Source organism: Actinopolymorpha alba DSM 45243 (assembly GCF_000373925.1).
GTDB classification, from domain to species: Bacteria; Actinomycetota; Actinomycetes; order Propionibacteriales; family Actinopolymorphaceae; genus Actinopolymorpha; species Actinopolymorpha alba.
Map to the genome: position 1 here is coordinate 1 of NZ_KB892784.1, position 49,410 is coordinate 49,410.

45 protein-coding genes and 1 pseudogene are annotated in these 49,410 nt (G+C 68.9%); 29 read left to right on the forward strand and 17 right to left on the reverse strand.

Annotated elements, in window-relative coordinates:
- Nucleotides 1-210 (forward strand): annotated as a pseudogene (locus B141_RS43325) (IS982 family transposase); the annotation flags it as partial.
- Between the two features lie 71 nt (nt 211-281).
- On the opposite strand, the gene B141_RS50920 reads toward B141_RS43325, so the two are convergent.
- The 3 genes from B141_RS50920 to B141_RS0128550 form a co-directional block, all read right to left on the reverse strand.
- Nucleotides 282-767, reverse strand: coding sequence for a hypothetical protein (locus tag B141_RS50920; protein WP_020578607.1), 486 nt, complete (start codon nt 765-767; stop codon nt 282-284).
- Complete coding sequence (locus tag B141_RS0128545) at nt 764-1,315, reverse strand: SigE family RNA polymerase sigma factor (RefSeq protein WP_020578608.1); 552 nt, start codon at nt 1,313-1,315, stop codon at nt 764-766. The genes B141_RS50920 and B141_RS0128545 overlap by 4 nt, the downstream gene beginning before the upstream one ends.
- Before the next feature lie 118 nt (nt 1,316-1,433).
- Nucleotides 1,434-2,705: an ROK family transcriptional regulator gene (locus tag B141_RS0128550; protein WP_020578609.1), complete on the reverse strand. Its 1,272-nt coding sequence runs from the start codon at nt 2,703-2,705 to the stop codon at nt 1,434-1,436.
- 207 nt (nt 2,706-2,912) lie between these two features.
- On the opposite strand from B141_RS0128550, the gene B141_RS0128555 reads away from it, so the two are divergent.
- The 6 genes from B141_RS0128555 to B141_RS0128580 all read left to right on the forward strand — a co-directional run bounded on the left by B141_RS0128555 (nt 2,913) and on the right by B141_RS0128580 (nt 9,215).
- Nucleotides 2,913-3,722, forward strand: a complete 810-nt coding sequence (locus B141_RS0128555; protein WP_020578610.1) for a sugar phosphate isomerase/epimerase family protein — start codon at nt 2,913-2,915, stop codon at nt 3,720-3,722.
- The gene (locus B141_RS46270; protein ID WP_020578611.1) at nt 3,722-4,765 is read left to right on the forward strand and encodes a Gfo/Idh/MocA family protein; all 1,044 of its coding nucleotides are present in this window, start codon (nt 3,722-3,724) and stop codon (nt 4,763-4,765) included. The genes B141_RS0128555 and B141_RS46270 overlap by 1 nt, the downstream gene beginning before the upstream one ends.
- Before the next feature lie 147 nt (nt 4,766-4,912).
- Nucleotides 4,913-6,493: an ABC transporter substrate-binding protein gene (locus tag B141_RS0128565; RefSeq protein ID WP_084678585.1), complete on the forward strand. Its 1,581-nt coding sequence runs from the start codon at nt 4,913-4,915 to the stop codon at nt 6,491-6,493.
- 45 nt (nt 6,494-6,538) lie between these two features.
- Entirely contained in the window at nt 6,539-7,522 is a 984-nt protein-coding gene (locus tag B141_RS0128570; protein WP_020578613.1) for a carbohydrate ABC transporter permease, read from the forward strand.
- Nucleotides 7,519-8,346 (forward strand): carbohydrate ABC transporter permease, encoded by an 828-nt coding sequence (locus B141_RS0128575; RefSeq protein WP_026257648.1) that lies wholly within the window; start codon nt 7,519-7,521, stop codon nt 8,344-8,346. The genes B141_RS0128570 and B141_RS0128575 overlap by 4 nt, the downstream gene beginning before the upstream one ends.
- Nucleotides 8,347-8,369: 23 nt before the next feature.
- The gene (locus tag B141_RS0128580; RefSeq protein WP_157181367.1) at nt 8,370-9,215 is read left to right on the forward strand and encodes a sugar phosphate isomerase/epimerase family protein; all 846 of its coding nucleotides are present in this window, start codon (nt 8,370-8,372) and stop codon (nt 9,213-9,215) included.
- Nucleotides 9,216-9,568: 353 nt separating this feature from the next.
- Here the strand turns inward: B141_RS0128580 and B141_RS0128585 are convergent, their stop codons facing one another.
- Entirely contained in the window at nt 9,569-10,663 is a 1,095-nt protein-coding gene (locus B141_RS0128585) for a bifunctional NAD(P)H-dependent oxidoreductase/GNAT family N-acetyltransferase (protein WP_020578616.1), read from the reverse strand.
- A 56-nt stretch (nt 10,664-10,719) separates the two neighbouring features.
- Here B141_RS0128585 and B141_RS0128590 point away from each other — a divergent pair, with 56 nt between their 5' ends.
- Both B141_RS0128590 and B141_RS0128595 read left to right on the forward strand, forming a co-directional pair.
- On the forward strand, nt 10,720-11,169 hold the full coding sequence (locus tag B141_RS0128590) for a MarR family winged helix-turn-helix transcriptional regulator (RefSeq protein WP_020578617.1): 450 nt from the start codon (nt 10,720-10,722) through the stop codon (nt 11,167-11,169).
- 260 nt (nt 11,170-11,429) lie between these two features.
- Nucleotides 11,430-13,175, forward strand: a complete 1,746-nt coding sequence (locus B141_RS0128595) for an ABC-F family ATP-binding cassette domain-containing protein (RefSeq protein WP_020578618.1) — start codon at nt 11,430-11,432, stop codon at nt 13,173-13,175.
- A gap of 3 nt (nt 13,176-13,178) precedes the next feature.
- Here B141_RS0128595 and B141_RS0128600 read toward each other — a convergent pair whose 3' ends face one another.
- A complete protein-coding gene (locus B141_RS0128600; protein WP_157181368.1) occupies nt 13,179-13,616 on the reverse strand; it encodes a hypothetical protein in 438 nt (145 codons plus the stop codon).
- Nucleotides 13,617-13,800: 184 nt separating this feature from the next.
- On the opposite strand from B141_RS0128600, the gene B141_RS0128605 reads away from it, so the two are divergent.
- From B141_RS0128605 to B141_RS0128625, 5 genes are all read left to right on the forward strand, one after another.
- A complete protein-coding gene (locus tag B141_RS0128605) occupies nt 13,801-15,999 on the forward strand; it encodes a DUF6351 family protein (protein WP_020578620.1) in 2,199 nt (732 codons plus the stop codon).
- A 357-nt stretch (nt 16,000-16,356) separates the two neighbouring features.
- Nucleotides 16,357-16,800, forward strand: a complete 444-nt coding sequence (rplM, locus tag B141_RS0128610; RefSeq protein WP_020578621.1) for a 50S ribosomal protein L13 — start codon at nt 16,357-16,359, stop codon at nt 16,798-16,800.
- A gap of 25 nt (nt 16,801-16,825) precedes the next feature.
- Nucleotides 16,826-17,371 carry a 30S ribosomal protein S9 gene (rpsI, locus tag B141_RS0128615; protein WP_020578622.1) on the forward strand — a complete coding sequence of 182 codons (546 nt, stop codon included), beginning with the start codon at nt 16,826-16,828 and terminating at the stop codon, nt 17,369-17,371.
- Nucleotides 17,372-17,384: 13 nt separating this feature from the next.
- Entirely contained in the window at nt 17,385-18,734 is a 1,350-nt protein-coding gene (gene glmM, locus B141_RS0128620) for a phosphoglucosamine mutase (protein WP_020578623.1), read from the forward strand.
- A gap of 78 nt (nt 18,735-18,812) precedes the next feature.
- Complete coding sequence (locus tag B141_RS0128625) at nt 18,813-19,832, forward strand: GNAT family N-acetyltransferase (RefSeq protein WP_202805953.1); 1,020 nt, start codon at nt 18,813-18,815, stop codon at nt 19,830-19,832.
- 109 nt (nt 19,833-19,941) lie between these two features.
- Here B141_RS0128625 and coaA read toward each other — a convergent pair whose 3' ends face one another.
- A complete protein-coding gene (gene coaA / locus B141_RS0128630) occupies nt 19,942-20,937 on the reverse strand; it encodes a type I pantothenate kinase (protein ID WP_020578625.1) in 996 nt (331 codons plus the stop codon).
- Nucleotides 20,938-21,051: 114 nt separating this feature from the next.
- Here coaA and glmS point away from each other — a divergent pair, with 114 nt between their 5' ends.
- Nucleotides 21,052-22,899: a glutamine--fructose-6-phosphate transaminase (isomerizing) gene (glmS, locus tag B141_RS0128635; protein ID WP_020578626.1), complete on the forward strand. Its 1,848-nt coding sequence runs from the start codon at nt 21,052-21,054 to the stop codon at nt 22,897-22,899.
- 13 nt (nt 22,900-22,912) lie between these two features.
- On the opposite strand, the gene B141_RS0128640 is transcribed toward glmS, so the two are convergent.
- Complete coding sequence (locus B141_RS0128640) at nt 22,913-23,647, reverse strand: VIT1/CCC1 transporter family protein (protein WP_020578627.1); 735 nt, start codon at nt 23,645-23,647, stop codon at nt 22,913-22,915.
- 141 nt (nt 23,648-23,788) lie between these two features.
- Nucleotides 23,789-24,598: an SDR family oxidoreductase gene (locus B141_RS0128645; RefSeq protein WP_051114206.1), complete on the reverse strand. Its 810-nt coding sequence runs from the start codon at nt 24,596-24,598 to the stop codon at nt 23,789-23,791.
- Between the two features lie 92 nt (nt 24,599-24,690).
- Between B141_RS0128645 and B141_RS0128650 the strand changes: the two genes are divergently transcribed.
- Nucleotides 24,691-25,041, forward strand: a complete 351-nt coding sequence (locus B141_RS0128650; RefSeq protein WP_020578629.1) for a holo-ACP synthase — start codon at nt 24,691-24,693, stop codon at nt 25,039-25,041.
- A gap of 15 nt (nt 25,042-25,056) precedes the next feature.
- Nucleotides 25,057-26,559 carry a bifunctional ADP-dependent NAD(P)H-hydrate dehydratase/NAD(P)H-hydrate epimerase gene (locus tag B141_RS0128655; RefSeq protein WP_020578630.1) on the forward strand — a complete coding sequence of 501 codons (1,503 nt, stop codon included), beginning with the start codon at nt 25,057-25,059 and terminating at the stop codon, nt 26,557-26,559.
- 209 nt (nt 26,560-26,768) lie between these two features.
- Here the strand turns inward: B141_RS0128655 and B141_RS0128665 are convergent, their stop codons facing one another.
- On the reverse strand, nt 26,769-27,854 hold the full coding sequence (locus B141_RS0128665; protein ID WP_020578632.1) for a P1 family peptidase: 1,086 nt from the start codon (nt 27,852-27,854) through the stop codon (nt 26,769-26,771).
- A 176-nt stretch (nt 27,855-28,030) separates the two neighbouring features.
- Between B141_RS0128665 and alr the strand changes: the two genes are divergently transcribed.
- The 10 genes from alr (at nt 28,031) to B141_RS0128715 (ending at nt 39,939) form a co-directional block, all read left to right on the forward strand.
- Nucleotides 28,031-29,176 carry an alanine racemase gene (gene alr, locus B141_RS0128670; protein ID WP_020578633.1) on the forward strand — a complete coding sequence of 382 codons (1,146 nt, stop codon included), beginning with the start codon at nt 28,031-28,033 and terminating at the stop codon, nt 29,174-29,176.
- Nucleotides 29,173-30,273, forward strand: coding sequence for an alpha/beta fold hydrolase (locus B141_RS43335; protein ID WP_020578634.1), 1,101 nt, complete (start codon nt 29,173-29,175; stop codon nt 30,271-30,273). Before alr ends, B141_RS43335 begins: the two co-directional genes overlap by 4 nt.
- A gap of 66 nt (nt 30,274-30,339) precedes the next feature.
- Nucleotides 30,340-31,359 carry a bifunctional acetyltransferase/tRNA (adenosine(37)-N6)-threonylcarbamoyltransferase complex ATPase subunit type 1 TsaE gene (locus tag B141_RS0128680; RefSeq protein WP_020578635.1) on the forward strand — a complete coding sequence of 340 codons (1,020 nt, stop codon included), beginning with the start codon at nt 30,340-30,342 and terminating at the stop codon, nt 31,357-31,359.
- Between the two features lie 91 nt (nt 31,360-31,450).
- Nucleotides 31,451-33,169, forward strand: a complete 1,719-nt coding sequence (locus B141_RS0128685) for an alkaline phosphatase D family protein (RefSeq protein ID WP_237742836.1) — start codon at nt 31,451-31,453, stop codon at nt 33,167-33,169.
- A gap of 23 nt (nt 33,170-33,192) precedes the next feature.
- Nucleotides 33,193-33,843: a tRNA (adenosine(37)-N6)-threonylcarbamoyltransferase complex dimerization subunit type 1 TsaB gene (gene tsaB, locus B141_RS0128690; RefSeq protein ID WP_020578637.1), complete on the forward strand. Its 651-nt coding sequence runs from the start codon at nt 33,193-33,195 to the stop codon at nt 33,841-33,843.
- Nucleotides 33,844-33,855: 12 nt separating this feature from the next.
- Nucleotides 33,856-34,314, forward strand: a complete 459-nt coding sequence (rimI, locus tag B141_RS0128695) for a ribosomal protein S18-alanine N-acetyltransferase (RefSeq protein WP_020578638.1) — start codon at nt 33,856-33,858, stop codon at nt 34,312-34,314.
- A 286-nt stretch (nt 34,315-34,600) separates the two neighbouring features.
- Complete coding sequence (locus tag B141_RS0128700) at nt 34,601-36,733, forward strand: ABC transporter substrate-binding protein (protein ID WP_020578639.1); 2,133 nt, start codon at nt 34,601-34,603, stop codon at nt 36,731-36,733.
- A gap of 132 nt (nt 36,734-36,865) precedes the next feature.
- Nucleotides 36,866-37,912, forward strand: coding sequence for a tRNA (adenosine(37)-N6)-threonylcarbamoyltransferase complex transferase subunit TsaD (gene tsaD / locus B141_RS0128705; protein ID WP_020578640.1), 1,047 nt, complete (start codon nt 36,866-36,868; stop codon nt 37,910-37,912).
- A 161-nt stretch (nt 37,913-38,073) separates the two neighbouring features.
- Nucleotides 38,074-39,081 (forward strand): formylglycine-generating enzyme family protein, encoded by a 1,008-nt coding sequence (locus B141_RS0128710; RefSeq protein WP_051114205.1) that lies wholly within the window; start codon nt 38,074-38,076, stop codon nt 39,079-39,081.
- A gap of 30 nt (nt 39,082-39,111) precedes the next feature.
- A complete protein-coding gene (locus tag B141_RS0128715; protein WP_202805954.1) occupies nt 39,112-39,939 on the forward strand; it encodes a 2,3,4,5-tetrahydropyridine-2,6-dicarboxylate N-succinyltransferase in 828 nt (275 codons plus the stop codon).
- Between the two features lie 47 nt (nt 39,940-39,986).
- On the opposite strand, the gene B141_RS0128720 is transcribed toward B141_RS0128715, so the two are convergent.
- From B141_RS0128720 to B141_RS0128740, 5 genes are all read right to left on the reverse strand, one after another.
- Nucleotides 39,987-41,114: a hypothetical protein gene (locus tag B141_RS0128720; RefSeq protein ID WP_020578643.1), complete on the reverse strand. Its 1,128-nt coding sequence runs from the start codon at nt 41,112-41,114 to the stop codon at nt 39,987-39,989.
- A 66-nt stretch (nt 41,115-41,180) separates the two neighbouring features.
- Nucleotides 41,181-41,570 (reverse strand): rhodanese-like domain-containing protein, encoded by a 390-nt coding sequence (locus tag B141_RS43340; RefSeq protein ID WP_020578644.1) that lies wholly within the window; start codon nt 41,568-41,570, stop codon nt 41,181-41,183.
- Between the two features lie 9 nt (nt 41,571-41,579).
- Complete coding sequence (locus B141_RS0128730) at nt 41,580-42,338, reverse strand: carbonic anhydrase (RefSeq protein WP_084678589.1); 759 nt, start codon at nt 42,336-42,338, stop codon at nt 41,580-41,582.
- A 174-nt stretch (nt 42,339-42,512) separates the two neighbouring features.
- Nucleotides 42,513-43,763, reverse strand: a complete 1,251-nt coding sequence (locus tag B141_RS0128735; RefSeq protein WP_020578646.1) for a hypothetical protein — start codon at nt 43,761-43,763, stop codon at nt 42,513-42,515.
- Nucleotides 43,760-44,287 (reverse strand): SigE family RNA polymerase sigma factor, encoded by a 528-nt coding sequence (locus tag B141_RS0128740; protein ID WP_020578647.1) that lies wholly within the window; start codon nt 44,285-44,287, stop codon nt 43,760-43,762. Before B141_RS0128740 ends, B141_RS0128735 begins: the two co-directional genes overlap by 4 nt.
- A 151-nt stretch (nt 44,288-44,438) precedes the next feature.
- Here B141_RS0128740 and B141_RS0128745 point away from each other — a divergent pair, with 151 nt between their 5' ends.
- The gene (locus B141_RS0128745; protein WP_169512981.1) at nt 44,439-46,115 is read left to right on the forward strand and encodes a glycoside hydrolase family 3 protein; all 1,677 of its coding nucleotides are present in this window, start codon (nt 44,439-44,441) and stop codon (nt 46,113-46,115) included.
- Nucleotides 46,116-46,191: 76 nt separating this feature from the next.
- Here B141_RS0128745 and B141_RS0128750 read toward each other — a convergent pair whose 3' ends face one another.
- Together B141_RS0128750 and B141_RS0128755 are read right to left on the reverse strand one after the other, a co-directional pair.
- Complete coding sequence (locus B141_RS0128750) at nt 46,192-46,572, reverse strand: Rid family detoxifying hydrolase (protein ID WP_020578649.1); 381 nt, start codon at nt 46,570-46,572, stop codon at nt 46,192-46,194.
- Between the two features lie 44 nt (nt 46,573-46,616).
- Entirely contained in the window at nt 46,617-47,084 is a 468-nt protein-coding gene (locus B141_RS0128755) for an Lrp/AsnC family transcriptional regulator (protein WP_020578650.1), read from the reverse strand.
- Between the two features lie 93 nt (nt 47,085-47,177).
- Here B141_RS0128755 and B141_RS0128760 point away from each other — a divergent pair, with 93 nt between their 5' ends.
- A complete protein-coding gene (locus B141_RS0128760; protein ID WP_157181370.1) occupies nt 47,178-47,654 on the forward strand; it encodes a rhodanese-like domain-containing protein in 477 nt (158 codons plus the stop codon).
- A 362-nt stretch (nt 47,655-48,016) separates the two neighbouring features.
- Here B141_RS0128760 and B141_RS46275 read toward each other — a convergent pair whose 3' ends face one another.
- The gene (locus B141_RS46275) at nt 48,017-49,108 is read right to left on the reverse strand and encodes an HNH endonuclease (RefSeq protein ID WP_020578652.1); all 1,092 of its coding nucleotides are present in this window, start codon (nt 49,106-49,108) and stop codon (nt 48,017-48,019) included.
- Nucleotides 49,109-49,410 lie beyond the last annotated feature (302 nt).

Genomic DNA, 49,410 nt, shown 5'->3' on the forward strand with positions numbered 1-49,410 from the left:
TTCGGCAACCTCGCCGGCATCCGCCAGCTCATCGAATCAGTCTTCGACACCGGCAAAGGCCAGCTCTCCCTCGAACTACACGGCGCCCGCACCCCCGAAAGCCTCTACGCCCGCATCGCCCAACGCCTCCTCGCCCTCGCCACCGCCATCTGGCACAACCACAACACCGGCACCCCCATCACCCGATCCCTCATCGCCTACGACCACTGAGTTAGGAATCAGTCGTCTAGGGAAGGGCCGGGCCCGACGACAGTGCGCCGTGCCCGGCGCCCTCCGCCGGTTTAACGCTGGGTGGGACGGGTCGGACTCGGGGAGGGGTACGGCTCGGGCGCCGTGGGCGTCGCGGTGGGCCTCTTTGTCGGGGTGGGTGAGCTGGTGGGCGTCGGCTCGGGCGCCGTGGGAGTCGGCTCGGGCGCCGTGGGCGTCGCGGTGGGCGCCTTTGTCGGAGTGGGTGAACTGGTGGGCGTTGTCGTCGGCGTGGGCTGAGGCGCTGTGGTCGGCGTCGTGGTCGGCGCGGGAGTCGGAGTCGGTGGTGTCCTCGGACTGTCGCCGCCCGCCGGCGCGAAGAACGTCCGCTGCAGGCCGGCCACGGCGCCGGGCACCGCGACCGTCCCGACCAGCGCGAGCGCCGCGCCACCGGCGACCGCTACCCGCTTGGCGTGCCGGCGCCGGCGGGCCTGGCGCAGGGCCAGGTCGGCCATCCCAGGTACCGGCCGGACCTCGTGCGCAAGACCTGTCATGGCCTCGCGGATCAGTTGTTCGTTCACGGGTGTACCTCCGCGGGAGTGGATGACTGGGGCCTGGGGTCAGCCAGCTCGGGGGCCACGGTTCGCAGCCTGGCCAGGGCCCGTGCGGTCTGGCTGCGAACGGTGCCGACCGAACACCCCAGCATGTGCGCGACCTCGGCTTCGGGGAGATCCTCGAAGTACCGCAGCGCGAGCACCGCTCGTTGGCGCGGGCCGAGCTTCGACAACGCAGCGCGTACGTCAATCCGGCGGTCGACCGCGGAAGCGTGATCGGTGGGGTGCTGGCTGGCGGCGGTACTGGCGGGAGACTCCGGTGGACGCTCGACGAGGTGTTCGCTGGATCGGCTCCGGCGCCGCCACCAGCTCACCTGGTCGTGGTACAAAACGCGCCGGACGTATGCCTCGGGCTCCTCGACCTTCCGCCAGCGCGGCGCCAGCTTGGCGAGCGCGCCCTGCACGAGGTCCTCGGCCCGGTGCTGGTCGCCGCAGAGCAGGTACGCCGTTCGTAAGAGAGCGAGTGACCTGGCCTCGACGAATTCACGAAACTCGGCTTCAGATCGCGCGTCCACGTGGCTCCCTCCGTTGACCTGCCACCCATGTAGACGCCGGGTCCGCCTCGCCGCTATGCATGCGCCCCTGGAATGCCGGACCCCTGGAATGCCGGACCCCTGAAACGCCGGTCGCTCGTCAGTGGGGGAGTGCGGTGGGCTGGTCGAGTGGGGCCTGGAAGAACTCCCGGAGGGCCAGCGTGGCCGCGCCGATGACGGGCGCGTCCGGCAGGGTGGCCTGCTCGATCGTGACCGCGTCCCGGAGCGCGGGAAAGACTCGGCGGCGTACCTCCGCGCGAACGGGCGCGAGCAGGGCCTCGCCCGCGGTCGACAGCTCACGACCGAGCAGGATCAGCTGGGGATCCAGCGTGTAGATGATGGTGACGATGCCGGCAGCGAGATGGCGGGCCACCTCGGCGAAGACGCGGTGGGTCAGCGGATCGCCCTGGCGCAGCGCCGAGATCGCCTGCTCGATCGTCACGTCGCCGTCCAGGCCGCCGCGCGCCGCCCGCAGTGCGGCGAGGACTCGGGGAACGGCGACGTACATCTCCAGGCAGCCGGAGTTGCCGCACCGGCAGCGTGGGCCGTCGAGGTTGACGCTGAGGTGGCCGGCCTCACCGGCCAGATCGTGGTTGCCGCGGTAGAGGTCGCCGTCGAGGACGAGGCCGGTGCCGACGCCGGTGCCGATGTTCAACAGGACGAAGTTGTCGGTGCCCTGCCCGGCGCCGAACCAAAGCTCGGCGAGCGCGCTGGTGTTGGCGTTGTTGTCGACGTACGCCGGAAGCCGGAGCCGGTCCTGCAGGTCCTTGACGAGGTCCAGGTCGTACCAAGCGTGGAACGACCTGGGAGCGAGGTAGCGGCCTGAGCGGATGCTCACCGGCCCAGGGGCGCCGATGCCGATGCCGATGAGGGCGGCGCGTTCGGCCGCGGTGAGCTGGCTGAGCAACTCCTCGACCATTCGCCCCGCGGTGGGCAGGGCGAGGTCACCACGCCAGGGACTGTCGGCCGACTCGACGAGCCGCTCGCGTACCCGCCCGGAGAGGTCGACCACCGCGGCCGTGATGGCGTTGCGCGCGAGGTCAACGCCGATCGCGTACCTCGCGGCGGGATTGATCTCGAGGGAGACCGGACGGCGCCCCGCTCTGGAGGAGGACCGGTAACCCGTCTCCCGGGCGAGGCCGCCGGCGAGGAGATCCTCGACGATGTGCGAGACGGTCGCCGGGTTGAGCCCCGTCTGCTGGGCCAGATCGACCCGCGCGATCGGGCCGAGAGCGTGGATCGCGCGGAAGATGAGCGCGCGGTTGCGGTGCTTGACGCTCTGGTGGTTGGCGCCCGCATAGCTGTTGGCGCCCCCGTTGCCCTTGGCATCCCCGCTGCCTTTGGTGTCCGCGTAGCCCCAGCCCGGCCGCATTACGCCAAGTCCGCCTTTCCATCTTGACGATGCCCGTGAGCGATCCATATTTGTTGAAACAATCACGCAATTCTCCCACGGCGTGGCTCGACCAACGCTCCTGTACCCGACGGTTGGTGGTGAACAGCCGGCCGGATTCATGCCGCGGGGTCGAGAGACCGCACCGCCAACCGCTGACCACCGACGACGTTCAAGGGGTGTTGGGCCGTGCTGCTGTCGTGTGCCGAGCAGATGCTGGGTGATCGTTCGCTCGAGGACAAGATCGGGCTCGTCCGGGAGGCGGGGTTCGACGGCATCGACGTCCGGATGGTGACCCTCACCGAGGCGGCCAACCGCCGCACGCTGAGCGAGAGCGGCCTGCCGGTTGGTGCCGTCTACTCGCAGCTGCGCGATCCCTGCCTGCTGTCCCGCAGCTCCGCTGAGCGGGCGGTGGCCTGCGATCGGGTGGTCGAGTACGCCGAGGCGGCGGCGGCCGTGGGCGCCTCCAACCTCATCGTGGTGCCGGTCTTCGGTGGACCACGGCTGCCGGCGTTCGATCCGGTGGTCCCCTTGGTCGAACTCGAGACCGCGGTGCTGCTCACCGGACTCGCCGAGATCGCCGAGCGGGTCGCGGACCTCCCCGTCACAGTCACGATCGAACCACTCAACCAGGCTGAGACGCACTTCCTTACCGACCCGACCCGGGGTGCCGCATTGTGCGACGCCATCGGCTCGCCGCGGATCGCGACGATGGTGGACACCTATCACTGCGAGCGCGAAGCCCAGGACATCCCGAGCAAGATCGCCGCGGCCGGGGACCAGCTCGCGCTTCTGCATCTGTCAGACACCGAGCGCCGTCTGCCGGGCACCGGCCGGATCGACTTCGGCGCCGTACTCGCCGCCCTTCACGAGCGCGGTTACCGGGGCTGGATGGGGCTCGAATGCCGTCCGGCCGACGGCGTCGACGAGTTGCGCCGGTCGGTCAACCATCTTCGCGCGCTGTTGCCGGCGGCAGCCGCGGACCGGAGGACGGCCTGATGACAATCTCGGCAGTGATCATCGGTTCGGGCCGGATGGGCCGTGCGCACGCGAACAACCTCTCCGAGATGCCGGACGTCCGCGTGGTGGGCTGCGCTGACGTACGCCAGGACGCCGCCGACGCGCTCGCCCACGAGTTCGGTGCGGCGTCAGCCTGCGACTACCGCGAGCTGCTCGAGCGGACCAAGCCGGACGTCGCATACCTGTGTACGCCGGCCGACGAGCACGCGGAGCAGATCACCTTCGCCGCGGAACGCGGGATCAACCTCTTCGTCGAGAAGCCGCTGGCGCCGTCAGTGCGGGCGGCGCAGGCAGCCGCGGACGCGGTGGAGCGGTACGGCGTTCTCTGTACGGTCGGCTACCAGTGGCGCTACAGCCCCGTCACCGACACGGCCCGTGCGGCGCTGGGCGAGAGTCCGCCGACGATGCTCGCCGGGTGGTGGTACTGGACGATCCCGCCGATCCCCTGGATCAGGGACCGGCGGATCGGCGGGGGCCAGGTGTTCGAGCAGGCCACGCACCTGATCGACCTCATGCGGTACTTCGCCGGGGACGTCAAAGAGGTCTACGCGACCTACGCCGACAACGCCATCCCGCACGAGGAGTTGCCCAACTGGGACGCGAGCGCGGTCAGCCTGCGGTTCGCGAACGGCGCCGTCGGCAGCCTGCACACGACCTACGCCCTCTTTCCCGGAATTCCCGGCTCGAACGGCGTCGACGTCGCGGCGCGGAACCTTCTCGTCCGCATCAACCTGGGCGGGACAACCGTCTTCCGGCCAGGTGCCGATCCGAGCCAGACGCCGGCGCCGGCTGGTTGGAACATCGACCAGGAGTTCGTCTCGATCCTGCGGCGCAACGATCCCGGTGCGATTCGGGCGACCGCCCGGGAGGCCGCGAAGAGTATCTGTGTCTCGCTGGCCGCCAACTACTCAGCCGTCACTGGCACGGTCGTGAGTCTGGAGGAGTTCATGGCCGACCCGCCTGACGACCCGAGGATCATGCCGGTGCCCGGTGCGGCGGCTGGCGGCGATCCGACTCGTTAATCCCGACCAGTGAACTAGGGATTGACGGTCGTCGCGCAGTACCGGGAGCATCGGGCCCGTGCCGATGGCACCCATGTTCACGGCGTGGACCGATGGTGACCTTGCCGGCCGGCCGGTCGACTCGACAGGCAGGAGAGGGAGGGTGAGATGACCCGCGTACCGGACCCGAGCGTCTTCACTGGACGACTTTCCCGGAGGAGGGTGTTGGGGCTGCTCGGCGCTGGTTGTGCGGGCCTTGCCACCGCCGCGTGCGTCGACACCTCTGACACCGGCCAGGAGGGCGCCGCGCCGAGCCCGAGCAAGGGCGGCTCGGCGGCCAGCCGGATCCGCATTCCCGACGCCAAGGTCGACCTGCCGACCGGCAAGGTGGAATTGCGCTGGATGGACAGCGGCGACATGAAGGCGCGATTCTTCGAGGCGTTCTTCGCCGAATACGAAAAGAAACGCCCCAATATCTCGGTGCGGTACGACGGCACGAACTGGAACCAGATCACCCAGGTGGTCACCCTTGGCGTACGTAACGGCACGGCGCCGGATGTCTTTCAGCTGCCGGGTCAGATCACCATGGGAATGGCGGTGTCGAACGACTGGATCGGGGCGTACGACGACATCATCCCGGATTTCGCGGCGGTCAAGGCACGCTATCCGGCTGGTGCCTTCGCGGCCGGCGTGACCGACTTCGGAGGCAAGACGTACGCGCTGCCGCTGACCGGCCAGGCGCGCATCAACAACCTGCTGCTGTTCAACCAGGATCTGGTCAAGGACCTCGATGTCGATCTGAACGCCGAGATCCTTAGTTGGCCGCAGCTTCGCGACGTGGCGAAGCAGATCACCAAGCAGGGAAAGGGCCGCTACTACGGCATCATCTTCGGCCTCGCGCAGCCGGGCGGCCTTTCCGGCCCGGTCAACGCGATGTGCGAGATGGCCGGGGTACACGGCGGCGCCGACGGCATCGACCTGCGTACCGGCACCTACAACGTCACCAATCCGATCGTCATCGAGGCGATCGAGTTGATGCTCGCGATCAGGTCCGACGGCAGTGCACATCCGGATTCGGTGAATCTCGACGCGCCGGGAGCACGGGCCCGGATGCCTCAGGGCCAGGCGGGCATCATGATGCAGGGGCCGTGGAACATCGTTCCCTGGCGGGAGGAGAATCCCGAATTCCACCTGGGACTCAACCTGCCGCCCCAGCGTGATCATGACGACGTCTGGCCGTTGACGTACGGCCCCGGTGGTTCGAACAGCTACGTCTTCTCGAGCAAATCCACTCTCGGGTCGGTGATCGCTGATGTGATGAGCTACCTGTCCACCGTCGAAGGACAGGTGCAGTGGGGTCTGCGGAATGGCGCCGCCGACCCACCGCAGTTCCCGCAGGCGGTCGCCAAGCTCGAGCTGGACGAGCTGCAGCAGAAGGCGCTCGAACTCGGCGCCGACCACACGGTGCTCCGCCCGGAAGCCGCCGTTCGCAATCCTGACGTCACGAAGGTGTATGAATCCCAGGTGCCGGCCCAACCCGGCTTCAGTGACACGCTCGTCGGCCTCTACACCGGGCGGATCAAGGGCAGCGTCGAACACGCGATGCGCGGCCTGAACGACCGGCTGGAGAAATCGCTCGAGGACGCGATCAAGAAGGCCCGGTCACGTGGCGCCGAGGTCGACCGTGACGACTGGGTGTTCGCCGACTGGGATCCCAGGCAGGCCTACACCACGCTCTACGAGAAATGACCGCCGCGGATGGCGCCCGAGGGTGACGGCTGGGGATGACGGCTGATGACCACATCGGATCAGGTGCGGCTTGACGTGCCCGCCAGGCGGCGGACTGGGCTGGGCCAGCGGATCTGGGACGCGCGTGCCGTCTATCTGCTGATGCTGCCGGGCTTCGTGCTGATCCTGATGTTTTCGTTCTATCCGTTGGTCATGTCGTGGTATTACGCGTTCTTCGACTGGAGTGGGCTCGACGCCGCGAAGTATTTCGTTGGATTCCAGAACTTCCGCGACCTGATGGCCGACGAATATTTCTGGAAGGCGTTCGGGCGTTCGGCGTGGTTCGCGGCCGTGGCGACGCCGATCGAGTTGGCGCTGTCGCTGGCGCTCGCGATCGTCCTCAACGATCGTTCGCTGAAGCTGGCGCCGGTGTTCCGCACGTTGTTCTTCATTCCGGTCGTCACGACCACGGCGATCGTCAGCATCGTCATGAGCATGGTGTTCTCGAGTTTCAACGGTCCAGCCAACCAGGCCCTCCAGTCGTTGCGGTTGATCGACGAGCCGATCGGATTCCTCACCGACCCGCGCACCGTGATGTGGACGGCAATCGGGTTGTTCGTGTGGAAATGGCTCGGCCAGCCGATGATCTACTGGCTGGCCGGGCTCCAGACCATCCCGCAAGAGTTGTATGAAGCCGCGCAGGTCGACGGCGCCGGTTGGTGGCGGCGTACGATCTCGATCACCGCGCCGATGCTGACGCCGTTCGCGATCATCATCACGCTCGTGGTCCTGGTCGGCAACATGCAGGTCTTCGCTTTCATGCAGGCGCTGACCCACGGCGGGCCGTATTTCTCCACCGAAGTGATGGAGCTTTACATCTATCGCATGGCGTTCGGCGCGCAGGGCCAGGTGTCGACGCAGCGGCTCGGTTATGCGTCCGCCGCGGGCGTGTTGTTCGGGATCCTGCTGATCGTGGTCGCGGTCGCGCAGATCTTCGCGGTCCGGAAGTTTCGCCGGGGCGGCGGTGGGTTCGCGGGAGCACCGCGGTGACCGCGGGTCGAGTCCGGAGGCTGGTGACGTACGCCATCCTCACCCCGCTCGCGTTCGTGTGGATCTATCCGTTCCTCTGGATGATGTCGGCGTCAGTCCGGCCGAACGGCAAGGTGTTCGCCGGCCTGGGGTTGTTTCCGACCAAGTGGTACTGGAGTAACTACGCCGCGGCCTGGGTCGACGCCGAGATCGGGAAATACTTCCTCAACACCGTCGTCGTGACGGTGAGCGGCGTGGCGATCGTGGTGTGTACGACGGCGACGATGGGCTATGCGCTTGGCAGGTATGCGTTCCCTGGCCGAAGGATTCTGGTGGGAATACTCGCCGCGCTGGTGTTCCTGCCGCAGGGCTACACGATCATTCCGATCTTCGACCTCATCACGAAACTCAATCTTGACGGCACGTTGTTCGGCATCATCCTTGCCGAGAGCGGGCAGGCGCACATCATCCAACTCCTGCTCTACGCTGGCTACTTTCGCCAACTCCCCAAGGAACTCGAGGAGTCGGCCACGATGGACGGGGCGGGTTTCTTCCGGATCTTCGTCCAGATCTTCCTGCCGCTGGCCAAGCCGGTGACCGCCACGGTCATCATCCTGCAGTTCATCGCGAGCTGGAATGATTTCCTGCTGCCGTTGGTGCTCACCCTGAGCCAGCCGGACCTGCGGACCCTCGCGGTCGCGGTCTATTCGTTCCAGGGTGAGAACTTCACCAGCTACGCGCAGATGAACGCGGCCAGCACGATCAGCCTGCTGCCCGTCATCATCGTGTTCCTCTTTCTCCAGCGCTATTTCGTCGAAGGTATCGCCGGCGCAGTCAAACAGTGAGGCTCTGAGGGGAGATGTGCGGCGTGGATTCCGGAGACGCGGTGCCCAGGTGGTCCGTCGGTTGCCAGGCTCGCCCGTGGTTGCAGACTCTTGGGGACGCTGGGCTCACCGCTCGGCTGGGCGAGGTGATGGGGGAGATCGGCCGGATCGGGTACGCCGGCTTCGAGACCGCCCTGCGTTGCCTTCCAGTGCGGGAGCCGCGGGCGTTCGCGGAAATGTCCGAGTGGGCTGGCGGCCTTGTCCTGACAGGTGCTCACGCCGGTGCTCGGTGGTGGGACCCCGACGACGCGTCCGCGGTCGACGCCCACGTCGCGCAGGCCTCGCTCTTACCGGCGTTGGGCTGTCACCGGCTGGTCGTGAGCATTAACGCGCTTCCGGCCCGCCCGTCCGAGAGCCAGCTCGACCAGCTCGCGGCCAGCCTGACCCGGCTCGGTCGTGCCTGCCGTGAGGCGGCCGGTGTGGAGGTGGCGGTGCACAACCATGCCAGGGAGATCGCGGACGGGGCCCGAGTGATCTCCGCGATCGTGGAACGCTGCCCCGCCGAGGACATCACGCTCGGAGCCGACCTTGGGTGGGTGGCGTACGCCGGGATGGACGTTCCGGAGTTTGTCGAGCGGTTCGGCTCTCGTCTGGCGTACCTCCATCTCCGCGACGTCACGGATCACTCGACCGGGCCTGCGTTCACCGAGATCGGCCGGGGCCGGCTCGACATGGGTGCGATCCTGCGGGCGCTGCGGAACGTCGGCTACACGGGCTGGATCGTCGTCGAGTCGGAGTTCAGCGACACCTGGCAGGGTGCGGAACTTCCCGAGGAGACGGCGCGGGCGCAGCTTGCGGGCCTTGGCGCGTTCCTGGATGGGTCTTGCTGACGACGACCGGCGCGTGAGGTCCAGCAAGATGCGGGCGCGGCAGCTTTCGCGATGGGCGCGCCAGCCCAGATCGTGGAGCTTCCGCAGTGCTATGACCCCCTGGAGTTTCCACGGTCTCACTGAGGTACAGCCGATGTCAGGCCAGTTCCAGAGCCGACCCAAGAGATCGGTGGCTGGCAGGACTGGCCCTGGACCCTACTTTGCCTCGTACCCGAGGCAACCCGCGCCGCCTGGACCAACCACGCCGTGGCCGTCTGGCACTTCCAACTCGGCTAACTCCGACCAGAAATCGCGCTGTCCCGCTCGTTCTTGGTTCGGCTCTCGCACCTGGGTGCCCCGTTGACCACGGGGATTCAGGCACTCAGCTGGCGCTGTTTGGTGAGGTAGACGCTGCCGTCCGGGGTTCCGTCGGCGGCGGTGAGGGCATAGCCGGCGCGCTCGTAGAGCTTGATGTTGCGCGTGCTTCGGTGGCCGGTGAACAGTTCGCAGTGCGTGGTTTCCTCGGGGGCCTGCCGTTCGACGTACGAGAGCAGCCAGGAACCGATGCCGTTCCCGGCCTGGTCGGGAGCCACCATGAGGCGACCGATCAGCCACGCCCGCTCATGTGCCCGGGCTCGGACCGCCGCGACGAGGCGGCCGTGCCGGCGTACGCACCACAGCTGCCAGGTCGACATCGATGCGCGCAGGTCATCGAGTGTCTCCCGGAGCGGCTGCAGGTCGAGGGTGTCGTTCGCGAGGGCCTCCTGCACCCAGCAGCACCGTTGGAGCACGAGCAGTTCGGCCAGGTCGTCAGGCCGGGCGGTGGTCAGCCTCAGTCCGTCGACCGGTCCGGGAATGCTGGTGTCGTCACTGTCGGTCCCGGTGCGCAAGGATCGCATCGCTGAGGCCACCCGGGTCAGCTCATGTAGTACTCCACGAGCGGCTTCATCGAGTCCTGCGGACTCGATGACCTGCCCGTTGTGGGTGCTGTCGGCGATACGTAGGGCGACGGTGGCGCCGATGGGCATCATCTTCAAGGTTGTGACGACCTGCTTGGTCATCTGTACCGACCGGGTGCCGGCCGAAGTGTTGCCGTAGCTGACGAACCCCACCGGCTTCCACGCCCACTCGTGGTAGAGGAAATCGAAGGCGTTTTTCAATGCCGCAGGCATGCCGTAGTTGTACTCAGGTGTGACCACCACGAACGCGTCGGCCGCGGCCACCCGCCGGCTCCACGCGCGGGTGTGTTCGTGAACGTAGATGCCGCTGGAGGGATGCTCGGGCTCGTCGAGCAGCGGCAGCCCGATGTCGGCCAGGTCCGCGACGTCGACGATGATCCCGTCGCCTGCGGCTTCCGGGAGGGTTGCCCGGACAAACCAGTCGGCGATCGCGGGTCCGAGGCGCCCGGGGCGGGTACTGGCGACGATGACAAGGACGTTCAGGGGCGCGTTCGGAGCTTTCGATGACATGTCAACGACCGTACGTCGAATTTCTATGACGTGTCAACGAGGGGTACGGTGACCGGGTGGACACTGCCTGGCTGAGCGAGGACGAGGAACACGCTTGGCGTGCTTTCCGACGCCTGCTGATAGCGCTGCCGGCACGGCTCGGCCGGGACCTGGCCCGCGACTCGGGGCTGTCATCGGCGGACTACGAGGTGCTGAGCACACTGTCGGAGAAGCCAAACCGTCGATGGGCGCTCAAGGACCTCGCCGCCAAGATGGAGTGGTCGCGCAGCCGACTGTCCCACCACGCGGCCCGCATGCAGGGACGGGGACTTATCGATAAGGAGCCCGATCCGCAGGACGCGCGGGGCTGCATCCTGCACCTGGCCGACGGTGGCTTCAGGGTTTTGGAGGAAGCCGCCCCGCACCATGTCGTCGCCGTGCGCTCACGTTTCCTCGATCATTTGAGCTCCGACGAACTCGCGGTGCTGCGCACGTTATCGACCCGGATTGCCGACCTGCCTAACTGACATTGCACCGAGGCCCCGACCGCCTCGTGGGCAGCGCCAGCTGCCGGCGATCGGCCTCACCGGGCTCATGGTTTACCGCCTCCGACTTCTCGTTCGCACCCCTGATGTGCCTGTACCTTCAGCGAGTCATGGGTCTCGCAGCGCTGGGGGTCGGACTCCGACTCCTCCCGATTACACCGACCGGCCGCGCAGGCGTTGGAGAGGGGCGGCGATGCTAAAGGATTCGCGCTCCACCCCGGTCAGCCGTAAGACTTGCGCGCGTGGGTTATGTCGATGTCGCCGGTGTCCGCTACGAACTCCCCGATGGCCGGGTGCTCCTGGATGACGTGTCCTTCCGGGTTGGCGAGGGCGCCAAGGTCGCGCTCGTGGGCGCCAACGGATCCGGCAAGACGACGCTGCTGCGGATCGTGGCCGACGACCTCGCCCCTCACGCGGGGAGCGTGAGTCGGGCGGGTGGATTGGGCGTGATGCGGCAGTTCGTCGGATCCGTGCGGGACGATACGACCGTCGCCGGGCTGCTGCTGTCAGTAGCGCCGCCGCCGATCCAGAAGGCCGCGCGGGCGGTTGAGCGGGCCGAGCTGGCGATGATGGAGCGCGACGACGAGCCGACCCAGCTGCGCTACGCCCAGACGCTCGCCGACTGGGCGGACGCCGGAGGGTACGACGCCGAGGTGTTGTGGGACGTCTGTTGCACCGAGGCGATCGGCGTGCCGTACGAGCGGGCCCGCTGGCGGGAGGTACGCACCCTGTCCGGTGGCGAGCAGAAGCGGCTCGTCCTCGAGGCGTTGCTCCGTGGCCCCGACGAGGTGTTGCTGCTCGACGAGCCCGACAACTATCTCGACGTTCTCGCCAAGCGCTGGCTGGAGGAACGCCTTCGCGAGTCGCCCAAGACCGTGTTGTACGTCAGTCACGACCGCGAGCTGCTCGCCAACACCGCGACCCGGATCGTCACCGTCGAACTCCAGGCTGGCGGCAACTCGGTCTGGACCCATCCGCAGGGTTATGCGAGCTACCACGAGGCCCGCCGGGCGCGGTTCGAGAAGCTCGAGGAACTCCGCCGCCGCTGGGACGAACAGCACGCCAAGCTCAAGGCGTTCGTGGCGTTGATGAAGCGCCGGGCCATGGTCAACGACGGCGCCGCCCAGGCGTACAAGGCGGCGCAGACCCGGCTCCGCAAGTTCGAGGAGGCCGGACCACCGCAGGCCATCCCGCGCGAGCAGAACGTCAAGATGAGGTTGCGCGGCGGGCGTACCGGCAAGCGGTCGGTCGTGTGTGAGGCGCTTGAGCTCGCGGTGGGGATGGGCAGCAGCGAAGCTGAAAGCTCGAACAACACAGGTGAGGTGGCTCCGGGCGCGGCGTTGATGAAGCCGTTCGACCTGGAGGTGTGGTACGGCGAACGGGTGGCCGTGCTCGGCTCGAATGGCTCGGGAAAGTCGCACTTCCTCCGCCTCCTCGCGGCCGGCGGCACGCTGCCCGAACCCGAGCACCTGCCGGTCGGCGAGATAGTCGTGGCGCCGGTGTCGCACAACGGTCGGGCGAAGCTGGGCGCGCGGGTGCGTCCGGGGTGGTTCGCGCAGACCCACGAGCATCCTGAGCTGGTCGGGCGTACCCTCCTGGAGATTCTCCATCGGGGCGACGAGCATCGCGCCGGCATGCCACGCGAGGAGGCGGCCCGCGCACTTGACCGCTACGAGCTTGCGGTGGCGAGCGAGCAGACCTTCGAGTCGCTCTCGGGCGGGCAGCAGGCGAGGTTCCAGATCCTGTTGCTGGAGCTGTCCGGCGCGACCCTGCTCCTCCTCGACGAGCCGACGGACAACCTGGACGTCGCGTCGGCGGACGCGCTCGAGGAAGGCCTCGCGGCGTACGAGGGAACGGTGCTCGCGGTCACCCATGATCGGTGGTTCGCCCGGGGGTTCGACCGGTTCCTCATCTTCGGCGCCGACGGCGACGTCTATGAGGCCGACGAGCCGGTCTGGGACGAAGGTCGCGTCCGCCGGGCGCGGTGAGCCCTACCACGCCGTGAGCGCGCCCTCCACGCTCTCCACGACGAGGTCGGACACGCAGAACCCTTCGGAGGAGAAGTCGTTCGTCCAACCGAACCGCAGGAGCGTGGCACGGAGTAGTTCGGGCGAGGCGCGGTAGTCGGCCGCGACCATCGAGGCGAGGGGTAGGACGGTGAGCCCCGGTAGCCACCGGCACACAACCTCATCCAGCCCGACGGTCACGAAGGCTAACGGAAACAGCGTGGAGGCGATCGCGGTCGCGTCGTGGGCGCGGACACAGACCCACTCCTCCTCGGGGGGTTCGTACGCGGTGAGGGTGAGGTTGTGCGCGGTCGCCAGCGCTTTGAGCCGTGCCGCCGCACCCGTGCGGGTCCATCCGGGTAGCGGGGACTCCCACGGCGTCGCACCCAGCCACTGCTGGAGTGCTGGATCAAGGTCGATCATCCCGGCCATAATTCCCTGCGGTCCCCGGAGCGAAGTCGGTCGAAACCTGCCCAAGGAGGGCGCTCGGCGTGTCCGAGGCGCGGGCGTGTCCTGATCGGCGGCATCACCTGGACGTCCGGATGGGACGTGCTGGAAGCGGACAAGCTTCTGGTCGGCGGTCCGACCATCGATCATTGTGACGGACATGTTACGTCGACTCCTCGCCGTCGCCGTCCTTCCCGCCCTTGGTCTCGCGCTCGCTCCGGCGCCAGGTGCCGTGGCCGGCAACAACGCCGCCGCGACATCTGCCGGCACAGCGAACGCCGGCCCAGCGAACGCCGACGCCTCCGCACGGATCGGCCTCAGCGTCGTCTCGTCCCGCCCCGCTGTGGTGAGCGGAGGTGACGCGCTGGTCCGGGTGTCCACGCCAGCGGACGTACCCCTGACCGGCGTTCACGTGTATCTGAACGGCGAGGACGTGACCGCAGCCTTCAGGTTCGATCCGCGGGCCCGCATCGGAGACGGGCTCGTCGAGGGGCTCCGGCTCGGACACAACACGCTGACCGCGTCAGGTGGGGGAGCGGCGGGCCGGCTCGACGTGACGAACCATCCGATCACCGGGCCGGTCTTCGCGGGCCCGCACCAGCAGCCGTTCATCTGCGACACGGCGGAGTTCACGCTGGTGACCGGCGCCAAGCTGGGGGCGCCGCTCGACGATGAGTGCTCGGTGCGCACTCGCGTCGACTACGTCTACCGAACGACGGACGGCCGGTTCGTACCCCTGCCCGCCGGCACCACCCGCCCGGCCGACCTCGCGTGGACGACGACGAGTGCGGGGCGCCGGGTGCCGTACGTCGTCCGGGTCGAGACGGGCACCATCAACCGCGCCATCTACGAGACGGCGATCCTGCACGATCCGGAGTCTCCCGCACCCGATGCCTGGCAGCGCTCGCCCGGATGGAACGGCCGGCTCATCTACACGTTCGGTGGCGGCTGCGCGGGTGGGTGGTACATCCAGGGCCGCAACACCGGTGGAGTGATGGACGACCTGATGCTGCGGCAGGGGTACGCCGTCGCGTCGGCGTCCCTCAACGTCTTCGGCAACAACTGCGACGACCTGCTCGCCGCGGAGACGATGAGCATGGTGAAAGAACGCTTCGTCGAGGCGTACGGCGTTCCGGCGTTCACGATCGGGTGGGGCTGCTCGGGCGGCTCCTACCAGGTGCACCAGATCGGCGACAACTATCCGGGCCTGCTCGACGGCATCGTCGCCGCCTGCAGCTTCCCGGAGGTGGGGTTCGGGACGATCCACACCATCAGCGACGCCCGACTGCTCGACCACTACTTCAAGGTGCTCGCGCCGGGCGCGTTCCTCCGGGAGCAGCAGCGGGCCGTGTCCGGCTTCGGGAAGTGGGAAAGCATCGCCAACCTCGCCGGCGGGGGCGGGCGGATCGACCCGCGGATCTTCTGCCCGGGCCAGCTTCCCGCCGCACTGCGCTACGACCCGGCGACCAACCCGACCGGCGCGCGGTGTGACGTCTACAGCCACACGGTGAACGCCTACGGCCGGGATTCGGAGACCGGATTCGCCCGGCGGCCACTCGACAACGTGGGGATCCAGTACGGCCTGCAAGCTCTCCTTGACGGCACGATCAGCGCCGAGCAGTTCCTCGACCTCAATGCCAGGGTCGGCGGCTTCGACGCGGACGCCAACCACGTCGCCGAGCGGACTGTCGCCGACCTTGGCGCCACCCGAGCGGCGTACCGGACCGGCCGGCTCCTCAACGGCGGCGCCGGTCTGGCGACGATGCCGATCATCGACTACCGGGCCTACACCGACGACGCGTCGAACGGTGACATCCACATGCGGTTCCAGTCGTTCTCCACGCGGGCGCGGCTGGAAAGTGTCAACGGCACCCATGCCAACCAGGTGATGCTGGTGGAGGACGACAGGTACGGACTGTTCAGTACACAGAGTCCGGTCGTCGCGGACGCCCTCACCCAGATGGACGCCTGGCTCACGGCGATCGCGGGTGACACCCGGCCCGGCAACGCACGGGCCCGGCTCATGCGGAACAAACCGGGCAGCCTCGTCGACGCGTGCTGGACCCGCGACGCGGAGCCACGCAAGATCGCCCAGCCCCAGGTCGAGGGGGTTGGTACGACGACCTGCAACACCCTCTATCCGGTGTGGCCGTCACCGCGGATGGTCGCGGGCGGGTCGACCGCCAACGACATCGTGGCCTGCCAGCGACAGGCCGTCGATCCGCGGGTGTACGCCGGGCGACTCAACGGCGAGCAGCTGTCCAGACTGCGCGGCATCTTCCCTGACGGCGTCTGCGACTGGTCGGCACCGGGGATCGAGCAGCAGGGCCTGGCCGGGACCTGGTTGTCGTTCGGATAAACCTGGAATCGCCGCGTCCCGGCGCGTCACCGGGCCCGTGCGTCGACGGACGACCGACCGGAAATCGGCGACTTGTCCGAAGGCTCCTGCTTCGGACAGGGGTCGAATCCTCGGACAAATCGCCGCTCGGCCGCGCCTCGCGGCCGGACGCCGGGGGTCATTTTGACCACACTGCCGAGCCGCGAGTATTCTGGGCGGTCGTTGCGCTTGCCGGCGGTCGTCCGGAGGTCCCAGGGTCGTCCCTGGGCAGGCATTGCCGGCGTCTGGCGCAGTCCGCATTTGCGGAGCTTTGACACCCAAGACCTGCCATGTCAGGTAGACATGGCGTAACACGACGAGCAGCGAAGGCCGACGACTGTGCGCACCTACAGCCCCAAGCCCGGCGACGTCCCACGCGAGTGGCACGTCATCGACGCGACCGACGTCGTCCTCGGTCGGCTCGCGAGCCAGACGGCGACGCTGTTGCGCGGCAAGCACAAGCCGACCTTCGCGCCGCACGTCGACACCGGTGACTTCGTCATCATCGTCAACGCGGGCAAGGTCGCGTTGTCGGGCAACAAGCGCGAGACCAAGTTCGCTTACCGGCACTCCGGTTACCCCGGCGGTCTCACGGCCGTCCCTTACGGCGAGCTTCTCGACAAGGATCCCCGTAAGGCCATCGAGCGGGCAGTCTGGGGCATGCTCCCCAAGAACCGCCTCGGCCGGAAGCTACTGAAGAAGCTGAAGGTCTACGCGGGGCCTGACCACCCGCACAAGGCCCAGCAGCCCCAGACGTACGACATCACCCAGATCTCGCAGTGATCGCTGCGCCGAAGTGAGGAATCTCGTGGCCGAGTCCACCACCACTCCTGTCGAGGCCGAGGGCGTCGCCGTCGAGGCCGACGCGCCCGCTGACGCTGGTCAGCCCGGCGACGGCGACAGCACCGTCGCCTACAGCTCCGAGAGCGCTCCGGCCCCGGCGAGCGCGCCCCGTCCGGTCGCGATCGGACCGGCCGCCGCCACCGGGCGTCGCAAGGAGGCCGTGGCGCGGGTACGAGTGTTCCCGGGCACCGGCCAGTGGCGGATCAACGGCCGCACCCTCGAGCAGTACTTCCCAAACAAGGTGCACCAGCAGCACGTCAACGAGCCGTTCGTGCTCCTCGAGCTTGACGGACAGTACGACGTGATCGCCCGCATCGACGGCGGTGGCGTCACGGGCCAGGCTGGCGCACTGCGGCTGGGCATCTCCCGCGCGCTCAACGAGGTGGACGTCGACACCAACCGGCCGCCGCTGAAGCGGGCCGGCATGTTGACCCGCGACCCGCGCGCGAAGGAGCGCCGCAAGGCCGGGCTCAAGAAGGCCCGTAAGGCTCCGCAGTACTCCAAGCGGTAAGCACGGCGGCATCGTGGGCCGGCTCTTCGGTACCGACGGCGTTCGCGGGCTGGCCAATGGCGAGATCACGGCTGAGCTCGCCCTCGACCTGTCCGTCGCCGCCGCGCATGTGCTGGGCGAGGCCGGAGTCTTCGAGGGGCACCGACCGACCGCTGTGGTCGGTCGGGACCCCCGCGCCTCCGGTGAGTTCCTTGAAGCCGCGGTGGTGGCTGGGCTGGCGAGCGCCGGCATCGACGTCGTACGCCTGGGAATCCTCCCGACCCCCGGCGTCGCTCACCTGACCGCGAGCATGGGCGCCGACGTCGGCGTGATGCTGTCGGCCTCCCATAACCCGATGCCCGACAACGGCATCAAGTTCTTCTCGCGCGGCGGGCACAAGCTCGACGATGCGATCGAGGACCTCATCGAAGCCCGGCTGCGGGAGCCCTGGCAGCGCCCGACCGGTTTCGGGGTGGGCCGGGTCCGCGAAGACCACGACGGTTTCGAGACTTACGTCGACCACCTCGTGACCACCGTCCCGCACCGCCTCGACGGCCTGACCGTGGTCGTCGACTGCGCCAATGGCGCCGCCTACCGCACCGCCCCCGAGACGCTGCGCCGGCTGGGCGCCAGGGTGATCCCGATCCACGCCGAGCCCGACGGCTGGAACATCAACGAGCGCTGCGGCTCGACCCATCTGGAGTCGCTGGCCGCCGCCGTGGTCGAGGAGGGTGCCGACGCGGGCATCGCCCACGACGGCGACGCCGACCGGTGTCTCGCGGTCGACGCGCAGGGGAACGTCATCGACGGTGACCAGATCCTCGCCATCCTCGCCGTCGCCATGCGGGAGGCTGGTGCGCTAAACGGTGACACCGTGGTGGCGACGGTCCTGAGCAACCTCGGATTCATGCTCGCCATGCAGCGCGAGGGCATCGCTGTGGAGCAGACGAAGGTCGGCGACCGGTACGTCCTCGAGGCGATGAAGGCGGGATCGTTCACGCTGGGCGGCGAGCAGTCGGGGCACGTCCTACTCCTCGACCACGCCACCACCGGCGATGGTGTCCTCACCGCCGCCCACCTGCTCGCCCGGGTGGCGGCGAGCGGCCGGTCGCTCGGTGAGCTGGCCAGCGTCATGACGCGGCTCCCGCAGGTTCTGGTCAACGTCCGTGGTGTCGACAAGGCGCGAGCGGACTCCGACCCGGCGGTGCTGGCGGCCGTGAAGGCGGCCTCGGCCGAACTCGGCGAGACCGGCCGGGTGATCCTGCGACCGTCCGGCACCGAGCCGGTGGTGCGGGTCATGGTCGAGGCACCGACGTTTGAGGATGCCCAACGGGTCGCCGATGACCTCGCGCGCACCGTCGAGCATGCCCTCGCCCTCAGCTGATTCTTGACAACAGCCAGCGCATCGTCGATACCGATATTGCGTGGCGTGCGGACGGCGGCAGGTGGCAGGCTCACGGCCGTGCAGGTTCCTGAGATCAAGGTCGTACCAGTCGATCCGGATGACGAGGCGAGGTTCCACGCGTGGCATGAGGCGATCTCGGCCGGTCGTGGAGCCGACCGGGTGGACCCGCCGCTGTGGACCTACCCCGAGGCGTTGGCGAGCTTCCAGCGTCGCTCCGAGAGCCTTCGCCGGGAGGCGTTCGCGGCGTACGACGGCGACGTGGTCGTCGGCGGGGGTGACCTCGAGTTGCCCCTGCGCGAGAACACCAATCTGGCGATGTTCGAGCTCGCGGTGCCTCCGGCCCATCGAGGTCGCGGGATCGGCACGGCCATGTACGCGTACGTCCAGGAACGCGCCCGCTCCGACGGCCGGTCCAGCCTGCTCACCGACGTGAGCCTGCCTGACGGTGTCGAGCCGGCGGACTGGCCGGGCATCGGCTTCCTGAGCCGCCGCGGCTTCACCTTGCGGAACACCGAGATCCGCCGCCAGTTGCGGCTTCCGATCCCGCCAGCCCACCTCGACGCGCTGGCCGCGAAGGCCGCCGAGCGGGCGTCGGCGTACCAGCTGGTCTCCTGGTCCGGCAGGTGTCCCGACGAGTACGCCGAGCAGTACGCGCAGCTCAAGGGGCTCCTGATGAAGGAAGCTCCCACCGGCGACCTCGACTACGAGCAGGAGGTCTGGGACGTCGACCGGCTGCGGGAGACCGAGGCATACGCCGTCGCACAGGGACGCACTCTCCACACCACGATCGCGCTGGCAGCCGACGGCGTGATCGCCGGTCACACGCAACTCGCCGTGCCGCGGCACGACCTGGGGCGGGCGTTCCAGTGGGACACGCTCGTGCTGACCAAGCATCGCGGTCACCGGCTGGGGCTGGCCCTCAAGGTCGCCAACACGCGGGTGTTGAGCGAGCAGCACCCTGAGGTCGGCCGGATCGACACCTGGAACGCCGTCCAGAACGGTCCCATGGTCGCGGTGAACGTGGAACTCGGGTTCCAGGTCGTCGAGGAGTCCCAGGAGTGGCAGCGCGACCTCTGAGCCGGCCGAGAATGATCACGTAAACGTGGTCATTCCACACCAGGCTAGGTCAATTTGCCGCGCATCGTGGGGAATGACCACGTTTACGTGATCATTTCGGGTCGGGACGTCAGACCTTGCGCAGGCGGACGCGGGTCACCGTGTGCTCCGAACCCTTGTGCAGCACCAGGGTGGCACGGCCCCGCGTCGGCGCGATGTTCTGCTCGAGATTGGGGCCGTTGATCGTGTCCCACAAGAAGCTGGCCCGGGCGACCGCGGCGTCGTGGTCGAGGTCGGCGTACCTGCGGAAGTACGACGCCTCGTCACGGAACGCCGTCTCCCGCAGCGCGAGGAACCGACGTACGTACCACTCGCGGACATCAGCCGGCGAGGCGTCGAGGTAGATCGAGAAGTCGAAGAAGTCGCTGACCGCGAGGCCCTGCCGCCCGTCCGCCCTGGTGCGGGCCGGCGCCAGCACGTTGAGGCCCTCGACGAGCAGGATGTCGGGTGAGCGCACCTCGAGGTGTTCGCCGGGAACGATGTCGTACTTCAGGTGCGAGTAGATCGGGGCGGTCACCACCGGAACGCCCGACTTCACCGCGACGATGAAGCGCAGCAGGGCGCGCTGGTCGTACGACTCCGGGAAGCCCTTGCGTTGCAGGAGACCACGGCGTTCGAGTTCGGCGTTCGGCAACAAGAAGCCGTCGGTCGTCACCAGCGAGACCCGCGGGTGGTCGGGCCAGCGGGCGAGGAGTTCGCGCAGGAGCCGCGCGACCGTGCTCTTGCCCACCGCGACGGAGCCGGCGATGCCGATGACGAACGGCGTCCGCGCGGCCGTGACGTCCTCACCGTCGGCGTGCGCGTCCGCGGACAGGAAGGTCTGGGTCGCTCGGTGGAGGGCTCCCGTCGCGCGGACGTACAGGTTGAGCAGCCGGGTGAGCGGCAGGTAGACCTCGCGCACCTCGGTGAGGTCGATCTCGTCGGCGAGGCCGCGGAGGCGCTCGACCTCGCCGGCGCTGAGCGGGAGCGGTGTCTGTGCGGCCAGGCGTGCCCAGGCGGCCCGGTCGAGTTCGACGTACGGTGTGGCCGTGCCGGCGGCGGAACGAGCCTCCCGGGTGCGTTGCATGACAGCGATTCTTCCCTGCTGCCCCAGGATGGGTACATCGCCGGGTGGGTCGCTGGCGTTGGAAGTTCCGGATGGTCGCCTGCCGTTCACCAGGGGTGGCTACGCTGGGGCCCCATGTGTGGAATCGTCGGTTACGTTGGGTCGTCTCGGGCTGTCGACATCGTGGTTGAGGGCCTGCGCCGGCTGGAGTATCGCGGGTATGACTCGGCCGGGGTCGCGGTGCCTGATGGCGCCCGGGTCAGGGTGAGCAAGCGGGCCGGGAAGCTCGTCAACCTCGAGGGCGCGCTGGCCGACGACCCGCTGCCGGCGAGCAGCTCGGCGATGGGACACACCCGCTGGGCCACTCATGGTGCGCCGACCGACCCGAACGCCCACCCGCACATCGACTGCCACGGCCGGCTCGCGGTCGTCCACAACGGCATCATCGAGAACTTCGCGACGCTCAGGGCTGAGCTCGAAGCCGCCGGTCACCACCTCACCTCCGAGACCGACACCGAGGCGGTCGCGCACTTGCTCGAGGACGCCTGCGAGGCGAGCGGGGGCGACCTGGCTGAGGCGATGCGCCAGGTCTGCCGCCGCCTGGAGGGCGCCTTCACCCTGGTCGCCGTCCACGCGGACGCGCCTGACCTGGTGGTGGGTGCCCGGCGCAACTCGCCGCTCGTGGTCGGCCGGGGGCAAGGTGAGAACTTCCTCGCGTCCGACGTGGCGGCGTTCATCGCCTACACCCGGGACGCCATCGAACTCGGCCAGGACCAGGTCGTGGCGATCACCTCGGCCGACGTCACGGTGACCGACTTCTACGGTCAGGTTGTCCAGACCCGTGAATACCACGTCGACTGGGACATCTCGGCCGCCGAGAAGGGCGGCCACGACTACTTCATGCTCAAGGAGATCGCCGAGCAGCCCAAGGCGGTCGCCGACACGCTGCTCGGACGCCTCACGCCCGACGGCCGGCTGAGCCTGGACGAGATGCGGCTGTCCGACGACGAGCTGCGCGAGATCGACAAGATCATCATCATCGCCTGTGGTACGGCGTTCTATGCCGGGCTGACGGCGAAGTACGCCATCGAACACTGGACCCGCATCCCGTGTGAGGTGGAGCTGTCCAGCGAGTTCCGTTACCGCGACCCGATCGTCGACCGGTCCACGCTCGTCATCGCGATCTCGCAGTCAGGCGAGACGATGGACACGCTGATGGCTCTGCGGCACGCCCGCGAGCAGCGGGCTCGGGTCCTGGCCATCTGCAACACCAACGGCTCGACCATTCCACGCGAGTCCGACGCGGTCCTCTACACCCACGCCGGGCCCGAGGTCGGTGTCGCCGCGACCAAGACGTTCCTCACCCAGGTGGTCGCGTGCTACCTCATCGGGCTCTATCTCGCGCAGGTGCGGGAGACGAAGTTCGGGGACGAGGTGGCCATCGAGGTCGATCAGCTCGACAGGATGCCCGCCGCGGTGGAGCAGGCGTTGGAGACGATGGAGCAGATCCGGGCGCTGGCCCGCGAACTCTCCGACAGCAAGTCGGTGCTGTTCATCGGCCGGCACGTCGGCTATCCGGTCGCGCTGGAGGGTGCGCTCAAGCTCAAGGAACTCGCCTACATGCATGCCGAGGCGTTCGCCGCGGGCGAGCTCAAGCATGGCCCGATCGCGTTGATCGAGGACGGGCTGCCCGTGGTGGTCGTCGTACCCCCCCGTGGCCGCGACGCTTTGCACGACAAGATCGTCAGCAACATCCAGGAGATCCGCGCCCGCGGTGCCCGCACCATCGTGCTCGCCGAGGAGGGCGACGACACCGTGGCGCCGTGGAGCGACACGTTGATCCAGCTGCCGAAGGTGCCGACGCTCCTGCAGCCGCTGGTCGCGACGGTCCCGCTGCAGATCTTCGCCTGCGAGCTGGCGATGGCCCGGGGCAACGACGTTGACCAACCGCGCAACCTCGCCAAGAGCGTCACCGTGGAGTAGCCCACACGCCGGGTCAGAGGGCGATGCCCACCAGGTGGCCGACGCCGTAGGTCACGACCATCGCCAGCGCGCCGCCCGCGACGGTACGAAGCGCGGCGCGGCGCGGGTTGGCGCCGCCGAGCCGGGCGCTCACGGTGCCGGTGAGGATCAGGGCCACGATCACGGCGGCGAAGCAGACCGGGATGCGCGCCGAGACCGGCGGCAGCGTGATCGCCAGCATCGGGAGGATCGCGCCGACGGTGAACGCCGCGAACGACGCACCCGCCGCCTGCCACGGGCTCGTCAGGTCGTCCGGGTCGATCCCGAGTTCGGCCTCGGCGTGGGCGCGGAGGGCGTCATGCTCGGTGAGTTCTTTGGCTACCTGGCGGGCGAGTTCGGGTGAGATGCCCTTGTCCTCGTAGATGCTGGCCAACTCGTCCAGTTCTGAGTCGGGAAGGTGCGCGAGCTCCCACTTCTCCTTCGCGAGGAGTGCCTGCTCGGTGTCCCGCTGGGTACTCACCGAGACGTACTCTCCGGCGGCCATCGAGAACGCACCAGCAAGCAGCCCGGCGATACCGGCGACCAGGATCGCGGAGAGGTTCGTCGTGGCCGCCGCGACGCCGACGACGATGCCGGCCACGGAGACGATGCCGTCGTTGGCGCCGAGGACTCCTGCCCGGAGCCAGTTCAGGCGCCCGGTCACGCTCCCGATGTGGAGATCCGGCTCATCAGGATGCGCGCCGTTGGGAATCTGCTCGACACCGTTCATGCTTTTCCTCGCTTCGCGGCGAGCGCGCATGAGGCACTCAGGGCGCTGTGTTGAACGATTCGCTCGCTCATGCGGGGCAGGCTAGTCCGCAATGGCTACGTTCGGTAGCGAGGCAAGGCTTAGCGATGTTGGCGTCGCGGGTCAGCGGGAACCCCAGCCGAAGCCGCCTTCGGAGTCGATCACCTGCCCCGTGATCCACCGCGCCTCGTCCGACACCAGCCAGCTGACCAGGCGAGCCGCGTCCTCGGGAGTGCCCCAGCGACCCGACAGGCTGTGCTCACGAACCCACGCCACCTGCTCCGGGGACGCCCAGCCCGTGTCGGTCGGTCCGGGATTGACCGTGTTGACCGTCACTCCCCGTGGCAGAAGGTGCGCCGCCAGGCTGGCGGTCAGTTGGTGGAGCGCACCCTTGCTCGCGGCGTATGGCAACTCGCCCGGCATAGGTCCCTTGTGCTGGCCGCTGGTGAAGAGCACGACGCTCCCGGCTCGAGTGTCGTCGTGGCGGGCGGCGTACTCCTTGACCAGGAGCAGGGTGGCCCGGGTGTTGACGGCGTACGTCAGGTCGATCTCGGCGGCTGTGAGGTGTTCGAGGTCGTACGTCGACGACCGGGCGTGGTTGGCGACGAGGATGTCGAGCGCGCCGTACGCCTGGATCACGGCGGCTACCACGGCGGCCGGAACGTCGGGGTCGGCAAGGTCCGCGGCGAGATGCTCGACCTGGTGCCCCTCGGCCCGGAGTTCGACCACGAGAGCTTCAGTGCTGTCCGGCTCAGCGCCCCACGGCATCTCCGCGTCGTGCGGGGACCACGAGGTGAGGAACAACGCGGCGCCGTCGCTGGCCAACCGGCGGGCGATCGCCGCACCGATGCCGATCTGGCGGCTCGTGCCGGTGACGAGTGCGACGCGTCCGTTCAGGCGACGGCGCTTGGGGTGCTGCTGTGGAGACGTCATCGCCACGTACCCCACCAGAACCCCTGACCCGCTGCCAAGGGTTTTCCGGCGCGTCCGCTGAGGTGGCGGGTCGGATACGCGAGGATGGAGCGGTGATCGTCGGCTTGGGGATCGATGTCGTGGATGTGGCGCGGTTCGAGGAAACTCTGGAGCGTACGCCGGGACTCCGCACGCGGTTGTTCACCGATGCCGAGCAGGGGCGGCCGATCGCCTCACTCGCGGCGCGGTTCGCGGCCAAGGAGGCTCTGGCCAAGGCGCTCGGCGCACCCGTCGGCCTGCACTGGCAGGACGCGGAGGTGGTGACGGACACCGACGGCCGGCCCTGGCTTGAGGTTCGGGGCACGGTTGCCGCGCAGACGGCCAGGCTCGGCGTCACCGGGATGCACCTGTCGATCTCCCACGACGCGGGCATCGCCTCAGCGGTCGTCGTCCTCGAGAAGTGACGGTGCTCCTGACTCATGCGTACCGCCCACACAGTCGCACAGGTTCGGGCCGCCGAGGCGGCCCTCATGGCCACCGTTCCCGAGGGCACGCTGATGCAGCGGGCGGCCGCCGGGCTCGCCACCGCGTGCGCGGATTTCCTCGGCGGCGTCTACGGCGCCGACATTGTGGTGTTGGCCGGGTCGGGTGACAACGGCGGCGACGCGTTGTACGCCGCCGCGCGGCTCGCCCGCCGCGGCGCCCGGGTAGGTGCGGTGTTGCTCGATCCGGCGAAGGCGCATCCGGGGGGGCTGGCCGCGTTGGGGCGCGCGGGCGGTCGGGTCATCGAGGCAGAGTCGTACGCCGCGAGCCTGGCCAGCGCCGACCTCGTCCTCGACGGGATCGTCGGGATCGGCGGCAAGCCCGGCTTGCGGCCGGCCGCTGCCGCGCTGATCGACCTGGTGGAGGCGTACGCCGTTCCTGTCGTCGCGGTCGACGTGCCCAGCGGCATCGACGTCGACACGGGGGAGGCGCCGGCGCGGCATGTACGGGCGACGCTGACGGTGACGTTTGGCACGCACAAGATCGGGCTGTTCGTGGACCCGGGAGCGACGGCGGCAGGAGCGGTCCACCTGGTCGACATCGGGCTGGCGCCGTATCTCCCCGCGCCTGCGGTGGAGGCGCTCCAGGCGGATGACGTGGCGGCCCGGATTCCGGTGCCCGAACGCGACTCGCACAAGTACTCCCGTGGCGTTCTCGGTGTGGTCGCGGGCTCCCGGCAGTACACCGGCGCGGCAGTCCTGGCGGTAGGTGGAGCGCTCGGTGGGCCGGCGGGAATGGTGCGGTACGTCGGACCGGAGGAGTCGGCGGTGTTCGTCCGGCAGCGCTGGCCCGAGGTGGTCGTGGGGGAGGGGCGGGTCCAGGCCTGGGTGGTGGGCTCCGGGCTGGGCGACGACCCCGCGCGCGCCGAGGACGTACGCCGGATCCTGGCCAGCGACCTGCCGGTGCTCGTCGACGCGGACGGGTTGCGGCACGTGCCGCCCGCCCAGGACAGCCGGCCAGGGGGCATCGGGGGACGGGACAACCGGGGAGGGGACACCGGGAGGAACGACGTACCTCCCCGACCGGTCCTGCTGACCCCGCACGAAGGCGAGCTGGCCCGGATGCTGGAGGTTCCTCGCGAGGAGGTGGCGGCCCGCCGGTTGGCGTCGGCGCGGGCCGCGGCCCGGCGATGGAACTCGACGGTCCTCCTCAAGGGCGCCGCCACCCTGGTCGCGGCCCCCGACGGACGGGTCCGGGTCAACACGGTCGGAACGCCCTGGCTCGGGACCGCCGGCTCGGGCGACGTGCTCTCGGGGGTGTGCGGCTCCCTGCTCGCCGCCGGGCTCGATCCGCTCGAGGCGGGAAGCGTCGGCGCGTACCTCCATGCCGCGGCCGGGGTGTTGGCATCCCAGGGCGGTCCGATCACGGCGTTCGACCTGGTGCGTACGCTGCCGGTGGCCGTCCGCCTTGCCCTCACCCGGGCTGGTTCGCCGGCCTGATCGCGACGAGCGAAGCGCCGGTTGGACTACCAGTCGGTTGATCGACGCGGTGGTTGCGTCCACCGCGCTCGAGCAGCCTCGACCCGTACTCCTGCTCACGAGCGATCCCGATGACCTCAACCGCCTGCTGGATGAGCCGCATCGGCCGAGATCAGAGCGGGTCGCCGTGATACCTGTCTGACCAGTCACCTGGTCAGCTGGCCTGATGGTCAGGTGGACGGCGGGCGGTGGGGGTACGCCGAGGGCCGTGCGGAGGGGTACCTGTCGAGGTAGGCCGCCAGGTCGATCGCGGGGGTTCGTACCGCCGTCGCCGCGAGCACCGCGTCGACGATCGCGAGTGTCACTGCGTCTGCGGCGGCTGCCTGCACGGCCGCGATTCCACCGACCTCGGCGGCGCCAGGCCAGGATCCGAGGGCGGCCACGCGGGGCTCGATCTGGCCGGTGGCGAGCGCGAAGATGCTGTCGCCGTCGACAAGCGTGTGAACGGGCCGGACCGCTCGGGCGAGTCCGTCATGGGCGGCCGACGCCATCCGTCCCAGCTGGGGATGGCTGAGTCGGGCGTTCGTGGCGACCACGGCGAGGGTGGTGTTGAGCTGGTCGCCCGAGAGCGGTGCCGACGTGTGCGCGGCGGCCTCGGACGGGTCGGGAACGCGGGGGCGCAGCGACTCGTCCTCGACGTACTGCGCCGCGAGCAGTGCTCCCGAATCCGGCAGGCACGGCGATCCGAACGCGTTGGCCACCGCAAGGGCACCGACGATGACACCGCCGTCGAGCCGGATGCTCGCGGTGCCGATGCCACCCTTCAGGCTGGAGATACTGAACGCCGCGCCCGTGCCGGCACCCACGCAGCCGGTCCGGATCGCGCCGCCAGCGGCATTGGTCGCCGCCTGGTAGCCGAGGTCGGCGTCGGGGCGGGCGGTGGGGTCTCCGCCCTTGCCGAGATCGAAGACGATGGCCGCGGGTACGACGGGGACGACCACCCCGGGGCCGACCGGCACGCCGCGGCCGTGTTCCTCGCACCAGCGCTGGACCCCGACCGCCGCGACCAGGCCGTACGAACTCCCGCCCGCCAGCGTCACGGCGTCCACCGTGTCGACGAGCGTGCCGGGTGCGAGAGTGTCGGTCTCGTGCGTACCTGGTCCGCCGCCACGCACGTCCACCGCGCCGAGCGTGCCAGGTGGAGGGATGACGGCGGTGACACCGGTCAGCCAGCCGTCACCGATCCGCTCCGCCTGCCCGACGAGGACACCTGGAACGTCGGTGAGTGCGCCGTACGGGTTCGCCTTCGCGTCCACAGGCACCCACCCTAGGCCAGCTCCCAGTCCCTTCGTGATCATGATCGCGGCGATGAAGGCTTTCCGGACATATAACCCCTTACAGCTTCATGATCTGAATCATGATCACGGGCGCGGCAGGTCGCGCGGGGCGTCGGAGATTGGGTGGGGGAGTCGCCTGGAACACTAGAGCCGTCATGGAAGCAGCAGTCCGAGCCGAGGCACGCGTCGATCTCGCGGCGATCCGCGCGAATGTCACCGTGCTCCGCGAGCGCGCACCCGGCGCCGAGGTCATGGCCGTGGTGAAGGCCGACGGCTACGGCCACGGGCTCGTGCCCTCCGCCCGCGCCGCGCTCGCCGGAGGCGCCACCTGGCTCGGCGTCTCCAACGTCGAGGAGGCGGTAGCCCTCCGCACCGCCGGCATCACCGAGCCGCGGATCCTGTCCTGGCTGGCTACGCCGGGGGAGCGGTGGACCGAGGCGCTGGCTGCCAAGGTCGACGTCGCGGCGTATTCCCCGTGGCAGCTTTCCGAGATCGCCGAGGCGGCGGCGAGCCGGGGCGTAGCCGCGCGGGTGCACCTCAAGATCGACTCCGGCCTCAACCGCGGCGGCGCCCACCCGCGCGACTGGCCCGCCCTCGTCGACGCCGCCCTCAGCGCGCAGGCTGACGGCACCGTCGCGGTCGTTGGGCTGTGGTCCCACCTCGCCCGGGCCGACGAGCCGGGTCACCCGTCGATCACCCAGCAGCTCGACGCCTTCCGCGAGGCGGTGGCGTTCGCCGAACGCGTCGGCATCCAGCCCGAGGTCCGCCACCTCGCCAACTCCGCGGCCACCCTCACCGTCCCGGACGCACACTTCGATCTCGTCCGCCCCGGCATCGCGGTCTATGGCCTGTCACCGATCCCCGAGACGGCGCCGTCCGACCAGCTCGGCCTGGTGCCCGCCATGACGCTGCGAGCGAGATTCGCGCTGGTCAAACGGGTGCGAGCGGGAGAAGGTGTGTCGTACGGCCATAAGTACGTCACGCCACGGGAGACGACGTTGGGACTGGTTCCGCTGGGCTACGCCGACGGGGTGCCGCGCGCCGCGAGCGGCGTCGGCCCGGTGTGGGCGGCCGGGAGTCGCCGGACCATCGCCGGCGTGGTCTGCATGGATCAGTTCGTCCTCGACCTCGATGACGACCCGGCGGTCGCGGGGGACGAGGTGGTGCTGTTCGGCCCGGGTACGTCCGGTGAGCCCACCGCACAGGACTGGGCGGAGGCGACCGGCACGATCTCGTACGAGATCGTCACCCGGATCGGTGCGCGGGTTCCCCGCCGCTATGCCGGCGAGGAGCCGCGATGAGTGGCGGTGGCGGCAACCTCCTCGGCCGGCGCACCGGCCTACTGGGCGTCGCGACCGGCGTCCTGGCGGCCGGTGCCGCGGCGGGGGCAGCTGCCGGACTCGCCGTCGAGCGCTACGTCGTCGGCCGGCGGCGCGCCCGCGATCCCGAGCTGGAGGAGCCGCTCGGCTCGCGCCGCGGTACCCCCACCATCGTCAAGACCCGCGACGGCGTCGAGTTGTACGCCGAGGTCGACAACGTGTCCGTGAGCGTGGCTGACGCCCCGCTCACGGTGGTCTTCTGCCATGGGTACGCCCTGAACCTCGACTGCTGGCACTTCCAGCGGATCGCCCTCGCCGGCGAGGCCCGGCTGGTCTTCTATGACCAGCGTTCCCACGGCCGCTCCGGGCGTTCGCCGCGCGACCTGTGCAACGTCGACCAGCTCGGCAAGGATCTCGCGGGGGTTCTGGAGGACATCGCCCCTGACGGCCCGCTCGTCCTCGTCGGACACTCCATGGGCGGGATGTCCGTCCTGGCGCTCGCCGACCAGCAGCCCGAGCTCTTCGCCGAGCGGGTGGTGGGTGTCGGACTGCTGGCGACCAGCGCCGGCGGCCTCGACCGAGTGACGCTGGGCGTGCCCGGGCCCGTCGGCCGGCTCGTCCACCGGCTCACCCCGGCCGTCGTCGCGGCCCTGGCGCGGGTGCCCGACCTGGTGGAGCACAGCCGCAAGGCGGGGAGCGACATCGGGTATCTCCTGGCCAAGCGGTATTCATTCGGCTCGAAGGTGCCGTCGTCGCGGGTGGAGTTCGTCGCGGAGATGCTCGCGGCCACGCCGATCGAGGTGGTGGCGGACTTCTATCCGGGGTTCGCCGAGCATGACAAGTACCACGCGCTGGAGGCTCTGAACGGCGTGGAGACGCTGGTGATCGGCGGTCGCAACGACCTCATCACGCCGGTCGAGCACAGCCGGGAGATCGCCGAGCGCCATCCCGCGGCGGAGTACATCGAGCTGTCGAACGCCGGGCACATGTTCCTCATCGAGTATCCCGAGGTCGTCAACGCGGCCTTGTGCGAGCTGGTGGAGCGGGCCCGTGAGGCCGCACGGACGATGACGTCGTGAGCCTGGAGGCCTGGTGGCCGTCATGATCTGCCCGCACCGCCAAGACACCGACTGGAGCGGCCTGCCGTGATCGATCTGCACGTCGTCGAGGCGAAGCCCGCCGACGCGCCGTACCTCGTGGAGGTCATCCACGCGGCGTTCGGCGCCCGCCCACCTCTCGACCCGCCGGGCACCGCCATGCAGGAGACGGCCGCGACCGTCGAGGCGGCCGTGCGGGAGTACGGCGGCCTGCTGGCCCGGGTCGACGGTGAACCCGCCGGCGCGATCCTCTTCTCCGAGTCAACCCCGATTTCCGGGAGCACCCCGCCCCGTGACGACTCGGACCCTGACGGGGGTGCGAGGTGGCTTGAGCTGCGACGGGTCTCGGTGCACCCGAGGTTCCAGCACCGTGGCGTCGCGACCGCGATGGTGGGCTGTGCCGAGGAGGTGGCCGAGGGGCGCTCGGTCGACGGCGTACGCCTGGTCGCGCGGGCGGAGCTACCCGCGACACTGGCGTTCTGGCGCCACCGCGGCTACGTCGAGGCGGGGCGCAGCGGACCGAACGTCGCTCTGGTCAAACGGATACCCGTCGAGTTCGCCGTGCCGACGGCCACCGACATGCGCGCGGTGGGTGAACGCCTGGCCGGCGTGGTGCGCCCCGGCGACCTCGTGCTGCTCGCCGGCGAACTCGGTGCCGGCAAGACCACGTTGACGCAGGGGCTTGGCGCCGGACTCGCGGTGCGGGGCGAGGTGACGTCGCCGACGTTCGTCATCTCCCGCGTCCACCCGTCGACCGTCAGCGGGCCACCGCTCGTACACGTGGACGCCTACCGTCTGGGCGGGGTGGCCGAGCTCGACGACCTCGACCTGGACATGTCCCTGGACGAGGCGGTCACCGTCGTGGAATGGGGCGAAGGACTGGCCGAAGGCCTCGCCGAGGACCGGCTCGAGGTGGTGCTGACCCGCTCGACTGGAGCGGCGGCCGGTGTCCCCAGCGACGGCGAATCCGCGGATCCGCGCTGGGTCCGGATCATCCCGGTGGGCCGCCGCTGGGTCGACGCCCCGCTGCGGGCGAGCCTTTCGCCCGACGCTGGTGGAGCCGCCTGACGCGAAGCGACAGCCGGCCAACACTGGCCAGTGAGGTTCCAGTCACCGTCCGAAGTTTTGATCATGGCGGTTGAACGAGGCGCCGGCGGCTGTGTCTACGAACGCCACGGGCTGTGCCGACGAACGCCAGCGGCTGTGCCGACGGGCGCCATGGGCTGTGTCGACGAACGCCATGGGCGGCGGGGAAAGGGGAGCCATGGGTGGGGTACGCCGGCAGGGTGGGGCAGGATCCGGAACGCCGAACCGGTTGGGACGTCGCGGGTTCATCGGGCTCGGCGGGGTGAGCGCCGCCGCGTTACTGCTCGGGACCGGCACGGTGGGCGCCGGTCGCGCGAAGGCCGCGGGGCCGATGCCGGGATATCCGTTCTCCCTCGGTGTGGCCTCTGGCGATCCACTACCTGACAGCGTGGTGCTGTGGACCCGCCTGGCCCCGGAGCCGCTGGCCGAGGACGGGCTCGGTGGGATGCCGGCGCGGAAGGTCGTCGTGCGGTACGAGGTCGCGACGGACGAGCGGTTCCGCGAGGTCGTCGCCCGGGGTGAGGCGGCGGCGGTTCCCGAACTCGCGCACTCGGTGCACATCGACGCGAGGGGCCTGCGTCCCGGCCGGGAGTACTTCTACCGCTTCCGGGCAGGTAGCGAGACCAGCCCCGTCGGCCGCACCCGCACCGCGCCCGCCGAGGACGCACGGGTGGGTGACCTGAGGTTCGCGTTCGTCTCCTGCCAGCACTACGAGGAGGGCTACTTCTCGGCGTACCGCCATCTCCTCGCCGACGACCCGGATCTGGTCGCGCACTGCGGTGACTACATCTACGAGTCGCCGTCGGGTCTTGCGGTGCGGCCGCGGACGCACGTGGTCGGCGAGCCCTACGACCTGCGTGCCTACCGCCTGCGGTACGCGCAGTACAAAACCGACCCCGACCTGCAGCGGGCGCACGTCCAGCTGCCCTGGATCTTCACCTACGACGACCACGAGGTCGACAACAACTGGGCCGGCCCGATCTCGGAGTTCTACCCGGAGGTCTCGATCGAGGAGTTCCTCCTCCGGCGTACCCAGGCGTTCCAGGCGTACTACGAACACCTTCCGCTGCGGCCGTCGCGCCAGCCGCGGGGTACGGAGATCCCGCTGTACCGCAGGTTCCGGTACGGCAACCTCGCCACCTTCCAGGTGCTCGACGGCCGGCAGTACCGCGACCCGCAACTGCCCTGCGCCGACCCGATGGACTGCGAGGGGCGTACCGACCCTGACCGGACGATGCTCGGCAGCCAGCAGGAACGCTGGCTGCTCGACGGCCTGCGGCGCAGTCGGTCCACCTGGAACGTCCTCGTCCAGCAGGTGCCGTTCACCCAACTCGACGAGCTCGAAGGGGACGGTTTCAGATTCGGCAAGGACAACTGGAACTACTTCCCGGCCGCCCGCCAGAAGATCGTCGACGTTCTCGCCGAACGGCCGTCGCTGAACGGCATCGTGATCGGCGGCGAGATCCACCGGCATCTGGCGGCGGACATCAAGCGGGACGCGGATTACGCGGACCCGGCCGCGCCCGCGGTGGCGTCAGAGTTCGTGGCGACGTCCGTCGCATCTGGGGGTAACGGCAATCCCAGCAGCGCCTGGGTTTCGCGGATCATGCGGGAGAACCCGCACATCCCGTACGCCCACGAGCGCCGGGGGTACGTACGGTGCGAGATCCGGCAGGACCAGTGGCGGACCGACTTCCAGGTCCTGCCGTACGTCACCACCGCCGACTCGCCGGTGGAGACCGGCGCGTCGTTCGTGGTCGAGGCGGGCCGCCCCGGCCTCCAGCCGGCCTGAACGCGCGGACTAGCCTGACGAACGTGCTGCTCCTCGCGTTCGACACCGCCACTCCGGCCGTCACGGTCGCCCTGCACGACGGCCGGTCGGTCCTGGCCACCTCGACCATCGTCGACGCCATGCGGCATGGAGAGCTGCTCGCACCCGGCATCGCGACGGTGTTGCGCGAGGCGGGGGCCGACCGGTCTGACCTGACCGGGATCGCGGTCGGTGTCGGGCCAGGCCCGTTCACCGGGTTGCGGGTTGGCCTGGTCACCGCGCGGACGTTGGGCCACGTCCTGGACATTCCGGTCCATGGCGTGTGCACGCTCGACGTCCTCGCCGCGGCGGCGGAGGTCGACGAGGGGCAGGTCGGGTCGTTCCTGGTCGCGACGGACGCGCGGCGCAAGGAGGTCTACTGGGCGCGCTACTCCGACCGCCGCACCCGCGTCGACGGTCCACACGTGAGCCGACCCGCCGAGGTCGCCACCCCAGACGTGGTGGTGGGTCGCGGAGCGACGCTCTATCCGGACGCGTTTCCGAACGCCGCTGGTCCGCTCGACCCCTCGGCCGCCGACCTGGCCAGGCTGGTCGCGACTGGCTCGGTGCCGGTGCTGGAGCCGGTTCCCCTCTATCTCCGGCGCCCTGACGTGGCCGAGCCCACCGCCCGCAAGAGTGTCTTGACAGCGAGGTAAGGACCCCCGGAGATGGTCTCGCTTCGTCCGGCCCAGCCCGCGGATCTCACCGCGTTGCGGGAGCTCGAGACCGCCTGCTTCGGCCGCGAGGCCTGGGGCGAGCAGGCATTGCGGGGAGAGTTCGACGGCGTACCCGAGACGAGGTACGTACTGGTCGCCGAGGACGCCGGCGCGGTTGTCGGTTATGCCTCGCTGCTGGCCATCGACACCACGGCCGACGTCCAGCGGATCGCGGTCCGCCCCGACTGCCAGCGGCACGGGATCGGACGGGGGCTCCTGGACGTGTTGGTGTGCGAGGCGCGGGACCGCGGCTGTGTCGAAGCGTTGCTGGAGGTACGCGACGACAATGCCGGCGCCATCGCGATGTACGAGACGTTCGGCTTCGTCGTCATCGCCCGTCGTCGCGGCTATTACGGCGGGCAGGCTGATGCGCTCGTTCTCCGGCTCGCACTCGGCAGCACGCCCGGATAGCGGCTGTCGCCGACCCGGCGGTGACGCCCCCGCGAGGTGCGTGGGGTGGCCGCTGTTGTTGGTGTTGCCGATGTCGGACGGCATCTCGGTAAACGTTGACATCCCGGCGGGCGCCTCCTAGCTTCTACCAGAAATCGATTGCCAGAGGCTCCGGTACCTCCGCGTAGACCACGCCATCGGAGCGGCCGGCACGAGAACCTGAATATTCGACTGCCACCTCCCTCACGTGTCGCTGCCCCGCGGACCTCCGCCTCGCGGCGCGGAACGTCCACAGTGGAAGGAAAGAATGGACAATCGAGATGGGCTCAGCCGGCGAACCCTCCTGCACCTCTCGGCGGCAACCGCCGGAGGCGTGATCCTGGCCGGCTGTACGGCCGGAAACCAACCCGGTGGCAGCGGTAACAGCAAGGCGAGCCCGACCAGTTCGGCGCCGCCAACTGTCAAGGGTTCGAAGACCACCGCCCTACCGATTCCGTCCGCATTCAAGGAAGCCCCCGAGCTGGCGAAACTCGTTGCCGCCGGCAAGCTCCCGCCTGTCAAGGACAGGTTGCCAACCAAGCCGTACGTCGTTCCGCACAACTGGATCAAGCCAGGAAAGTACGGCGGCGCGATCAGCACAGTGACCTCCGCGAGTGATTCGACGACCCACGCGGAGTTCATGTACGGCCATTCACTGTTGCGCTGGCTCAATGATGGAAAGGACATCGCGTCGGGCCTGGTCGAGAGCTGGGATTCCAACGCTGACGCCACCGAGTGGACGTTGCACTTCAGGGACGGGCTGAAGTGGTCGGACGGTCAACCGTGGTCCACCGAGGACATCATGTTCTGGTGGGAGGACATGGTCCTCAACGAGGAGCACGGAGAGGTGCCGCCAGACGAGGCACGGTCGGGCAAGGGCACGCTCATGACGATGACGGCGCCCGACAAGCTCACGATCGTGATGAAGTTCGACGCACCGGCTCCGTTGACCGCCGACCGGCTGGCGATGTGGGTCAAACGCGGCAACGGTCCGGTGTGGATGGAACCCAAGCACTACATGAAGCAGTTCCATCCGAAGTACAACAAGAAGGTCCCTAAGGACTGGGCCACCGACAAGGGCGAGTTCGACGACAAGCGGGCATGGATCCGTAATCCCGACTGCCCGACCATGACCGGCTGGAAGTGCAAGTCGTTCAGCGAGGGTCGTCGGGTCGTGTTCGAGCGCAACCCTTATTACTGGTGCGTTTCTCCAGACGGCGCACAGCTGCCATACATCGACACCATCAACTTCAACGTCGTCCAGAATGCCGAAGTCCAGAAGCTCCAGGCGGTCGAGGGCAAGCTGAACTTCCTCTACGCGGGGTTCACCTCGATCTTTCTCAGCGACATCTCCGCGCTGAAGCAGGCCGAGGCCAAGACCAAGCTGAAGGTGCTCCTCTGGGACGCAGGGGACGGCAGTGGCTCACTGGTGTTCTTCAACCAGGACTACCACGACGCCAAGATGCGAGGGCTGATCCGCAACCCGAAGTTCCGGCAGGCGCTTTCGTATGCGTACAACCGTAAGGACGTCCAGAAGTCCGTCTATTACAACACCGGTGAGCTGACGACCGGAACGATGAGCCCCAAGGGCATTGAGTTCCACGTCAACGACGAGGGTAAGCAGGTCTACAAGAGCTGGCGGGACAGCTACGTGAAATACGATCCCGAGCTGGCCAAGAAGATCCTGGACGAGATCGGTGTGGTCGACAAGGACGGTGACGGCAAGCGGGAGATGCCCGACGGATCCAAGCTCGTCGTCCGTCTGGACTACCAGGCAGATGCCTCATCCGAGCACGTGAAGAAGAACACGCTTCTCAAGCGCGACTGGGACGCGATCGGCGTCGACACCCGGATGAACCCCGTCGCGCCCGAAGGGTTCGGGGATCAGTGGCGGTTCGGAAAGCTGATGACCCACACGACGTGGGAGACCGGCGATGGTCCTAACTGTCTGGTCTACCCGCAGTGGATGGTGCCGATCGAGTCGTCGCGATGGGCGCCGCTGCAGGGGGAGTTCTACAACGTCCGGGGCACGCCCAAGGAGAAGGCGGAAAAGAACGTCGATCCCTACAAGCGGACCCCGCCGCGGATGGAACCCGTGCCGGATGGTCCGGTCGAGCGGTTGTGGAAGCTGTACGACCAGAGCAAGATCGAGCCCGACGAGATGAAGCGGCACCAGCTCGTGTGGGAAATGATCAAGATTCACATCACGGACGGCCCGTACCTGTTGGGTGTGTGCGCCAACACGCCGTACATCGTTCTCGTCCATGAGGACATGAAGAACGTGCCGGCCAAGGAGAATCTCGCTATGGGTGGTTTCGCGGCACCGTGGATCCACCCGACCCCGGCGGTCTACGACCCCGAGACGTGGTTCTGGGACAACCCCGAGCAACACCAGCAGTAATGAGGTCGCGCGGATAGGGACGTAGCCAGCCGGAGAGGCCCCGGCAACCCAGGGCCTCTCCGCGGGCGTCGGTCGTGCTGTACTTCGTGGTGGACACGAAGGCCGTCGAGACGCCGCTGGAGCAGATTCATCATGACGAGCGAGCCGCTGGTGCTCGGGATCGAGACGTCCTGTGACGAAACCGGCGTCGGGATCGTCCGTGGCGGCACGCTGCTGGCCGACGCGGTGGCGTCGAGTCTGGACGAACACGCCCGCTTCGGCGGTGTCGTACCCGAGGTGGCGAGCCGGGCGCATCTGGAGGCGATGGTCCCCGCGCTGGAGCGGGCCAGCCGCGAGGCCGGCGTACGCCTGGACGACGTGGACGCGGTGGCGGTGACCAGCGGGCCGGGGCTCGCGGGTGCCCTCCTGGTCGGGGTCGCGTCCGCGAAGGCGCTCGCACTCGGGCTCGGGAAGCCGTTGTTCGGTGTCAACCACCTGGCCGCACACGTCGCGGTTGACACCCTCGAGCACGGCCCGCTGCCCCAACCCTGCATCGCGCTGCTCGTGTCGGGGGGACATTCCTCCCTGCTCCTCGTCGAGGATGTCACGCAGACGGTCACGCCGCTCGGCGCCACCATTGACGACGCGGCCGGTGAGGCATTCGACAAGGTGGCGCGCCTGCTCGGATTGCCGTTCCCGGGCGGGCCTTACGTCGATCGGGCGGCAAGGACGGGGGATCCGGCGTACGTCGTCTTCCCACGCGGGCTCACGAGCCCACGCGATCTTGAACGCCACCGGTTCGACTTCTCCTTCTCCGGCCTCAAGACCGCGGTCGCACGCTGGGTCGAGACCCGGGAACGCGAGGGCCAGCCGGTGCCGGTAGACGATGTCGCGGCGGCGTTCCAGGAGGCGGTCTGCGACGTGCTGGTGCGCAAGGCGCTGGATGCCTGCCGTACCCACGGCGTCAACGACCTGCTCATCGGTGGCGGCGTGGCTGCCAACTCCAGGTTGCGGGCGATGGCGGAGGAACGCTGTGGCGCCGCGGGAGTTCGCGTGCGGGTCCCAAGGCCCAAGCTGTGCACCGACAACGGCGCGATGGTCGCCGCTTTGGGAGCACAGATGGTGGCGCGTGGGCGTACGCCGTCGGGCCTCGACCTCCTCGCAGACTCCTCCATGCCGGTGACCGTCGTCGCGCGTTGACAGCGGTTCGTTGACAGCAGGCCGTTGACAGCGGGCAAGGCGGTTTTGCCTTTTTAGGCAGCCGCCCAGCTTGACGATTGATCTTCACCGGAACAGGAAAAGGGAACCTCCAGGAGGCCTAGGACCCGCCTTCACGGTCGAAGGAAGCAACAGGAGCCGCCATGGCGACCAATGCGGCGACACAACCGGCGGCTCTGCCCGGCCCTCGGCCGGGCAAAAATATGGCATGGGTGCCCGGTGGGACGTTCCAGATGGGCTCCGACGACTTCTATCCCGAAGAGGCTCCGGCTCGTTCCGTCGTGGTCGCGGGTTTCTGGATGGACGAACATCCGGTCACGGTGGCGGAGTTCCGGCGTTTCGTCCGGGCCACCGGCTACGTCACGTTGGCCGAGCGGCGGGTATCACCGAACCTCTACCCGGCCGTCGATCCGCGGTTACGCCAACCCGGATCGCTGGTCTTTCATATGACCCCTGGGCCGGTTGATCTTTCCGACTACCGGTCGTGGTGGTCGTTCGTGCCGGATGCGTCCTGGCGGCGACCGGAAGGGCCGGGGAGTTCGGCCCATGGCCGCGAACGCCATCCAGTCACTCATGTCGCGTACGAAGACGCGCAGGCGTACGCCACCTGGGCGGGCAAACGCCTGCCGACCGAAGCGGAGTGGGAGTACGCCGCGCGGGGCGGGCTCGACGGCGCGATCTATGCGTGGGGCGACGAGTTCAGCCCGAACGGGTACGTGATGGCGAACACCTGGCAGGGCCATTTTCCGTGGCAGAACGCACAGACCGGGTACGACAGCACCTCTCCCGTCATCAGATACCCGCCCAACGGCTACGGGCTGTATGACATGACGGGGAACGTCTGGGAATGGACCAGCGATCTCTTCGCGTTCCAGCCGTCCACGCGGGATGCGAAGGCGAGCTGCGCGCCCTACCGCTGGGGGATACACCTTCCCCAACAGCGCACCGGCGAAGCTCCGACGGATGGCGACGCCGGACGCGAGGGAGGAGCGAACCGACCCGCGGTCCGGGTGATCAAGGGTGGGTCGTACCTCTGCTCACCGACCTACTGTCTGCGCTACCGGCCGGCGGCCAGGCAGGGTCTCCCGGCCGACTCGGCCGCCTGCCATCTGGGATTCCGTTGCGTCGTAGGCCCGCAGAGCCTGCGCTGACAGGAACGCGCGCCCGCTAGCCTTTTGACTGTGCCCGTGCCTGAGCTTGCTGAGCGGATCGAAGACCTGTGGCAACGCCGGACGGAGGTCGCTCCCGACGATCCGGCCGCCGTGGCCGCCGTCCATGAGGCGATCAACCTGCTCGACACTGGCCAGGCGCGGGTGGCCGAGATCGTCGACGACGAGGTCGTCGTCCACCAGTGGCTGAAGCTCGCCATCCTCCTGCTGTTCTCGCAGGCCAGGATGGAGACGACCGAGTTGGGGCCGTTCGAGTACGCCGACCGGATCCCGCTCAAGCGCGGCTACCAGGCGCGCGGCGTACGGGTGGTCCCCGGTGCCTCCGCACGCTGGGGCAGCTACCAGGCACCCGGCGTGGTGATGATGCCGAGTTACATCAACATCGGCGCGTACGTCGGCGAGAACACCATGGTCGACACCTGGGCCACAGTCGGCTCGTGTGCCCAGGTGGGCCGCAACGTCCACCTCTCCGGCGGGGTCGGCCTCGGCGGCGTCCTCGAACCCCCGATGGCGGCGCCAGTGGTCATCGAGGACGACGCCTTCGTCGGGAGCCGGTGCATGATCACCAACGGCGCCCGGGTCGGGAGGGGCGCCGTCCTCGGGTCAGGCGTCATCCTGAACGACTCGATTCCGGTGATCGACGCGGAGACCGGGGTGGAGCTCAGCCGCGGCGTCGTCCCGCCCTGGACGGTCGCCGTCTTCGCGACCCGGCCGCGGGAGTTCGGCGGCGGCACCTTCGGGCTCCCGTGCGTCCTGGTGATCAAGCGCCTGGCTGAGGGAGAACGCCACGACAAGGCGGCGCTCAACGACGTACTCCGCGGCCACGGCGTGGCCCTCTGAGCGGATCGGCCCTGTGAGCGGATCAGCCTTGGCTCGGATCCGTGGGCTTATGGGTGGGGTAGGACGTACGGCGACCGCGGGTCCTCGTCGGGGGAGTGCCGGCGGATCGGGGTGGCGCGTTCGCAGGCGCCACCGACCGAGCAGCGCACCAGCGCCACCTTGGTGCCCGTCCACGCGTCGAAGAGCAGCCAGCCCGGCCGCTCCCAGACGACCTGCTGGGTGAGCCCAACGTCCAGTTGGAGGCGGCGTACGCCCGTGGTGGCGCTGACGATCAGCAACTCGCTGAACCCCAGCCCATCGGAGCGGGAGTCGACCGCGACCGCCTGCCTGCCGTCAGGGGAGAAGCTGATCGGGGTGATCTCGCAGCTGCGCCACAGGTCGGTGAGGTCGAAGAAGTCGACCCTGGCCGTCGCGACGCAGGGCCGGTCCTGCTGGTCGTAGTCGCGGACGAACGCCGCGAGGCCGCGAGCCTCGGACACCGCTGTCACGCCGACGCTGCTGGCGAAGTTCGTGATCATGTCGGAGTCGGGTTCGTACGCCGCGACGTCGGCGCGGGGTCCCTCGGGAGTCAGCAGGAATCCCAGCTCGTAGTTGAGGTACCCGACCGGCGTGTAGTCGGCCCTGGTGACCAGCCCGACGGTGACGCCGTCGGAGTCGGGCTGGCCGTCTCCGTGGCCGCTGTAGAGGTTGACGACATTGGCGCCGTCCGGGGGGACCAGGCTTTTCGTCCACAGGAACCGGTCGCGGTCCGCTCGCCCGCCCGGTGCCGAGACGCGTCCCTTGTCGAGGATCGTGGAGCGTCCGTTCGGGCGTACGAAGTCGAGCCGCCAGGTGCCCGCCTGCTCGTCGAACGGGCTGCGGATGACGTACCCGTCGGTGAGCTTGATGAACGACTCGGCGCGCGTGCCGCCGCTCAGCCGGACTGTGGTCGCACCATCGTGGAGCGTCTGGTCGGCTATCCAGGGGACGGCCGGTGGGCGCCCCTGCTGGAGATGCCGGACGTCGACCGTACGCCGCGACTTGTCCGGAAGCCCCTGGCGCGCGACAGCTGGCGCGTCGTCGGTCCCGGCGCCCGCAGGGGCTGCGGCGAGGATTGTCAGGGCCGCGAGTCCGGTCGCGAGTACGCCGGCCAGGCCGCCACCGAGGACCCGCCTGGAGAGGGGCGAACGACGCATGGAGCTTCTCCTCGGATTGATGGGAAAAGGGTCGTACCAAAGAAGCTCTTCCCCACCGTGACACCCTCATGCGAGCCGGAGCCGCCGGAGAAGGCGGCTCACCGGGCCGGCGGGCCTTCGGGGACCGGGCTCGGGTCCGGTGACGACCGGGAGTCCGGCGGCCGCCCACGCCTTCGTGCCGCCACGGAGTGAGACCGCCGTACGGCCTTGTCGAGCGAGACGTTCGGCGCCTTGGCGCGAGCGGTTCCCCATCGAGCACGCCGTGACCACCTCACCCCGTGGGAGCGTGCCGGCCCGGACCGGGATGCGGTCCAGCGGGACGTTGAGGGCCCCCGGGATGTGTCCGGCGGCGTACTCTTCCGCGGTGCGTACGTCGACGATCGGGTCCCCGGCTTCCCACCGGGCGCGCGCGGCGGCGACATCGATCTCCTCGACGGCCTCGGGATCCGGGTGCATCGGCAACCTTCAGTGCAGGTCCTTGTCGGTGACCGGAACGAAGCGATGGTCCGCGGGTTCGTAGACGAGCACACGCGCCGTCGCGATGTCGAGGTACAGACCGACCAGCTGGGTCTGCCCGGACGCGACCGCGTCGGCGACGAGGGGGTACGACATGAGGTGGTCGAGCTGTTCGACGACGTTGACCATCACGATCTGGTCGAGGTCGGCCCAGCCCTCGCGGGCGGCGACGTCCCGCACCGGATCGCCGGCCGCCCACCGGGCCAGGCTGGGTTCGGCCAACCGCAGCCACGCGCGCAGCGTTCCGGCGTCCCTGCCAAGGTCGGTCCCCTGGTGCAGGGCCTGGAGTCCGGCACACCCGGAGTGGCCGCAGACGACGATCGCCGGCACCCGCAGGATGCTCACTGCGAACTCCACCGCCGCCGGCACCGACAGGTCGGCCGGAAGGTGGGTGGCATCGTACGGCGGGACGACATTGCCAACGTTGCGGAGCGTGAGCAGATCACCCGGGCCGCTCGCGGTCAGGAGGTCGGGCAGCACCCGGGAGTCGACACAGCTCACGCAGAACGCTCGCGGCTGCTGCCCGGCGGCCAGCCCAGCGAGGAGCGGGCGGACGAGCGGCGCTGTCCGCTCCTGGTAGAACCGCACCCCGGCGAGTACCGTCTCGCGGCCTTTCCCCTCCTCCGGCGGGGTCCGCCAGGGCGAGTCTGGATGGAGGAATTCCGGTGGCGAGGGTTCCCTGCTGGCGTACGACCTGAAATCTTCCATCAACTGCCCTGCCTCGCTCGCCCTGCTCGCTCGCTGACCCGTCCGACAAGCAGTCTAGGAACCGCGGGTTTCGCCGGCGTTCCTGACTCCGCACCCCGAGACGGTGCCCGCCGTTGGGAACGCGTCCAGGGGCGCTGCGCGGAGGCGTATCCGCTTCGCCAGCGTGACGTACGGTCAGCGGCTGGGGAGCTGGTAGGGCGCCCCATCCTCGGGAGCCGGTGACTTTCGTGGCCCGAGGGCCAGCTCGCAGGCGCCGGTCATCGAGCAACGCACCAGCGACGCTCGGTCGTTGTCCCACACCTCGACGAGGAAGCGGCCATCGCCTTCCCAGCTGATGTTTTGCAGGACAGCTGCCTTGAGGGTGAGCACTGGCTGCCCCGTCCTGGCCTCGACGAAGGTGTACTCCCTGGCCCCGAGCCCGTCCATTTCTGGAGCGTAGGTCACGGCGTAGCGGCCGTCGGAGGAGAGCCACTGGACGTGGCTGGTACAGGTGCGCCACAGCCGGCGATTACTGGCGTTGAGGTCGACGACAGCCGAGCACGCGACGCCCCTGGTGACCGCGGGGTCCTCGGTGCGTACGGCGGCCAGACCCGGGCCGTCAGCGACGTCGCTCACGTTGTACAGACCCTTCCACGTCGTGATCTCGCCGGTCTCCGGATTCCAGGCTTGCGGGTTCGGGCTGTCGGCCGTATTAGGTGTGAAGACGACCAGCCCGCGCAGGAACCCGATCGGCGTGGCCCGACCCACATCCGCCCGCTCGAGGGCCTCGCCGTTGAGAGCATCGGCCAGGACCAGGAAGCCCTTGTCCAGGTCGGCCCAGGCCACATAGCGGCCGTCGCGGGAGACCACAGGGTAGGAGCCCGGCACGCTGAGCTTCTCGGTGCCGTCGATGCCGATCAGCCGGACGCGAGACGGATCTGTGCTCAGGTCGTGCAGGACGTACCCACCGGCGACCGGCTGGAAGCTGACCGGATGAGTGGCCTTGACGGGCGTCGTAGTGGAGCCGTTGAAGATCTGTTGCTCCGCGAGCCACGGAATGGTCGGCGTCTTCCCGAGTGCGAGCCGGCTGAATTCGAGGGTCACGGACGACGACGCCCTCGGGGACGGTGTGCGGTTCGACGGGCTGGACGGGCTGGACGGGCTGGGGGACGCGGAGGGCGTGGAGGGAGTCGGAGCCGTCATGGTCGCGGCGGGCTCCACCCGGGTGCGCTCGCCAGGGCCGCCGGTGAGCGCGTACGTCGCGGGCACGAGGACCGCGACCGCGGCCACCCCGGCCGCTACCGCCGTACCAACTCGCCGACGCTGCCGCATCCGGCGGCCGAGTTGGAACGCCGCTGGCGCGAGGTTGCGCTGGCTGAGCTCATCGACACGGTCGGCCTGACGGTGCAGGGAGTGGGTGAGCTGTTGCTCCAGCTGGTCGGTCATCGGGATCCCTCCTCCGTGGTGGCGGCCGCGAGTTGGTGCAGGCGGGCGCGCAGGGTCGCGAGTGCTCGACTGGTCTGGCTCTTGACTGTGCCGACGGAACAGCCGAGGGCTTCGGCGGTTTCGGCCTCGCTCAGGTCCTCGAAGTAGCGCAGGACGACGGCTGCTCGCTGGCGGGGCGGCAACGTGCAGACGAGGTCCCACATCTCGTCGCGGTCCGCGCTGGACGCCGCGTGGTCGGTGCCGGGCCGAGTGGAATGGTCGGGAACGACGTCGGTGCTGTGCTCGAGGCGCCGCCAGGCACGCCGCCACCAGCCGGTGTGCTCGTTGATCATCGTCCGGCGTACGTACGCGTCCAGTCCCTGCTTGTCGCGGATCCGGTTCCAGGCGACGTAGGTGCGGGCGAGCGCGATCTGGACGAGATCCTCAGCGCTGTGGTGGTCGCCGGTCAGCAGGTACGCCGTCCTGATCAGGGCGCGTTGCCGGGTCGCGACATACGCGCTGAACTCCTCGGCCGTCTCGGTCACGTCCGTCCCCTGCCTTCCCCCTCGGCCCTCCGCCCTTTCGCTGAGTGGATGCGGTGAGCCCGCGTCAAGGTTGCATGAGCTGAATCAATACATCGTGCGAGCCCGCCCAGAGATCGCCGGGATGGTTTGGCACCATAGGCGGGTGCCGAGCATGGACCGATGGGCTGGAACGGCACGGGCAGTACCGCTCGTGCTGGCGTTCCTGCTGTCGACAGGCTGCGGCGCGCTGGGGATCGGGAGCGGTACGGACAGTAAGTCCGCCACGCCGACCGCTACGGGCTCCGCGAGCGCTTCGGAGAGTCCGACGTCGACCAGGGCTCCCACCCCCACACCTACGGCACCGCCGGTCACCTCGTGGGGGCCGACCGAGGCCGAATGGGCGCGGGCGAAGCGGCTGGTGGCCCGGATGAGCCTCGCCGAGAAGGCGGGACAGGTGATCGTCGCGGGCTTCGGCGGGACCAGCGCCCCGACCTCACTGGTCCGGCGCTACCACCTGGGCGGCGTCATCATCATGGGATACAACGTCGCGTCCGCGGATCAGGTCCGCTCCGTCAACCGCGCCCTGCAGGAAGAGGCGCGCGGGCAGGGGCGTGGCTGGCCGCTTGCCATCGGGATTGACCAGGAGGGCGGGACCGTCGCGCGGATCGAGGAGCCGTTGACGGAGTTCCCGACGTACATGACGCTGGGTGCGAGCCGGGACGCCGCGCTGGCAAGGAAGGCCGCTCGCGCCAGCGGCGACGAACTCCGGGCTCTCGGATTCACGATGGTCTTCGCGCCGGACGCCGACGTGACTGACGGCCCGTCGGACCCAACCATCGGGAGCCGCTCGGCTGGCAGCGATCCCGCTCTCGTCGCGTCCATCGTCAACGGCTCCTTGCGGGGCTACGCAGATGCCGGGATCGTCGCCGTACCCAAGCACTTTCCCGGACACGGGAGCGTCCCTGCCGACAGCCACGTGAGCCTGCCGGTCCAGCGCGCTTCGCTGGCCGAGCTGGCCAAGCGTGACCTCGTGCCGTTCGCGTCGGCGGTCAAGGCAGGCGCGCCCGCGGTGATGGTGGCGCACATTGACGTGCGTGACGTTGATCCGGGTACGCCGTCCTCGGTGTCGGGCAAGGTCGTCAAGGGGCTCTTGCGGGACCGTCTGGGATTCGAGGGCGCCGTCGTCACGGACGCGCTGGAGATGGCCGGGATCGCCGACAAGTACGGCAGCGCGGAGGCCGGGGTCCGCGCTCTACTGGCCGGCGCCGATGTCCTCCTCATGCCCGTGGACGTGGCCGCCACCCACGCCGCGGTGATGCGGGCGGTGCGGTCCGGTCGACTTCCGCAAGCCCGGCTTGACGAGGCCGCGGCCCGGTCGGCCGCGCTCATGCTGCACCAGCTGGCGGCCTCCAACGCGCCATCGATGGACGTGGTGGGTACGGCGTCCAAGCTCTCCGAAACGGTGTCATTGCGGGGACTCACCGTCGCCTCTGGGCCATGTGCCGGCCGGCTCGTCGGGCAGCAGGTCCAGGTGGTGGGCGGGCGGGAGTCCGACCAGGCCGGGTTCACCGCTGCTGCCCGCGCTGCCGGACTCCAGGTGGGAACGACGGGTGACGTCGTACGTCTGCTCAGCCGGGGGAGTTCGAGCGGGTCCGGTGACGTCGTGGTCGCCCTTGACACGCCGTACGGTCTGGGACGGAGTCGTGCCGGCACCGCACGGATCGCACTGTATGGCAGGACACCGGGCGCGTTCCGTGCACTGGTGGAGGTGTTGACCGGGCGTGCGCGCGGTGGAGGTTACCTGCCGGTGGAGGTCAAGGGCCTGCCACCGCGTGCGGGCTGCGACTGACGCTGGGGCGCAGCCGCGCGGTTGGCGGTGGTATCGCGGTGTGTCCCACCCGTCCCACCGCCAACCGCGCGGTCGGTCAGGAGCGGAGCGCCGCGACCACATCGATCTCGACGAGAATGCCGTTGAGGGTCGAGCCGACGGTGGTACGGACGGGGTAGGGCTTCTCCAGGAACGACTCGTAGGCCTTGTTGAACTCCGCGAAGTCGCTGAGGTCGGCCAGGTGCACCGTCGCCTTGACGACATCGGCGAACGTCAGGCCCTTCTCCGCCAGCACCGCGGCGACGTTGCGCATCACCTGGGCGGTCTGCTCGGCCACGCCGCCCTCGACCAGCTTGCCAGTGGCGGGGTCGGCCGGGCCGAACCCCGCGGTGTAGAGGAAGCCGTTGGCGACGATGCCTTGGGAGTAGGCGCCCGCGGGGTTTGGTGCGTTGTCGGTGCGGATTTCTTCCTTCGCCATGGGGAGCCTCGTTTCGGTTCGAGCGGGGGTCTCGTCGCAGGACCCTAACCTGTCGTGCCGGCCCGCCCGGCGGTGAGGTTGCGCCGGGGGAGCGGGCTGGAGAAGACGACGCTCGTCGTTACAGACCCCACTCCGCTGATCCGTCCGGTGATCTCCTCCAGGTGGCGGATGGAGCGCGCGAGCACCTTGAGCACGAAGCAGTCCTCGCCGGTCACGTGGTGCGCCTCGACAATCTCGGCGGTGGTGGCCAGCAGGTCGTGGAACGGCTTGTAGTTGCTGGTCGGGTAGCGCAGGCGGACCAGCGCGAGGATGCCGAAGCCCAGGCGGTCTGGGTCGATGACGGCGGAGTAGCCCGCGATGACGCCGCTCTCCTCAAGGCGACGGACGCGCTCGGTGACGGCGCTCGGCGACATCGAGACGGCGCGGGCGAGTTCGGCGAAGCTGGCCCGGCCGTTGTGCTGGAGCGCCTCGATGAGCCGCCAATCGGTGTCGTCCAGGGATTCCACGGTCATCTGACTTGGATACCAGGAGATGGGCGGCCGATCAAGGGAATGGCCGTGGTTCTGGCCTTCATGCTGGGGACCTCCCGCCATAGCGTTCTGGGCATGGCGACAACGACGATCACGAGCCCCATCCTCGCGGTGCCCACACGGGCCCCGGAGGATGCTGTGGCGTACTTTTCCGCGAACCTCGCGTTCCAGACCGACGTCTCTGACGTGCGGGCGGCCCTGGACCTGGATGAGCCGGGCTTTGCCCTGGTGGACTCTCGCGGCCAGGTGGCGTGGGCGCAGGGGCACATTCCGGGTGCGATCCATCTACCGACGGCCGAGATCCCGACCCGGGCGCATGCGCTTCTCGATCCCGGCGTACCCGTCGTGACCTACTGCTGGGGACCTGGGTGCGACGGTGCTGCGAAGGCGGCGCTCGCCCTTGCGCGGTTGGGATTCCGGGTCAAGGAGATGCGTGGCGGCATTGAGTACTGGATCCGGGAGGGCCTCGCCGTCGAGACAACCGAGGGTCTCACCCAACGCCCGGCGGACCCGTTGACGGCTCCGGTGAATGCCGTCGCCTGCGACTGCTGACCGAAGCTTCCTAACTGCGCCACCGGCTGGTGGTGGTGATATGCCAGCGGCCGGTGGCCGCTCGGCGGGCTTGGTATTTGTGGGGGTTCTTGGCGCGGTCGCGGTTGTGGTGGTCGCAGGCGGGTGCGAGGTCGTCGAGCCTGGTGCTGGGGTGGGCTGTTCCAGGGGTGATCCGAGGTCGATGCGGCCGAAGGAGTGGAGACCTCCGTGTTCCGACCCGGAAAAGTCTTCGCTGCCTACAGCCGGCCCATTTGTTGAGTAGCTGCCGCTCCGGACATGCGTGCTGGCAGGCTCGAAAATCCCTTGTTTTCAAGGGTTATCGAGCCTGCCGGTTGTTTGCTTGTCCCGCTTCCCCGTGCCGGTTAGAACGGTGGGGGATCGGGATCGTCGGGTTCTACGGGGTCGGTGAGTCGTGGTGGGGTGACCTCGTACTCCCGGCCGTGCGGGTCGGTGTACCTGAGGTGTCCCGGACTGGTTTGCTCGACCTTCCAGTGGCCTTCGGTTTTCACCCGGTGGTGTCGGCGGCACAGTGGTGCCATGTTCGCCACGGAGGTTTCGCCGCCTTCGGCGTAGGACTTCGTATGGTCGAGGTCGCAGGAGATGGCTGGGCGCCTACATAGCATCCACGTGCACCGCTGGTTCAACGACTGCACCAGCTCCGCCGCAAGACCGCGCAGGAACCGTTGCGACATCGGATGCAGGCTCATCAACCGCCCGGTGACCGGGTGGGTGACCCCGATCGCGAACATCGCGTCGGGGTTGTTGAGATGGTTGGCGATCAGGCGCCGCGCTGTTTCGGTGAGTACGGGCCCGAACCCGCCAAGCTCAGCCGGCCGCTTGGCCAGCTCGAACAGGGTCGTGATCGGAACATTCAGCTGGAGTTTCGCCTTGATCGCGGCTCTCCACGAGCGGAACGCCGCCGGGATTTCCTGCTCGGGGATCAGCTCCCCATCAGCGTTCTCGCGGGCCGGCCTGTCGTTGCGGGCCTGGGGCACTGGTTGGTCAAGTGGGTGGGTGTAGGTGGCGGGTTTGCAGTCTTCACACGGGCAACCTTCGAGGTGTTGGTCGTGGTCGCGCCCGGTGTGCCGGCACCCATCCTGCTCGGAGACAGGACGGTCCTGCGCATCCTCGGCCTGGGCCGGGCTGTCGGCCTTGTCCTGCTCATCAAGCAGATCGTCAAAGGACTCTTGACAAGCGCCAGAGTCTTCGCCGTTCCCGCAGTCGCTGTCTTCGCGGGCTTCTTCCCCACCGTTGCAGACGATCACGTCGGCCTCACCTGACAGCAGGGAGCTAGCGATATCGGCGCGCAACTGTGGCAGGGTGCGCTCGTCGCCGGAGGACTTCATCGTCCGAGCGATGGCGTCCAGATATCCCCAGATCTGGGCGGCCACGTCGTGGGAGATGCCACGGATGCGTAGGTCGGAGACGCCGTCCAGAGACGGGTAGATGTCCACGCCCCGGTCTTCGCGGGCCCTCTTGTGACGTTGTTTCGCCGCCTCGGGGTGTCGGGTAGCCCGGGGGAATCTCACCCCCAGGCCCCCGCAGATCCCGGCGTGACAGTCTCCCGTCACCGGGCTCTTGTCATCCTGGTCACCAAAAGGCGTGGGTCCATGCCCAGTGGGCGAAAGCTCCGGGGTACTGGCGAGTGACTCGCCGCCAGCACGCGTGGGCTTTACGGAACCCTCGTAACCGCCTAAATTTCTTTCGCAGCCACCGCATCAAGTAGGCATTGACACGGCGCAGGAGCGGATACAGC

What these genes read in the sequence shown, in the direction of transcription:
- B141_RS0128745 (WP_169512981.1), top strand. Translation starts at nt 44,439, where the DNA reads ATGGACCGATGGGCTGGAACGGCACGGGCAGTACCGCTCGTGCTGGCG.
- B141_RS0128585 (WP_020578616.1), bottom strand. Translation starts at nt 10,663, where the DNA reads ATGTCATCGAAAGCTCCGAACGCGCCCCTGAACGTCCTTGTCATCGTC.
- B141_RS0128710 (WP_051114205.1), top strand. Translation starts at nt 38,074, where the DNA reads ATGGCGACCAATGCGGCGACACAACCGGCGGCTCTGCCCGGCCCTCGG.
- B141_RS0128655 (WP_020578630.1), top strand. Translation starts at nt 25,057, where the DNA reads ATGCGTACCGCCCACACAGTCGCACAGGTTCGGGCCGCCGAGGCGGCC.
- B141_RS0128760 (WP_157181370.1), top strand. Translation starts at nt 47,178, where the DNA reads ATGGCGACAACGACGATCACGAGCCCCATCCTCGCGGTGCCCACACGG.
- B141_RS46270 (WP_020578611.1), top strand. Translation starts at nt 3,722, where the DNA reads ATGACAATCTCGGCAGTGATCATCGGTTCGGGCCGGATGGGCCGTGCG.
- alr (WP_020578633.1), top strand. Translation starts at nt 28,031, where the DNA reads ATGGAAGCAGCAGTCCGAGCCGAGGCACGCGTCGATCTCGCGGCGATC.
- B141_RS0128720 (WP_020578643.1), bottom strand. Translation starts at nt 41,114, where the DNA reads ATGCGTCGTTCGCCCCTCTCCAGGCGGGTCCTCGGTGGCGGCCTGGCC.
- B141_RS0128750 (WP_020578649.1), bottom strand. Translation starts at nt 46,572, where the DNA reads ATGGCGAAGGAAGAAATCCGCACCGACAACGCACCAAACCCCGCGGGC.
- B141_RS43340 (WP_020578644.1), bottom strand. Translation starts at nt 41,570, where the DNA reads ATGCACCCGGATCCCGAGGCCGTCGAGGAGATCGATGTCGCCGCCGCG.
- B141_RS0128640 (WP_020578627.1), bottom strand. Translation starts at nt 23,647, where the DNA reads ATGAACGGTGTCGAGCAGATTCCCAACGGCGCGCATCCTGATGAGCCG.
- B141_RS0128755 (WP_020578650.1), bottom strand. Translation starts at nt 47,084, where the DNA reads ATGACCGTGGAATCCCTGGACGACACCGATTGGCGGCTCATCGAGGCG.
- B141_RS0128645 (WP_051114206.1), bottom strand. Translation starts at nt 24,598, where the DNA reads ATGACGTCTCCACAGCAGCACCCCAAGCGCCGTCGCCTGAACGGACGC.
- B141_RS0128600 (WP_157181368.1), bottom strand. Translation starts at nt 13,616, where the DNA reads ATGATCGACCTTGATCCAGCACTCCAGCAGTGGCTGGGTGCGACGCCG.
- B141_RS0128570 (WP_020578613.1), top strand. Translation starts at nt 6,539, where the DNA reads ATGACCACATCGGATCAGGTGCGGCTTGACGTGCCCGCCAGGCGGCGG.
- B141_RS0128605 (WP_020578620.1), top strand. Translation starts at nt 13,801, where the DNA reads ATGTTACGTCGACTCCTCGCCGTCGCCGTCCTTCCCGCCCTTGGTCTC.
- tsaD (WP_020578640.1), top strand. Translation starts at nt 36,866, where the DNA reads ATGACGAGCGAGCCGCTGGTGCTCGGGATCGAGACGTCCTGTGACGAA.
- B141_RS0128565 (WP_084678585.1), top strand. Translation starts at nt 4,913, where the DNA reads ATGACCCGCGTACCGGACCCGAGCGTCTTCACTGGACGACTTTCCCGG.
- B141_RS43335 (WP_020578634.1), top strand. Translation starts at nt 29,173, where the DNA reads ATGAGTGGCGGTGGCGGCAACCTCCTCGGCCGGCGCACCGGCCTACTG.
- B141_RS0128550 (WP_020578609.1), bottom strand. Translation starts at nt 2,705, where the DNA reads ATGCGGCCGGGCTGGGGCTACGCGGACACCAAAGGCAGCGGGGATGCC.
- B141_RS0128735 (WP_020578646.1), bottom strand. Translation starts at nt 43,763, where the DNA reads ATGACCGACCAGCTGGAGCAACAGCTCACCCACTCCCTGCACCGTCAG.
- B141_RS0128730 (WP_084678589.1), bottom strand. Translation starts at nt 42,338, where the DNA reads ATGGAAGATTTCAGGTCGTACGCCAGCAGGGAACCCTCGCCACCGGAA.
- rimI (WP_020578638.1), top strand. Translation starts at nt 33,856, where the DNA reads ATGGTCTCGCTTCGTCCGGCCCAGCCCGCGGATCTCACCGCGTTGCGG.
- coaA (WP_020578625.1), bottom strand. Translation starts at nt 20,937, where the DNA reads ATGCAACGCACCCGGGAGGCTCGTTCCGCCGCCGGCACGGCCACACCG.
- glmS (WP_020578626.1), top strand. Translation starts at nt 21,052, where the DNA reads ATGTGTGGAATCGTCGGTTACGTTGGGTCGTCTCGGGCTGTCGACATC.
- B141_RS0128700 (WP_020578639.1), top strand. Translation starts at nt 34,601, where the DNA reads ATGGACAATCGAGATGGGCTCAGCCGGCGAACCCTCCTGCACCTCTCG.